Here is a 55,239-nt window from a genome sequence, read left to right as displayed (position 1 = left end):
GTCGGCCTGCCCGATCAGGCGGGCCCCGATGGCCTGCTCCATGTCGAGCAGCTTGGCGGTCTCGCCCTGGAGCAGGCGCCCCGTGGGGATGCCGGTCCAGGCCTCGACGACCTCGGCGACCTGGGTCGCCCCGACCTCCTCGCCGACGAGCTTCTCGCTCTCGGTGCCCGAGCCGGTGGAGGGATCGACCGCCTCGGCGGCCTTGATCTGCTGCTCCAGCGCGGGGATCTGGCCGTAGAGGATCTCGCTGGCGCCCGCCAGGTTGCCCTCACGGGTCAGCTTGTCGGCCTCGACGCGCAGCTGGTCGAGCCGGCGGCGCAGCACGCCCTCGCCCTCGAGCTCGGACTTCTCCCGCTCCCAGCGGGACTCGAGGCCGCGCAGCTCCTCCTCCTTGTCGGCGAGGTCCTGGCGCAGGGCCTCGAGCCGCTCGCGCGAGGCGTCGTCCGACTCCTTGGCGAGCGCGAACTCCTCCATCTTGAGCCGGTCGACCTGGCGGCGGAGCTGGTCGATCTCCTCGGGGCTGCTCTCGATCTCCATGCGCAGCCGGGACGCCGCCTCGTCGACGAGGTCGATCGCCTTGTCGGGGAGCTGGCGGCCGGAGATGTAGCGGTCGGAGAGCGTCGCGGCGGCGACCAGCGCGGCGTCGGTGATCCGCACGCCGTGGTGGGCCTCGTACTTCTCCTGGATGCCGCGCAGGATCTGGATCGTGTCCTCGACGGACGGCTCACCCACGAACACCTGCTGGAAGCGGCGCTCGAGCGCCGGGTCCTTCTCGATGGACTCGCGGTACTCGTCGAGCGTGGTCGCGCCGATCATGTGCAGCTCACCGCGCGCGAGCATCGGCTTGAGCATGTTGCCGGCGTCCATCTGGCTGTCGCCGCCGGCGCCCGCGCCGACGACCGTGTGCAGCTCGTCGATGAACGTGATGACCTTGCCCTCGGCCTGCTTGATCTCGTCGAGGACGGCCTTGAGCCGCTCCTCGAACTCACCGCGGTACTTCGCGCCGGCGACCATGCCCATCAGGTCGAGGCTCAGCACGCGCTTGCCCTTGAGGCTGTCCGGGACGTCGCCCGCGACCACCCGCTGGGCGAGCCCCTCGACGACGGCGGTCTTGCCGACGCCGGGCTCGCCGATGAGAACCGGGTTGTTCTTGGTCCGGCGGCTCAGCACCTGGATCACCCGGCGGATCTCCTGGTCCCGCCCGATCACGGGGTCGAGCTTGCCGTCCTCGGCAGCGGAGGTGAGGTCGACCGAGTACTTCTCCAGCGCCTCGTAGGTGTCCTCGGCGTCCTGGCTGGTCACCCGTCGGTCGCCGCGCACGGCGGAGAGGGACGCGCGCAGTCCCTCCTCGGTCAGCCCCGCGTCGGTGAGCACCGTGCGGGCGCTCGACTCGACGGTGGCCAGCGCGATGAGCAGGTGCTCGGAGGCGACGTAGTCGTCCTTCATCGACCGGGCGAGGTCCAGCGCCGAGGCCAGGACGCGGGTGAGCGCGGCCGAGCCCGACGGCTGCTGGACGGTCGCGCCGCTGGCCCGCGGCAGGGCGTCGCGCGCCGCGGACGCGGCGTGGACGAGCTGGGGGACGTCGACGCCCGCCTTGGCGACCAGGCTGGCCGCCGTCCCGTCGTTCTGCAGCAGCAGCGCGACGAGCAGGTGGATCGGCTCGACGGTGGTGTTGCCCGCCGTGGTCGCGGCGAGCTGGGCGGCCTCGATCGCCTCGCGGCTGCGCGTGGTGAACTTGTCGGCCCCGAACTGGCTCATGTGGCTCCTCCGAGTGGTGGCTGGGTCCATCTTGGCCGGGATCGTCCGCTGGCGGACCTCCCAACCGGTCACTGTCTTCAACGTCAAGAAACTTGAGTCTGTTCCACTCAACTTTGAGAATCTCGGCGCACCCGCGGATTCCGCCCGTTTCTCCCCCTCGCCGCCCGGCCACGCTCTCCCCATGTCGGTGATCGAGATCAAGATGAGCGCGATCTACCGCGCCGCGCACGAGGAGCTGCCGGCCCAGGCGACCGCCTTCGGCACCCACGCCGAGCTGCTCACCACCGGGATCGGGCCCGCCGTCGACCAGCTCGCCCTGGCCGGCGGCCACCCGCTGGGCGGCGACCTCGCCGACCTGTCGGTCGAGCTGTTCGCGCACCTGCGGACGCTCGTGCGGACCTTCAACGACAGCGCCGTGGCCCTCGACCGGATCGCCGACGACTTCGTCGAGGTCGACGCCGAGGCCGCCGCGTGGCTCGCCCAGCACCAGCGCTACCTCGGCGATCCCGACCTGCCCACCGAGCCCACCGCCCCGGAGGTCTAGGGATGTCCGGCTTCCTCGACCAGGTCGAGCCCGTCTTCACCGAGCTCGCCGACCTGCTGGGCCAGCTCGCCGGGAACGAGGCCGCCGTCCGCCTCCAGGACGCCGAGTGGGACCGCGAGGCCCCCGAGGGCTGGACCCACGAGCGGCTGACCTTCACCGTCCCCGGCACCTACGGCTTCGAGCGGGTCAGCGGCGTCGTGATGATGTCGCCGCAGCACCCCGACTGGTTCACCTCCCGGGTCACCAACGGCGACCGCGAGCGGCTGATGCAGGAGGCGATCGACACCGTCTGGCGCGACGCCCACACGAGCTGGACCGGCGGCGCCGTCCCGAGCCTGTACCGGATCGCGAGCCAGAACGTCTGGGAGCCGGACGCCGCCGCCGTCGCCACCTCGGCGAGCGCCTTCGGCGACCTCACCCTGTTCCTCCAGCGCCAGCTCCGGCCCGGCGCCGGATGGGTCGCCCTCGACGACCCCGTGGCCCCCGAGTGGCTCGCCGCCCTCGGCACGCACTGGCCCACGACGTCCGACAGCGCGAGCTCGTTCTTCGCCTTCTGGGACGACGTCAACGACAAGTGCAGCCTCTACCTCCACGCCGCCGCCCGGCTCGCCTCGACCACCGCCCGCACCGCCGCCGCCCTCTCCGACTTCCAGACCAACCTCCTCGACGTCGCCAAGGCCGCCCGCGACCACGCCCGCCTGGCGCTGCGCCAGTGGCAGCAGTGGAAGGAGCCGAGCGGCTCCTGGCCCACCGGCGCGATCCGGGACAACAGCCAGCCCGGCGTCATCCTCGGCACCATCAGCTACTGGACCGGCCTCGCCGCCCTGATCCCCTTCGCCCCCGTCTCCATCACCGCCGGCGGCGTCAGCCTCGTCACCGGCACCCTCGACTACTTCATCCAGGACCAGGTCGTCGTCATGGAGTCGCTCCAGGCCGCCACCGCCGACGAGATCCATAGCGCCTTCATGAACGACCTCGCCACCCTCGACACCCACCTGCGCCAGGTGCTCGACGCCATCCGGACCGAGCCCACCGACGACGGCTCGTCGACCGGCGCGCAGGGCTTCTCGTCGTACGTCGCCGACGTGGGGGCCAGCCACCGCGACTGGTCCCCGCCGGAGGTGCGGCTGTAGGCACCGCGGCACCGGGTCCTGCGTCGACCGGGTACGGCTACTGGGTCAGATCCATCTGCGTGGTCCGCTCGGGCCCCTCGGCGGCCTCGCGGACGGCGGTGATGGTGGTGAGGGTCTTCACGAAGCCTTCCTCGTCACCGCCGAGTGCGGGGAAGTTGATCGTTCCGTCCTGGCCCACCGGACCGACGAGGGCAGAGCCCATGACGGTGGTCCACTCGCCCTGGTACCGGCTCTGCGCGGACCTCTTGAGGAGCCAGAGCGTCTCGTCGTCCTGGAGCCCCCGGAGGCCGGCCATGAAGTCGTGGGGATCGCCACCGGCGGTTCCCATCCGCACCTCGATGGTCTCTCCGATCTTCTCGCCGGCGGACCAGGTGGGCTTGATCGTGACGACCACGTTGCGGTCGTTGGCGGCGGGGTCGTCGAAGTCGACGGACTTGATGCCCTCCTCTTCGTTGCCCTCGAAGCTCGGGTCCGTGCTGGTGTACCGGACGGCGTCGCCGGGACGGACGTCGACGACCTTGCCGGTGAGGACCAGGTCGGTGAACGCAGTCTCGATCGTGCCCTTCTCCGTCTTCGCGATGACGTGGTGGTTGGGCAGCGAGTCGAGCAGTGAGTCGGGGTGGGAGACGAGCGCCACCCCGGACTCCCGCGCTGTCTTGATCTGGTCGAAGACGTAGTCCGGGTCGCCGACCCTGTGGGCGCCCGGGTCGGCCTCGCCGGCGGTCTGGGTGCCGCACCCGGCCATGAGCACCAGGGCAGCGGTCGCGACGGCGACGGCTGTCGCCCGGGCGACTTTGCGCCTCCCGCGCCGCGGACCGCACTGGGGAGTAGTCGTCATCACGGTGCCGTCCTTAGTCGCCGTGGCCGTCACCAGGCGGCGTTGAAGTGGTTGAGGTCGTGCGCGGTGTAGTTGTTCAGGGTGGAGATCCCGACGCCGGTCCAGATGCAGCCCTGACCAGTGTTGCGGTGCACGAGGCCGATGGCATGCCCGATCTCGTGGCACACGGCGAACCGGTCGCCCTTCGTGCCCCAGTGGTCGAACCAGACGTTGCTGATCCGGATCACCTGCTGGTCGCAGCGACCGTTCGCGACGGTCGCGTAGCAGGCGGTGATACCGACCGTTCCGTAGACCCCGTCGGTGGTCCACTCGCCGAAGTAGCCCACGCACCAGTCGGTGTAGTAGCGGTCCCGACTCACTACGTCGGCGCCGCCGATCGTGGCGGCGGGGAACGTGTCGAGCGAGGTCGGGTTCAGCAGGTTGGTGCGGGTCCAGGCGACCGCGGACGAGTTGTCGGCGGCAAGGTCCTCATTCCAGAAGTAGACGTCCTTGTTGTCGGTCATGTTCCCGTTGAGGGGGCAGGCCGCGACGTAGCCGGTGTTGCCGTACCAGTTGTTCGCCTCCGCGCTCGGCGCGGCCGTGAGCAGCTGCGCTGCCAGCACGATCCCTGCCACCAGCACTGCGAGGACCGTTCCGATCCGAGCTCGTCGACCGACACGACTCCGTAGGAACGTCACTCACTACCCCTAGTCTCCTGGCGACGCCGAGCAGGGCATGTGCCCCGTCTGTCCGGACAGTGTCGGTCCATGGCGCCGTCGTCGGTGGAGAACAGCACCGAGGCGGCCGATATCCGGACGGGCGTCCGGATATCGGCTGCACAGCAGCCGGCCGGACGTTAACCGCGGGGTTGTGTCGGACCCTCCTGATCTAATACGGGTATGACTTCGACCGCCCTTCTCGCCGGCCTCCGGGCCGAGGTGCGCGGGCGTGAGGAGTCGGTGGTTCGGGAGTGGGCGGGGATCGTGGAATGGGCCGCGGGCAACACCCTCACCGAGGCCGCGGCCGAGGGCGCCGCGACCATCCGCGACGGCTTCGTCGACACCGGCCTCCCGATCGCGGGCGAGGGCGCCCCGCTGGTTTCGGAGTTCGCGCTCATGGAACTGGTGGCCGTGCTGGGCCGGTCCCCTGATGGCGGCCGGGTCTACGTGGGGCGGGTGCTGGAGTGTGCGTGGCGGCTCCCGCAGGTCTATGCGTCGGTGGTGGCGGGGCGGTTGGCGCCGTGGCGCGCCGAGCGGATCGCCGAAGCCACCCGCCCCCTCTGCCCCGCTGCCGCCGCGTTCGTCGACCGGCAGCTGTTCAACGCCACCGGCGTGGGTTGGGCCCAACTCGAGCGGCTGATCGCGGAGGCGGTCATCCGGTTCGACCCCGAGCGCTACGAGGCGGAGCGTGTGGCGGCGAGCGACCATCGCTACGTCGAGGTCGGAGTGCCGGACGGCAATGGGTTGGTGTCGATCGACGGCCTTCTCGACGCCGCCGACGGCCGTGACCTCGACGACGCGATCAGCCGCCGCGCGACCCTGCTCGGTCGGCTGGGCAACGAGGCGAGCCTGGACGTGCGCCGCTCCCAGGCCGTCGGCGATCTGGCCCGCAACGACCTCACTCTGGACCTCGGCCCCGACGGCGCCCCTCGCCGCCGGGCTGTGCTCAACCTCCACATCACCGACACGACCCTCGCTGGAAGCAACCCAGTCGGCCGATGGGACCAGACCCCGATCAGCGCCGAGCAGATCCGTGAGTGGCTGGCCCAGCCAGGCATGTCGGTGACGGTCCGGCCGGTGTTCGACCTCGCCGGGCATGTCCCGGTCACGGCCTACGAGATCCCGAACCGTCACCGCCAAGCCGTAGAGCTCCGCGACCACACGTGCCGCTTCCCGTACTGCACCAGGGCCGCGATGCGCTGCGACCTCGACCACGCCCAACCCCACAACCGAGGCGGGCCGACCTGCCCGTGCAACCTCGTTCCGCTCTGCCGGCGCCACCACCGGGCCAAGACCCACAGCACCTGGCGCTACCAGGTCACCAAGATCGGGACCTACCTGTGGCGAAGCCCGTCCGGCTTCCACTTCGAGGTCAGCCACCGCGGCACGCACCAGCACGACCACTCAGATGAAGCCGACGACCCCGAGCCAGGGGTGTACCGGCAACAACCCGACACCCACTGACGACCGCAACCAGGTACCGCAACCACTGCGGCGCGCCACCACGCCATCAGTGAAAAGACCCCGCACCGAAGCAGCCCGCAACCCAGCGCCAGCGCCAGCCGCCTCGCGATCCATCGCCGCGACCACCTCGCAGCGCGGCATCACGCTCAGCTCGGCCCAACAGTGGGTGGAGGAGTCTCGGGTTCCCCCACCCACCGTGGCTGTCGGCGGTCGAGCGGGCCACCTCACCCGCAGGTCCCCCACTGGCGGGAGTTTGCGGCCCCACGCCGCACGGTGGGTCGCTCGACTGCGCTGCCTCCGACCGTCCCACACGGGATCCCCGGTGGCGCGATTGTTTCGGCGCGACCCCCTCCTGAAACACGCCCCGGCCTGCCACGATGGCGAGGTGGCTCGGCACGCTGACGAGATCGACGACCCCTCACCCCTGGCGGGTGCCCGGATCGACGTGGGCGCCCGCATCGGCTGGCTGCTGCGGACGACGCGCGCGGCGGCCGGCGTCCCGTTGCGCGAGCTGGGACGGCGCGCGGGCGATGCGGCGGCGCTCTCGCCGGCGACGCTGTCCCGGGTCGAGACGGCGGGACGGCGCAGCGGGCGGGTGATCGCGGCGTACGAGCGGGCGCTGGGGCTCCCGTACGGGCACCTGCGGACGCCGGTGGACGTGCTGGCGCGGACGTTCTCGTACGCGCCGGCCGACGCCGAGCCGTTCGCGCCGGAGCCGACGCTCGCGGGGTTCAGTGCGGCCTGCGCGGCGCTCGAGGTGCCGGCGCCGAGCGGGCACGACTGGCTGCGGTTCGCCGAGTACCACACGCGGACGTCGTTCGGGCTGCCCGCCGAGACGGTCCGGCCGCTCGTGGTCCAGCTGGTCGACGAGGTCGGGCGGGCGGCGGGCCTGGCGTACCAGCTGCGCTACGAGGCGCTCGCCAAGCTCCGGTGCAGCGCGTACGACGGTCTGGTCGCCGAGGTCATCCGGACGGCGGTCGGCGTCGAGGGGATGCAGCGGCCGGCCGACCTGCTGAGCGCGGTCACCGAGCGGCCGACGCCCGAGCTGGTGACGTGGTGCGGCGAGCTGCTGTCCGACCCGTCGTGGCAGGTGGCGCGGGCCGGCTGCCTGGGCATCCAGAACATGCGCAGCGTCGGCGGGCTGCGCCGCTCCGACTGGTTGCCGCTGGTCCCCGTGTTCGCGGCGGCCTGCGACGCGGCGTACGGCGACCCGCTGCGCCAGCCGATCCTCAGCGCGACGCTGGCGTGCTGCCCGCCCGAGTTCCGCGCGGCGGTGCGCGAGCTCCTCACCGAGGAGCTGGTCGAGCCGCGGCGTGCCGTCGCCTGGAACCGCAGCCGCCGCAACCGCCACTTCGCCCACGCCTCGGCGCTCGCCGGGCAGGTGACCGGCACGAGCGCGGGCGAGACGATGCTGGCGCGGCTGCTGTTCGAGGTGCTCTACGACTTCCGCGCCACCCACGTGGTGACGTCGTCCTTCCTGCTGGCGGCCTCGCCGTTCGCCGACGCCGTCCGCGAGCAGCTGTGCACATCGGCGCTGGAGGGTCCGGACGAGACGACGCGGCACGGCGCGGCGTACGCCTTCGCGAACCTGATGATCCCGTTCGAGAGCGCCGACCCGACGCCGTGGCTGGCCTCGCCCGACCCGGTGCTGCGCAGTGCGGGGCTGACGATCTGCGGGTTCGCGGGCGTGCCGCTGCCCGGCGACCTGCTCCGCACGCTCGTCACCGCGGACGACGCGGTGGCCCGCGACGCGCTCTTCGCGGCGGGGATGTCCGAGCAGCCCGAGCTCGCGACGCTCGCGTCCGCGCGCCAGCTGCCGGCCGCCGTCCGGGCGGGGGCGCGCTGGTGGCAGCGGGCGGGCGGACGGATCGTGCGCTAGCCGGCTAGCTGCCCTCGATCTCGGGCGGCGCCTCGTGCTCGGGCAGGTCGCCGCTGGCGGTCTCCTCGTCGACGAGCGCCAGCTTGCAGAACTCCTCGCCGAAAGGCGTCAGGTGGATGCTGCGGCGCACCACCTTCGCGAACTTCACCGAGTGCATCGCGCTCAGCACGTCGGGCTGCGCCTCGAGCACCTGGTACTCCAGGTGGTCGCGCACCGGCTCCCGCGAGAGCCAGACCAGCCCCAGCCGGAACAGGTTGTTGATGTACGACGGCACCTGGTCGAGGTAGCGCAGCCCGGCCCGCGGCCCCAGCATGTTGAGCCCGGGCGCGATGAGCTGGCTGTTGACCATGCCGATCGGCCCGCCGGTGCGGATGTCGACCGACGGCTGCGGCCCGTCGCGCAGCAGCATCACGAGGATCCGCGCCTCGTCGGGGGCGAGCTCGTCGAGGATCCGGTCGAACGCGGGGTGCCGGTCGTCCTGGCTCCACACGTCGCGGGAGCGGGCGAGGAGCTCGTTGCCGCGGTCGCGCAGCGTCTGCGGGCGGGAGCCGACGACCTGGCCGTCGACCACGGGCGCGGAGGTGAACTCGCGGCGCTCGGGCGCGGTGCCGTTGCTGCTGCCGCCCAGGGACTCGCCGGCCCGCAGCAGCGCGGTCGCGACGGGGACCCCGCCGGAGACCTGCCGGGCGACCTCGCCGAGCGCGCCGACGTACGAGCCGACGTCGCGGATGAGGGAGGCGGCCTCGTCGCGGTTGGTGACGGCCTTGCCGACGCGCAGCCAGTTGCGGGTCGTCGTGCGGACGCCCCAGCCGGCCGTGTGCAGCGCCGCCGAGCCGGCGACGCGCGCCAGTCCCGGCAGCGACTCGGCCACGGCGGGCCCGGTGAGCGCGGGCAGCGGAGGCAGCGCGGGCAGCCGCGGCAGGCCGTCCTTGTCGAGGTCGTCGGTCATGACCGCCCTTCCGGTGCTCATGGTGGGAATCCGGGGATCCAGCCCCAATTGAAGATCCCGAGGTGGATGAACCCGCCGGCGGCTCCCATGATGGCGCCGTGGGCGTAGAGCATCCACTCGTCCTCCTTGATCGCCGAGCGCATCATCTCGACGAAGTCGCGCGGCGCCAGCTCCTTGGTGCGGCGCGCGATGAGGACCCGGATCTTCTCCGACTGCTTGCGGCTGAACTCCGCGTCGCGGAACGGCGTGATGGTGCGGCCGACGGCCTCGAGCGCGAAGGAGTCCTTGATGCTGTCGTAGCGGCGCCCGCCCATCGCGACGTTGACCGCGCCGCGCAGGGGGCCGGCCGCCTTGTCGATCGCGGGACGCATCGCGGTCGCGATCATCTGGCGGGTGCGGTCGCCGCGCGGCCCGTCCATGAGGAAGTCGCCGATCCGCTCGAGCGTGATGACGTCGTCGGCGATGATCCGCGCGTAGACGTCGGCGCACTCGTCCTGGCGGCGCAGGAAGAGCCCCTGCACCTTGATGCCGAGGATCCGGCGAGCCTCCGGCGGCTCGAAGATCAGCCACATGCCGAGCAGGTTGGTGGTCCAGCCGACCACGACGCCCATCAGCGGCAGCAGCCACCAGATGTGCCAGGTCTGGTCGACGATCGCGACCGGGACGCCGAGCAGGAAGCCGAAGATGAAGCCGAAGGCGACCATCAGGTTGAGCTCGCGCTGCCCGACGTCCTTGAACACCTTGACCACGAGCTCCGGGTTGTTCCGGAAGTGGTCGATGACCATGATCTTCGGGTCGAGCAGCTGGTCGATGTGGACGCCGATCTCGTCGGTGATCGTCTTGACCACGCCCGGCAGCTGCGCCTGCACGCGGTCGATGACCGCCTGCCGCACGGGCCGGGGCAGGTCGCGCCACAGCCGCGGGTGCTCGCGCATCATGACCTCGTCGACGAGGGCCGGCAGGTCCGGCCGGAAGACGGCGACGATGTGCTCGGCGATCTGGTCGGGCTCGAGCTGGGAGTAGAACTCGGCCGGTGTGCCGAGCTTGGCGATCACCTTGTCGACGGCGATGCTGCCCATCTTGGCGGCCCGCGCCGGGACGATGCCCTGCCAGCCGAAGCCGCCGTCCATCCAGCCCGGGACCTCCTGCAGCTTGCGCGGCAGGACGCTGGCGATCTCCTTGAGGCCCGGGACCCGGAAGCCCCAGAAGTTGATCGGCTTGAACAGCATCCACAGGCCGGACCAGTTGATCAGCCAGCCGATGATGCCGGTGAAGAACGGGATCGAGATGAAGGCGAACCAGTCGACGTGGTGGACCCAGTCCTCGAGCCACTTCAACACCGCGTCCACGCGCACCCCCTCATCCGGCGGGCCCCGCCGCACCCCATGGCTCGCGACGGTCCCGTCGGGTGGAGGTTAACGCGTGTCGTGGCGGACGGCACAGGGATCTCAGGTCACGGTGTCGCAGGAATCAGGGTCAGCGACCGATGGCGGTGGTGAGCCGCTCGGCCAGCCGCCGGCTCGTGCGCGGCGGGATCGGGTCGTCCCGGTCCTCGAGGTAGACCTGGACGACGAGCACCACGTTGCCCGCACGGACGGTCAGCCGCTGGCCGGCCCGGAAGCCGCTGAGGTCCTGGACGAGACCGGCCTCGTCCCACCCGGGCGCGCGCACCGGCTCGGCCAGCGCACCGTCCACGCTCGCGGCGTACGACGCCTCCGCGCTCTCGACCGCCGACGCACCGGTGAGCGCGCCCGGCCCCGACGCGGAGGCGACGACCTGGACGAAGGGCCGGCTCCCCGGCACGGCCCAGCGGCAGCCGCGCAGCCGGTCCTCGCCGGGCGCGGTCAGGTCGCGGGCGCGGGCGCCGGGCAGCAGCGCAGCCACCGGGCGGCGCAGCACGGAGCAGACGTCGGGCAGGCGGGTGACCACACCGTCCGCGGCCACGCCCGGGTCGTCGCCGTCGTCGTCGGCACCGGGCACGTCCTCGGCCCCGGTGCCGGCGAGCGCCTCGAGCGCCGCCGTCCGCAGGCCCTGCTCGGCGCGGAAGAGGGCGCGGGGCAGCCGGTTCTGGTCCTCACCGAGGCTGAGCACCGGCTCGGCGTACGACGCCTCGACGACGACATTGCGCCACCGGAGCACGAGCGCCGCCTCGGCGGTGGTCACGCCCGGCAGGTACTCCCTGCTCGCGACGCCGATCTTCCGGGGGCTCAGCGCGCCCGCCTCGTCGGCGAGGTCGACGTCGGCGTAGTCGCGGGCGGCCCGCAGCCCGGCGAGCTCCTCCTTCGCGACGTCGACGGCGGACCGGCCCTCGCGCGGCACGGCGACCGAGACCCGCACCGACAGCACCCGGTCGCCCTCGGTCCAGCGGCAGTCGAGGGGCGCGGGCGGCAGCTCGACCCGGCGCCGGAAGCCCAGCGCCTCGAGCGTGGACGGCGCGACCGCCGCGCAGGGGTCGACCTGCGGGCCGGGCCGCAGGTCGCCGTCGGCCGGCTCCGGCGTCCGGGAGCGATCCTTCGAACGGGGCGCGGCGACGGCCACCGTCTTGCCGGGCAGCCGGTAGGCGGTCGTCGTCCCGCTGAAGTCGCCGCTGGTGATGAGCAGGTCGCCGACCCGGGCGCTCTCGAGCACCAGGTCCTCGATCCAGCCGACCGTGCGGAAGTCGTCGCGCCCCGGCTCGCGCCGCAGCACCCAGTAGCCGTAGCCACCGCCACCGTCGCGGTCGACCGACCGCCCGAGGTCGGTCCCGCGGGCGTCGCTGCCGAGGTAGTCGTCGCCGTCCGCGACCCGCACCCAGTCCTCGTCGCCGCTCTCGGCGTCCCAGCCGCGCACCACCGAGTCGTAGGTCCCCCGAAGGGGTCCCGCCCCGCGGTGGTAGATGCCGACCACGCCGTCGCCGACCGGGTCGGCGACGTCGGCTCCGCGCCCGATCGTGGGCAGCGTCCGGCCGAGCACCGGCCCCGGCGCCCCCGTGGCCGGGTCGAGCTCGCGGACCGCGCGGACGCCGTCGATGTCGAGGTCGACGAGCAGCGGCTCGGCGGAGTGGACCCGGGCCACCGCGGCGTCGGTGCCGGGGAGCGTCCAGCGCTCGGCGCCCGTGTCGGCGTCGTACGCGCGCAGGCCGGTGGGCCCGGCCACCAGCGCGAGCGGGCCGGTCGTCGCCTCGCCCCGGCACGCCCACCGAGCGCGGTCGGCCGGCACGTCCGGGACGACGAGGCTCCCGAGGAACCGGCCGTCGGCGACCGCCCAGCGCTCGACCGCGCAGCTGCCCGCCACGGTGACGGTCGCGTCGGTGACGCCGATGCTCAGCCCCTCGGCCGTCAGGTACGCCGCCCGCGGCGCGCGCAGCGGCGCCGACCAGGTCTGCTCCCCCGTCGCCGTGTCGACGACGCCGACGCGCTCGCAGCGGGCCCCCGACTGGACCGCCAGCAGGCCGGCCGCGTTGACCTCGGAGAGCGCGCAGACCTGGGCGACCCGGAGCTGCCAGGCCACCGACCCGTCGTCCAGGCGGACCGCGGTCAGCCGGTCGAGGCTGGGGTCGCGGACGATCCACAGGTCGTCGGACGCGACGTCGAGACGGCTCTGGTCGCCCCAGACGTCGGGCAGCTCGGCGGTCCAGGCCACCTCGAGCACCGGGGCGTCGTCGCGCGGGTCGCTGCCGCACGCGGAGAGGACGCCCGCGACGAGCACGAGCAGGAGCGCGGGCACGCCGAGAACGCGGGACATGGGGTCATCCTGGCCCCACCGCTCACCGCCAAACCCGCGCGGGCGGCCGGCGGCTCAGGAGTGCCGGCGCCAGACGACGACGGACTGGCCGACGGGCGTGTCGGGCAGCGCCGGCAGGTTGCTGCGCGGCACCGGCCGGGCGGCGAGCGCCTGGCGCAGCGCCTCGTGGGCGGCATCGAGCTCGGCGACCAGCTCGGCATTGCGCGAGCGCAGCGCGACGACCGCGTTCTCGAGGTCGAGGATCCGGCGGACCCCCTCGATGCCGATGCCGGACGCCGTCAGGTCGGCGATCTCGCGCAGCCGCTCGATGTCGCGGTAGGAGTAGCGCCGTCCGCCGCCGCCCGTGCGGCCGGGCGTGATCAGCCCGACGCGTTCGTAGGTGCGCAGGGTCTGCGGGTGCAGGCCGCTGAGCTGGGCCGCCACGCTGATCACGTAGACGGCCTCCTCCTCACCCGGAGGGCCCTGCGGCGGACGGACGGCGCTCATCAGCGTGCCTCGTCGTAGAGGCCGGCGCGCAGCGGGGCGTCGGCGGTCGCGGCCGCATAGGCCTCGAGCGCCTGCTTGGCCTCGGGCCCGAGGTTGCCCGGGACCTGGACCTCGACGGTGGCGAGCAGGTCGCCCTTCGTGCCGTCGCGCTTCTCGGCGCCCTTGCCCCGGATCCGGAAGGTCCGCCCGTTGGGCGTGCCGGCCGGGACCTTGAGCGTGACCGGCGCACCGCCGAGCGTCGGCACCTTGATCTCGGCACCGAGCGCGAGCTCGGGGAACGAGACCGGGACGTCGATCGTGAGGTGCTCGCCCTTGCGCCCGAACACGCGGTGACCGGTCACCTTGACGGTGACGTAGAGGTCGCCGGCCGGGCCACCGTGGTCGCCCGGGGCGCCCTTGCCGCGCAGCCGGATCCGTTGGCCGTCCTTGACCCCGGCGGGGATCTTGGCCTGGATGGTGCGGGCCGACTGGCCGCGCCCGGTGCCGTGGCACGTGGGGCACGGGTCGTCGTACACGAGCTGTCGGCCACCGCAGGTGGGGCAGGTCTCGTTCATCGAGAACGCGCCGCCCACGGACGCGGTGACGAAGCCGCTGCCGTCGCACGTCGGGCAGACGTGCGGCTGGGTGCCCGGCTTGCCGCCGGTGCCGTGGCAGGTCGCGCAGGCGCTGTCGGAGCTGATCCGCAGCGACACCGTGACGCCCTCGAGCGCCTCGGTGAAGCCGATCGTCGCGGTCGTCTCGAGGTCGCCGCCCCGGGTCGCCCGCTGGGTACGGCGGCTCTGCGTGAAGCCGCCGCCGAACAGGTCGCCGAACAGGTCGCCGAAGCCACCCCCGCCGCCGGCCCGGTCGCGGAGGAGGTCCTCGACGTTGACGTTGCCGCCACCGCCGAAGCCCGCACCCCCGCCGAAGCCGCCGCCGGCCGGGTAGCCGCCCCGGCCGAACAGCTCGCGCGCCTGGTCGTACTTCGCGCGCTTGTCGGCGTCGCCGATCACGTCGTACGCCTCGGCAACCGCCTTGAACTTGTCGTGCTTGGCGGTGTCGTCGGGGTGCGAGTCGGGGTGGTTGGCGCGCGCGAGCTTGCGGTAGGCCTTCTTGATCTCGTCCTGCGACGCCGTCTTGGCGACCCCGAGCTCCTTGTAGAAGTCCTTGGTGGCCCAGTCGGACCGGATGCCGTCGTCACCCATCGCGCACCTCCCTCCTCGTCGTTGCTGTCATCAAGCGGGGTCGACCACGAGCACCTGGGCCGCCCGCACGACCCGGTCGCCGATCTTGTAGCCGGCCTTGGCGATGACCTTGCAGGTCGTCACCTCGACCTCGGCGTCGGTGCCGATGTGCGAGAGCGCCTCGTGCACGGTCGGGTCGAAGGCGTCGCCGACCTCACCGAACTTCACCAGGCCCAGCCCGGCGACCACGCGCTCGAGCTGCTCGGCCGTGGCCTTGAAGCCACCCTCGAGCGGCTCGTGCTCGCGGGCCCGGTCGATCGTGTCGAGCACGTCGATGATCGGGGTGAGCGCGGCGTAGGTCGCGTTCTCGCGGAGCAGCTCGCGGTCGCGGTCGACCCGGCGCTTGTAGTTGAGGAACTCCGCCTGCAGGCGCTGCAGGTCGAGCGTGCGCTCCTCGAGCTCCATCTTGGTGACGGTGAGCTCGTCGGCCTCGGCCTCCGGCACCTCGGCCTCGGGCGCCTCCGGCGCCTCGGGTGCCTCGGGTGTCTCGGGGTTCGCAGCCGCCGCGGGCTCCTGGCCCTCGGGCGAGGGAGCTGCCGTCTCCTGCAGCTCCCCCTCCTCCGGGTTGAGGTTGTCCTCGGTCACTTGGACTCGCCCTCGGTGCCCTCGACGTCCTCGTCGACGATCTCGGCCTCGACGACGTCGTCGTCGGCCTCGCCGGTGGCACCGGTGGTGCCGCCCGCCGCGGCGGTGTCGGCCTCGGCCGCGGCGTACATGGCCGCGCCCATCTTCTGGCTGGACTCACCGAGCTTGGTGATCGCCGCGCTCAGCGCGTCGGCGTCGGCCTCCGCGTCGGCGAGGACGGTCTTGAGCGCCTCGAGGTCGGCGCTGACCTCGGTCTTGACGTCGTCCGGGATCTTGTCGCCGTTGTCGGCCAGGAACTTCTCGGTCGTGTAGACGAGCTGGTCGCCCTGGTTGCGGACCTCGACGGCCTCGCGACGCTTGGCGTCCTCCTCGGCGTACTGCTCGGCCTCCTTGACCATGCGGTCGATGTCGTCCTTGGACAGCGCGCTGCCGCCGGAGATCGTCATCGACTGCTCGCGGCCGGACGCCTGGTCCTTGGCGGAGACGTGGACGATGCCGTTGGCGTCGATGTCGAAGGTGACCTCGATCTTCGGCACGCCGCGCGGGGCCGGCGGGAGGCCGGTCAGCTCGAAGTTGCCGAGGCCCTGGTTCTGCGACCAGATGGCCCGCTCGCCCTGGGCGACCTTGATCTCGACCGACGGCTGGTTGTCGTCGGCGGTCGTGAAGATCTCGGAGCGCTTGGTCGGGATCGTGGTGTTGCGCTCGATCAGGGTGGTGAAGACACCGCCCTTGGTCTCGATGCCGAGCGAGAGCGGGGTGACGTCGAGGAGCAGCACGTCCTTGACCTCACCGGCCAGGACGCCGGCCTGGAGGGCGGCGCCGACGGCGACGACCTCGTCCGGGTTGACGCCCTTGTTGGGCTCCTTGCCGCCGAGCATCTCCTTGACCAGCTCGGTCACGGCGGGCATCCGGGTGGAGCCGCCGACGAGGACCACGTGGTCGATCGCGGAGAGCGCCACGCCGCCGTCCTTGAGGACGTTCTGGAAGGGCGCCTTGGTGCGCTCGAGCAGGCTCGCGGTGAGCCGCTGGAACTCGGAGCGGGTGAGCCGCTCCTCGAAGTGCAGCGGGCCGTTCTCGCCGTGGGTGATGTAGGGCAGGTGGATCGTCGTGTCGCTGGACGACGACAGCTCGATCTTGGCCTTCTCGGCGGCCTCCTGGAGGCGCTGCGCGGCGATCTTGTCCGCGGCCAGGTCGACGCCGTTGGCGTCCTTGAACTTCTTGACCATCCACTCGACGATCGCGTTGTCCCAGTCGTCGCCACCGAGGTGGTTGTCGCCGCTGGTCGCCTTGACCTCGACGACGCCCTCACCGATCTCGAGCAGGGACACGTCGAACGTGCCGCCACCGAGGTCGTAGACGAGGATCGTCTGGTCGTCGCCCTTGTCGAGGCCGTACGCGAGGGCCGCGGCGGTGGGCTCGTTGACGATGCGGTCGACCTTGAGGCCCGCGATCTCGCCGGCCTCCTTGGTGGCCTGGCGCTGGGCGTCGGAGAAGTACGCCGGGACGGTGATGACCGCGTTGGTGACGGTCTCGCCGAGGTAGGCCTCCGCGTCGCGCTTCAGCTTCTGCAGGATGAACGCCGAGATCTGCTGCGGCGTGAAGTCCTTGTCGACCGGGTCGCCGATGTGCTGGGTCCAGTCGGTGCCCATGTGGCGCTTGACCGACCGGATGGTGCGGTCGACGTTGGTGACGGCCTGGCGCTTCGCGACCTCGCCGACGAGCACCTCACCGCTCTTCGCGAAGGCGACGACGGACGGCGTGGTCCGGGCACCCTCCGCGTTGGCGATGACCGTGGGCTCGCCGCCCTCGAGGACCGCGACGACGCTGTTCGTCGTACCGAGGTCGATGCCGACAGCTCGTGCCATGTGTGTCTCTCCTCCGTGATGCGGGGTGGGTGGTTCTGCTCGGCTCCAACTCGTGGTTCAAGTTAGTTGAGCCGGATGCACTCAAGTCTGACATAGGGCTCAACGGGGGTCACCGCCGGGTTGTTCCCGGGATCGTCGACGATTTCCGAACACCCGGAATGCGTCGCCCTCCCGCGGGGATTGCACTCGTCATGAGCATTCCTCGCCTGCCCCTCCACGACGGCACCACGATCCCCCAGCTCGGCTTCGGCGTCTTCCAGGTCCCGCCCGCCGACACCGCGGCGGTGGTCACCCAGGCCCTCGAGGCCGGCTACCGCCACCTCGACACCGCCCAGATGTACGGCAACGAGGAGGGCGTCGGCGCCGCCCTGGCCGCGGCCGGACTCCCCCGCGACGAGGTCTACGTGACCACCAAGCTCAACAACGGCTTCCACCGCCCTGACGACGTCCGGCGCAGCTTCGACGAGTCGCTCGCCAAGCTCGGCCTCGACCACGTCGACCTGTTCCTGGTCCACTGGCCCCTCCCCACGCGCTACGACGGCGACTACGTCTCCACCTGGCGGGCGATGGCCGAGCTCACCGCCGACGGCCGCGCCCGGTCGGTCGGCGTCTCGAACTTCCAGCCCGACCACCTCGACCGGATCGTCGCCGAGACCGGCGTCGTCCCCGTGGTCAACCAGATCGAGGTGCACCCCTACACCACCAACGACCACGCCCGCGCCGCCACGCTGCGCCACGGCGCCCTCGTCGAGGCCTGGTCCCCGATCGCCAAGGGCCGCGTCCTCGACGACCCGACCATCGTCCGGATCGCCGACGAGGTCGGCCGCACGCCGTCCCAGGTGACCCTGCGCTGGCACATCGAGCGCGGCGACATCGTCTTCCCCAAGAGCGTGCGCCCCGAGCGGATGGCCGAGAACCTCGCGATCTTCGACTTCACCCTCACCCCGGACCAGGTGGCCGCCATCGCCGCCCTCGACGAGGGCGACGCGGGCCGCACCGGCCCCCACCCCGACACCTTCGACTGGATCCCCGAGCAGGCCTGACCCCCCGCGAAGTGCGCGGGTTGCGGGTGCGAAGTGCGTCGGTTGCGGGTGCGAGGTGCGCGGGTCGGCTCAGCCGACGTTGACGCGGATCTCGTTGCTGACGGTGCCGCTGTCGCTGTCGATCACCCGGAACCGGTTGAGTCCCCCGACGCCGGTGAAGACGTAGCTCGAGAAGGTCCCGTTGGTGACGCCGACACTGGCGGGGAACTCGGCCCAGCCGCCGTTCTCCCAGCGCTGGACGCGCAGGATCGCGCCCTCGCCGCCGGGGTAGACGCCGCTGAAGTAGATCCGCTCACCCGAGGCGACGTCGGTCTGCTGGGCCTGGAGCGAGATCTCGCCGGCCTTGGGCGACCCGCTCTCGGTGGACTCGGTGGTCGGGTCGTCGGTCGGCTCGTCGGTGCTGCCGGACCCGGCGGTGTCGGTCTCGTCCGGGTCCTCGGTGTGGAGCGTGATGAGCGGGCCGCTCGGCTCGTCGGTCTTGGCCGGCGTCGGCAGGTACATCGACTGGCGGACCGGGGTGTCGGCGGCGGTGTCGCCGTCGGAGCCGCCGATGCCCAGCACCTTGGTGCCCACCAGGACGACGAGCCCGACGAGCAGGCCGACCCCGACCGCGACGGCGACCAGCGCCACCAGTCCGTTGAGGACGGGACGGTCGGCGCGGGGCTCCTGCTGGTCGCTCACCCGGCCCATTGTCCAGGGCGCCCGAAAAAATCAGAAACCGCGCGTCCAGACGACCTGCTCGTGCAGCCGGCGCGAGCGCCAGCCGTCCGCCGTCCGCACGAACGTGTGCCGGTAGAGGCCGCCCACCTCGACGACGCGCTCGCCGCCCGCGCCGTCCGAGATCCGCATCGGGTTGTGGAAGTACGCCGTCACGGCGGCCTCGTCGCGCCCCTCCGCGAAGTCGAACGCGACCTGCCCGACCGTGTGCAGCCGGTGCTTCGAGAAGCCGGGGAGCGCCTCGGACAGCCACGCCTTGACCACCGGGTAGGCGTCGACGATGCCGCCGCTCTCGGTGTAGTCGATGTGCGCGTCCGGGGTGAAGACGGTGTCGAGCCGGTCGAAGTCCCCCTCGTCGACGGCGAGTGTGTAGCGGGTGATCGCGTCGGTGATCTCGGCGCGGTCGATCAGCTCGTCCAGGTCCATCGGGTTCTCCTCAGCGGGATTCAGCGGGGCTCGAGGACGACGACCGGGATCTCCCGGTCGGTCCACGCCTGGTAGTTGTCGAAGTCGGCGTAGAGGTCGACGAGCCGCGGCCACAGCGCCGCCCGCTCCTCCGCCCCGGCGACCCGGGCCCGGACGGCGCGGGAGCGCTCGCCCGGCAGCGCGACCGTGGTGTCGGGGTTCGCGACGAGGTTGTGGAACCACTGCGGGTTCTTCGGCAGTCCGCCCTGGGAGCCGACGACCACCACGTTCGCGCCGTCCTCCAGGTAGAGCAGCGGCGTGGTGAACCGGGTCCCGCTCTTGCGGCCGACGTGGTCGAGCAGCAGCACCGGGACCGGCTTGCGCCAGCCCGCTCCGATCCGCCACTTCGCGCCGATCCGGCCGTTGGTGAGCCGGTAGATCGCCACGTTGGCCTTGGCGCCGTACTTGATGATCTTCGCGACGACGGGCTTGTCGAGGCCGTCGGGCTTCGGCTTGGTCGCTGCCATGGGACTCACTCTGGCAGAAATCTAGAACAGGTTCTAGTGTGGCGGAATGCGCTTCTCCTTTGCCGAGGGCATGACCCACGCCGACTACTACGCTCCGCTCGCCCAGGCCTGCGAGGCGACCGGCTACACGTCGATGACCATCGCGGACAGCCTGATCTATCCCCAGGAGTCCGACTCGAAGTACCCCTACACCGATACCGGGGACCGCGAGTTCCTGCTCGGCAAGCAGTTCATCGAGACGTTCATCCTGTGCAGCCACCTCTTCGCGGTGACGAGCAGCCTGCGGCTCACGCCGTTCGTGCTCAAGCTGCCGATCCGCCCGCCGGTGCTCGTCGCCAAGCAGGCGTCGTCCCTGGCCTTCCTGTCGGGCAACCGGCTCGGCCTCGGCGTCGGGCTCTCCCCCTGGCCCGAGGACTTCGCGGCCCTGGGCGTGCCGTGGGAGAAGCGCGGCAAGCGGATGGACGAGTGCATGGACATCCTGCGCGGGCTCACCCAGCCCGGCGACGAGCCGACCTTCTTCGGCTACCAGGGCGAGTTCTACGACATCGAGCCGCTCCAGCAGTGCCCCGCCCCGACCGAGAAGATCCCGCTGCTCGTCGGCGGGCACTCGGACGCCGCCCTGCGGCGCGCCGTCCGCAAGGGCGACGGGTGGATGCACGCCGGCGGCGACGGCGAGGAGCTCGACCGCCTGCTCACCCGCCTCGCCGAGATCCGGGCCGAGGAGGGCGACACCCGCGACGACTTCGAGGTCCACGTCATCTCGTACGACGCCTACACGCTCGACGGCATCAAGCGCCTCGAGGACAAGGGCGTCACGGACTGCATCGTCGGCTTCCGGGTCCCCTACATCAAGGGCCCCGACACCGAGCCGCTCGAGACGAAGATCAAGCACCTCGAGCAGTACGCCGAGAACATCATCGCCAAGGCGAACGGCTGAGCGGGATGAGCGAGTCGCTGGGCCTGACCAAGCCGCTCCAGGACGCGATCGCCGAGGCCGAGGAGCTGATCGCGAACGCCCCCTTCATCAAGACCGAGGCCGACCGGCTCGAGGGGTACGACTACCTCTCCGGGCGGATCCGGATGGCCCTGCAGACGGCCTTCGACTACGACCTCGAGCAGCCGCTCTTCATCAACCCCACCCACCAGTTCTCGCGCCAGGGCCTGGACAACCCTGACGCCGTCTACTTCCACGCCTACCTGCGCGAGGGCGTCGAGTACGTCGTCCGCGGACGCCGGGGCACCTCCGCCGACCTGTCGTTCCAGGTGATGGGCGGGACCTACAACGCCTCGTCGGCCGCCACCTCCCTGATGGCGTTCGACGACCGCGAGCTCGAGATCGCCGACGACGGCACCTTCTCGTTCACCTACGTCGCCGAGCCCGGCGCGAAGACGCTCATCGTCCGCGAGGTGTTCAACGACTGGGACACCGAGGCCCGCGGGACGCTCACCATCGAGCGCACCGACACCCTCGGCCAGGCCCGGCGTCCGCTCACCGAGGACGTGCTCCGCAAGAAGTACGACGTCGCCGCCCGCTCGCTCGTCGGCTCGATCCAGACCTGGTTCGCCTTCCCCCACTTCTTCCAGTTCAAGGAGCCGGTCAACACCCTCACCGCGCCCGCCTCCACCCCCGGCGGCCTGTCCTCGCAGTTCTCCTCGATCGGGCACTACGAGCTCGCCGAGGACGAGGCGATGATCGTGACCGTGCCGCGCTGCGACGACTGCGCCTACCAGGCGATCCAGATCGGCTCGGACTGGTACGCCTCCACCGACTACGAGACCCACCAGACCTCCCTCACCAAGGCCCAGGCCGTCGCGGACGACGACGGCAGCTTCCGGTTCGTGATCTCCGAGCGGCCCCCGGGCGTCGTCGACGGCGCCCCGGCGCCGACCGCCAACTGGCTCGAGACCACCGGCCACCCGACCGGCCCGATCATGCTGCGCTGGCAGCAGCTCTCGCGCGAGCTCACCGCCGCTGACGGGCCGAGCGTCGAGATCGTCCCGGTGGCCTCGGTCGGCTCGCGGCTCGAGGGGTCGGCGGGGGGCACCGGGTTGTCCGCCGAGGCGTACGCCGAGCGGATCGCCGCGCGGCAGCGGGCGGTGGCGCGGCGGATGATCAGCTGACCGGTCGGGCTGCCCGCGGCCGCGAGGCCACACCCGACCCACGCGCCACCTGAGCGACCGCCGCCCGTCCACAACCGTGCCGGGCGGCGTCGTCGTCCCCAGGCGGAACCCGTCGCATTTCGTCGATGACCCGAGCCCGCTGAGCCTTGGTCCATGCCTCGAACCGATGTCAGACTCGACGAATGGACGGCGACCCGATGCTCGCGCTGCTCGTGGACCACCCCGATCCCTGGACCCTTGCCGACCTCGACGCCCTCCCCGAGGGCTGGGACGTCGAGATCATCGACGGGACCCTCGTCGTCCGCGCCCATCCGCGGACCTTCGCTCCGTGGACCCAGGCCGACCTCGACGGGCTTCCCGAGTCGAACCGCTTCGAGGTCATCGACGGGAACCTGCTGGTGAACGCGCAGGCGAACCCCCTGCACCACCTGGCCGCCGACCGGCTGTGCTCGATCCTGACGACACAGCTGCCCGACGAGGTCGTCGCCGTCCGCGAGATCGGCGTCGCCCTCGATCCCCCGACGACCACCGTCGGCCCCGACGTCTGCGTCGTCAAGCGTGACGAGATCCAGTGGCGAGCCCACGCCCAGCCCTCGTCGGCCCTGGTCCTGGTCGCCGAGGTGGCATCGCCGACGACGGCCGCGATCGACCGGACGATCAAGGCCGAGAAGTGCGCGCAGGCCGGCATCCCGGGCTTCTGGCGCATCGAGCTCGACCCGCTCAGGGTGATCGCCTACGTGCTGCACGACGACGCCTACGCCGAGCTCGGCGCCTGGACGGCCGGCGAGACGGTCGAGGTCGATGAACCGGTGCGGGTGCGCTTCGACCCGGTGGCGCTGCTGCCCTGAGGCGCGGAGAGAAGGCAGATAGGGAAGGTGCGCGGGACGGAGGGAACGTGCGCGACGCGAGGTCCGTCGTAACGTCATGCGCCCGCTCGCCGTACCGGCCCTCCTGCTCACGGTCGTCCTGACCGGCTGCGGGACGGAGGTGCCCACCGCCGGCCGTGCGCCGGCGGCGGCGCCGGGCGCGACCACGTCCCCGGCCGCCACCGCGACCACCACCGCGGGCCCGACGGCGGGCCCGACACCGGGCGGCGGGCCGGGGATCACGGCGCCCCCGCCCTTCCGGGTCCGGTACGGCGCCCGCGAGCTGGTCCTGCACCCGCACACGTACTGCTACGGCGGCGGGTGCGTCGACGGCGTCGTCACGGAGCCGCCGGAGGTGGGGTCGGCGGCCGAGCTGCTGGTGCACGTCCCGGTCCGGCGCTTCCGGCTGGAGGTGTCGCTGACCGAGGTGCGCCCCGGCCGGCAGGGCCGCCGCTCCTGCACCGGGCGCCAGATGACCGCGCCCGCCGACGACCTCGGCGGCGGGTGGTACCGGATCCGGCCGTTCGGCCCCGCGGCGACGTACGACGTCGGACTGTTCGCGACCGGCCGGGGCGACATGTTCGCCCAGGTGCGCTGGACGACGCCGGCCGCGGGCCCGATGCCGACGCCGGCCGCCCAGCTGGCACTGATCGCCGACCACGACGGGCGCCCCGACAGCTACGGTCTCGAGCTGTCGGTGTCGGGCCTCGACCGGACCCCGCGCCGCGCCACCGCCCAGGTCGAGGTGACCGCGGGCAACGGCCGGCGCACCACGATCACCGCCCAGCGCCGGCGGGGCTCCTGCGTCGGCGACCTGTGGTTCGGTGCTCCCGATGAGGTGGCCCGCGCGGCGGCGCGGCTGGGCGGATTCCCGTTCACCACGCGGGTCACCCTGGTGCTCGACGGCGTCCGCCACGTGGCGACCGCCGTCTACCCCGACGACGAGGTCGCGGGGAACGAGCCCTCCGTGCCGCTCGCGTTCACGCCGCCGCTGCCCGGGCTGTGAACGACAAGCCGCCGGGAGCGGGTTCGCGCCACCCCCTTCCCCAAAACTGAAACACGTTCTAGTGTGTCGGCCATGGTGGATCTGCTGACTGACAAGGTCGTCGTCCTGTCCGGTGTCGGCCCGGGGCTCGGTCGCTCCCTGGGTGAGGAGGCGGCGAAGATGGGGGCCGACCTCGTCCTCGCGAGCCGCACCCCGGAGCGTCTCGAGAAGATGGCGGAGGTGGTCCGGTCGTACGGGCGCCGGGCGCTCGTCGTCCCGACCGACATCACCGACGAGGACCAGCGCAAGGCGCTCGTCGAGGCCTCCCTCGACGAGTTCGGCAAGGTGGACTGCCTGATCAACAACGCCTTCGGCATCCCGCCGATGGACCCGATCAGCACCCTCGACCTCGACGGCCTGCGCAACGCCAACGAGACCAACGTCTTCGCGCCGCTGCGGCTCTCGTCGCTGTTCGCCGACGCCCTCGCGCAGAGCGAGGACAAGATCGGCGGCTCGGTGATCATGGTCAACTCGTGCGTCATCTACAGCAGCCAGCCCGAGTACTCCGGCTACAAGCTGTCGAAGGGCACCCTCGAGCACCTGGCCCAGTCGCTCGCCACCGAGCTCGGGCCGCGAGGCATCCGGGTCAACAGCGTGGCACCGTCGTACATCTACGAGGACGTCAACAAGGCCTACTTCGACTGGATCGCGCAGGAGTCCGGCCGCACCCACGAGGACGTGTACGCCGAGAAGGCCGCGCCCACCGACCTCAAGCGGCTCGCCACCCCCGACGAGGTCGCCAAGGCGACCCTGTTCCTCGCCTCCGACCTCGCCTCGGCCGTGACCGGGCAGATGCTCAACGTCGACTGCGGCGAGTTCCACGCATGAGCGAGCCCCGCCAGCGCGCGGACGTCGGCAGCTTCGAGGACATCTGCGAGGCCGCGACCCGGACCACCGGCCTGACCGACTTCGGCTTCGCCGACGCGCCGGGGCACGAGGAGGCGTTCCGGATCCTGGTCGAGGACCTCGGCTCGGAGGAGGCCGGGCTGACCGGGGTCGGCAACTACTTCATGCGCTCGCAGGTCAAGAGCGCGCTCGTGGCCCGCCTGCTCACCCAGGCGCGGTTCACCGAGCTCCCGCAGCACGCCGACGTGGTGATCGAGCGGCCGATCTTCGTGCTCGGCCTCCCCCGGACCGGGACGACCGCCCTGAGCCGGCTGCTCTGCGCCGACCCGGCGAACCAGGGCCTCGAGATGTGGCTGACCGAGTTCCCCCAGCCGCGCCCGCCGCGGGACACCTGGGAGGACGACCCGATCTTCAACGCCATGCAGGCGGCGTTCCGGGAGCACCACATCACGAACCCGGAGTTCATGGGCATCCACTACTCCGACGCCACCGAGCCGGAGGAGTGCTGGCGGGTGCTGCGCCAGACCGGCAAGTCGCTCGGCTTCGAGTCGCTGGCGCACGTGCCGGAGTACTCGCGCTGGCTGGCCACCCAGCCGTGGACCGACGCGTACGAGCGGCACCGCCAGAACCTGCAGCTGATCGGGCTGAACGACCAGGACAAGCGCTGGGTGCTCAAGAACCCGTCGCACCTGATCGCGCTCGACGCGCTGCTCGAGGTCTACCCCGACGCGCTGGTCGTGATGACCCAGCGCGACCCGGTCACCTCGGTCGCGTCGGCCTGCTCGCTCTCGGCCGAGGCGACCGACGGCCACTCGACGACCTTCGTCGGCGAGACCCTCGGCCGCGACCAGCTCGGGCACCTCACCCGGCAGTGGGACGCCTTCTGGCAGGCCCGGGAGAAGGCCGACGAGAGCCAGTTCTTCGACGTCGACTACCGCGGCTTCGTGCAGGACCCGGTGGGCACCGTGGGCGCGATCTACGACGCCTTCGGGCTCACCTGGAGCGCCGAGGCGCAGCGTGCCGTCCGCCAGCTCGACGAGGAGTCGCGCAGCGGTCCGCGCCGTCCCGCGCACCACTACGACCTCGCGGACTACGGCATCACGGAGGACGAGGTAAGGGAGTCGTTCGCCCGCTGATCACCTCACGACTCCTCGCGGCACAGGCAGAACGGGTGCCCGGCGGGGTCGAGGAAGACCCGGAACGTCGTCCCCGGCTGGTGCTCGTGCTTGGTCGCCCCGAGCGCGAGCACCGCCGCCTCGGCCTCGTCGAGGTCGGCGACGTCGACGTCGAGGTGCACCTGCTGGGGCACGTCCTGGCCCGGCCAGGACGGCGGCCGGTAGGCGTCGTCGACGCGCTGGAAGTGGATGCGGTGGTCGCCCGAGGAGACCGACATCCACACCCCGGGCTCGTGGACCCGCGAGGGCCAGCCCAGGAGGGCGCCGTAGAACTCGGCGAGGACGTGCGGGTCGGGGCAGTCGAGGACGAATTGCGGACTGTGTGCGATGGCCATGGACCGACGCTAGACGGACCCTCCGACAGAACCGGCGGAGTCGGCTGAGGCGATCGCCGCGCGGGCGGCGGCGACGAACTCGCGCGGGTCGTCGAGCCAGATCCCGAGCAGCACCGCAGGGACGACGCCCCGCGGCGTGGGGACCGGCAGCGGCTCCGCGAGCACGAGCACCACGTTGACCCGGTTGTTGACCGGGACGTAGAGCTCGGTGCCGGCCTCGCTCTCCCGGGTGCGCAGGGTGCGGACCACGCCCTCGATGTCGCGGTCGTCGTACCGGGCCTCGGCGACGGCGGTCCACGGCACCGCGATCCGGGCAAGCTTGCCGTAGCGGACCGTCAGTCCGGCCTCGGCCACCAGGTGCGGGTAGACCTTGAGGCTGGCGAGGAGCCCGATCATCCAGACCACGCCCCACACGCCGACGACGAGCAGCGCGATCCGGACGCCCTCCCACGGCACGAGGACGTGGGCGATCGGGAGCTCGCACGCCGAGCCGAAGATCCACAGCCACATCACCGGCGTCACCATCCGGCTGTAGCCCCAGCCCGTCGCCCCCGCCGGTACGTCGACCCGCCGGGCCAGCCAGCGGCCGAGCGCCGCGTAGAGCTGGACCTCGAGCCGGACGAAGCGGCCGATCGTGCGCAGGGCGCTCACGGCGCGCCCCAGTCCTGCTCGACCCGGGCCCGGAGCCGGTCGTTGACGATCGCCAGCGAGCGGCGCAGGTCGCGCAGCTGACGCTCGGAGAGGCCCCCGAAGAGGAGGTCGTGCATCTCCGCGTAGCCCTCGACCATCGAGGTCAGCAGCGTGCTCCCGGCGTCGGTGAGGGTGACCAGGACGGCTCGGCGGTCGGTCGGGTGCGGGGCGCGGGCGACGTACCCGGTGGCGACGAGGCCGTCGACCAGACCGGTGACATTGCGCGGGGTGACCGCGAGCGCGTCGGCGAGCTCGCGCTGGGTGACCGGTCCCCCGCGCAGCACCCACAGCAGCCGCGCCCGGGCCTCGGTGAGCCCGTCGCGCTCGAACGAGAGCTGCATGTCCCGGTTGAGCAGCACGGCCAGCTCGAGCACCTGGTCGACGGCGGTGGGTGTGTCGGCTCCCTGACTCATGTCGTGAAGGTACTACACAATGTAGTTAATTCATAGAATGGGGACCTCGGCGTCGCTGGGCGCAGGCGGTCGCGGCGGTCGTCCACAGGCGCGGAGGCCCCTGGTTTGGGCGGCCGGCGCACCGCGCACACCGCTGCCATGACCGTCACCGTGACCCTCGCCGTCCCGTACCGCTGGACCACCCGCTCCGACCCGGCCCAGGGCCTGGTCCTGCTCGCCCGGGCGCCGACGACCCCGGCGAGCGGGTTCGCGCCCGAGCTCGTGGTCCGCACGACGCCCGTCGCGGGCGACCTCGCCGGCTGGCGCGCCGAGTCCGTCGCGGCGCTCGCGAGCCAGCTCGACGCCCTCGACGTCGAGGACGACGACCGGTTCGAGCTCGACGGCCGGCCGGTCGCCTACCAACGCCTCGGCCACCGGTACGGCGCGCTGGAGGTCGTCGCCGAGCAGTGGGCCTGGCTGGTCGACGGGGTCGGGGTGACGCTGACCGGGTCGGTCGCGCGGTGCGACTACGCCGACTACGGCGACCTCTTCGAGGAGGTCGCCGCGACGCTGGTGCCGAGCGTCAGCGCGGCGCCCGGGCACGCACCCGGATCCGTGCCCCTCGCCGCGGGACGCTCGTGATGTTGCGGACCTTGGGCACGTCGGTGCCGACCGCGGTGACGTCGTACTGGCGGAAGACCGCGCGGAGCACCTCGACGCCCTCCATGAGCGAGAAGCCGGCGCCGATGCAGCGGCGCACGCCGCCCCCGAAGGGGATCCACACGTTGAGGGGCGGGGTCTGCGCGGCCGGGCCGAGGAAGCGCTCGGGGCGGAACACGTCGGGGTCGGGGAAGCTCTCGTCGCGCTGGTGGCTGACGATGATCGAGGGGCCGACGGTGGTGCCGGCGGGCAGGTCCCGGCCACCGACGGTCGCGGGCTTCATCAGGGTCCGCACCACCATGGGGATGATCGGGTGCAGCCGCATCGACTCCTTGAGCGCCGCCTCGAGCCAGGCGTCGTCGCCCTCGTCGGCGGCGCGCCGCGCGCGGGCGCGCAGGTCGGGGTCGCGGCCGATCTCGGCGAGCGCCCACGACAGGGCCGAGGCGGTCGTCTCGTGCCCGGCGAGCAGGAGGGTGACCAGCTGGTCGCGCAGCTCGACGTCGGAGAGCCCGTTCTCGCCGTCGTCGTCGTGCACCGACAGCAGCCGGGACAGGACGTCGGTCCGCTCGGCGAGGTCGTGCGCGGCGCGGCGCTCGCGGATCTCGGCGTACATCAGGCGGTCGAGCTCGACCTGGTTGTCGACCGTGCGACGCCACGGGCCGAGCCGCTGCAGGCGCGGGTACGCCCAGCCGAGCAGGATCGCGGGGCTGATCTCGACGGTCTGGTTGACAGCCGGCCGCAGCCGGGCCAGCCGGCTCTCGTCGGTGACGCCGAAGACGACGCGGAGGATGACCTCGAGGGTGAGGGCGTTCATCCGCTCCAGCGCCCGGAAGGTCTCGCCCTCGCGCCAGCCGGCGACCTCGGCGGCGGCGACCTCGGCGACGAGCGAGCGGTACCCGCGCAGCGCATGGCCCAGGAAGGCGGGCATGAGCAGCTTGCGCGCGCGGTGGTGGTCGGCGGAGTCCTGCAGGAGCAGCGAGTGCTCCCCCATGATCGGGCCGAGGATGGCGTTGCCGCGCCCGGCGTGGAACACCTCGGGGTCGCCCGCGAAGATCTCCTTGGTCGCCTCCGGCGAGGTGAAGAGCACCAGCGGCCGGCCGCCGGGGACGAGGTTGAGGGTGAACGCGTCGCCGTACCGGCGGTGCAGCCACGGGTGGAGCTGGTGCCGGAACCTCATCAGCGCGACCGTCTGCACCAGCGCCGGCCAGCGCGGCCCGGGCGGCAGCTGGTCGAGCGGTACGCGCGGCAGGTCGCGGCCGCCGACGACGCTCATCCGGCGGAACCGCCGCATCGTCAGCGCGAGGGTGTCGTCGGCAGGGGGTGCGGGGACCTCGGTCGTCACGAGGACGACGCTACTCGCTGGTAGCTCAGTCCAACAGGCCGTCGCGGCGGGCGATGGCGGCGGCCTCGGTCCGTCCGGCGGCGCCGAGCTTGCCGAGGATGTTGGACACGTGGACGCTCACCGTCTTGGTGGTGATGAAGAGCTGCTTGCCGATCTCGCCGTTGGTCCGGCCCTCGGCGACGAGCGCGAGGATCTCGAGCTCGCGGGCGGTCAGGGTGACGGCGGGGGTCGCGCCGGCCGGGGTGGCCGCGGCGGCAGCGGCGGAGGGGGCGTCGCCGACCAGGTCGGCGACCAGCCCGGGCGCGCCCAGTCGCTCGGCGAGCGCCCGCGCCGCGGCAGCCTCGTCGCGGGCCCGGGCGGAGTCGCCGAGCAGCCGGTGGATCTGGGCGGAGGCGGCGCGGATGCGGGCCTCCTCGGGGACGTGGCCGAAGGCGACCGCCCGCTCGAGCGCGACCGTCCACGCGTCGACCAGCTCGTCGCGCGGACCGGGGACGCCGGCGAGCCAGCGCACCCGGAGGTGCTCGGCGTGCACGCGCGCCTCCCACATCTGTCCCTCGGGGCCCCAGGGGCTGGCCCGCTCGCGGTGCCAGGCGAGGACGGCGTCGCTGTCGGCGCGCAGCTGGTCGGCACGGGCCAGGAAGGCGCGGCGCTCGGCGGCGCTGGCGCGCGGCATCGCCCGGGCGACGGCGTCGAGCGTGCTCGCGACGAGCCGGACCCGGCCGCCGAAGTGGTCGTGCCAGATCTGGGAGAGGACGTCGATGACCTCGTCGTAGGTCGTGAGCGCGGTCGCGGCGTCGTTGCGGGCGGCCGCGACCTCGATCTCGACGCCGGCGGCGAAGACGGCGACCCCACCCTCGTCGCGCCACAGCCGCCGGAGCCGGGCCAGGCCGGTCCGGACCTGGTCGGGCGCGGTCCCCCGGGCGTTGAGGACGGCGTAGCGGGCCGGCTCGAGGATGCCGCGCGGGATGTCGGGTCCGGCCTGGTCGTCGACGACCGAGACGAGCGCGAGCACGTCGTCCCAGTCGCCGAGGGCGTAGCGGATCCAGGTCAGCTGCCAGCGGGAGTCGATGACGTAGGGCGCCCACACGAGGCCGGTGCGGTCGGTGCCGCCGACGGCGGACTCGAACCAGCGCACGGACGGCTCCCAGTCGCCGGTGTCCTGGTAGGAGCGGCCGAGCAGCCACCGGCCGCGCACCTCGGCGTCGATCGCGCCCGCGGCGACCGCGTGGTCGACGGCGGCGACCAGCGCCTCGCGCAGCCGGCTCTGCTCGTCGCCCTCGGCGATCTTGACCCGGAGCCCACCGAGGGTGGTGACGATGTCGGCGGTGAGCGCGGGCATCGCCAGGCGCTCGGCGAGGGCGAGCGCCTCGGTCGCGAACGCCTCGGCCTCGTCGGCACGGTCGGGGTGGTAGCTGACCAGGATCCGGGCGTGGGTCGCGAGGACCTTGGCCCGCAGCATGCTCTCGCCCACCGGGCTGAGCGCGACCGCCTCGGCCGAGAGCGCGACCGCGTCGAGCGCGATCTCGGTCATCAGCAGGATGTCGGCATAGCGGCTGAGCATCCGGGCCCGCGCGGGGTCGGGCACGCCGTCGGGCTGCCGGGCGGTCGCGTCCAGCTGGGCACCGAGCAGCTGGGCCGCACGCAGGGCGTCGCCGCCGGCGGTGAGCGCGTCGGCGGCCTTGACGACGACCTTGGCGCGGTCGAGACCGAGCCGCTCGGCGCGCGCGGCGTCCTCGAGGAGCTCGAGGGCCTGCTGGTAGTGGTCGGCCGCCTCGTCGGGACCGCCCACCTCCATCGCCTCGTCGCCGGCCTCGACGCTGGCCGCAGCCGCCCGGTCGAGGTCGTTGGCGCGGCGGGCGTGGAGGGCCAGCTCGGCAGCGGTGCCGAGGCCGGGGTTGCCGGCGAGCGCGTCGGCGTAGCGCGCGTGGAGCCGGACCCGCTCGCCCGGGAGGAGGTCGTCGTAGACGGCCTCGCCGAGGAGGGCGTGCCGGAAGGAGTAGCGGTCGCCGCCGGCCTCGATGACGTTCATCTCGACCGCCTGGCGGATGCCGTCGTCGAAGGCGGACGGCGAGAGGTCGGCCGTCCCGGCGAGCAGGTCGTGGGAGACCCGCCGGCCCGCCACGCTCGCCACCCGGACGACGTGACGGGCGGCCTCGCCGAGCAGGTCGAGCCGGACCAGCAGCAGGTCCGCGAGGTCGTCGGGGACGTCGGCGCAGTGGCCGGAGGCGACGAGCTCCTCGACGAAGAAGGCGTTGCCCTCGGCCCGCTCGACGATGCGGTTGACCGCACGCGCGTCGAGACCCCGCGGCTGGAGCTCGCGGACCAGCGCCCGCACGGCCGTCTCGGGCAACGGCGCCAGCGGCAGCCGCGCGACCTGGGGCAACCGGGACCACTCCGCCACCTGCCGGCGCAGCGGGTACCGGCGGTGGAGGTCGTCCGAGCGGTACGACGCGACGATCGCGACGGGCTGCTCGAAGGTGCGGGTGAAGAGGTAGCCGAGCATGTCGCGGGTGGACTGGTCGGCCCAGTGCAGGTCCTCGACGACGAGGAGGACGGGCGCCTCGGCGGCCGCCGCCTCGAGCACGGCCTGGACCGCGTCGAAGGTGTCGGCCCGGTCGGTGCCCCGGCGGTGGTCGTCGACGTCGGCGTCGCCCGCCGCGCGGGTGCGCCGGCCCGGCCGGAGCCGCTCGAGCGCGGGGTGCCGCCCGGCGACCTCGTCGACCAGGTCGGGCCGCTGGGTCGCGATCCGGCCGAGCACCTCGCTGAACGGCAGGTAGGGCAGCGCGCTGTCGCCGAAGTCGAGACAGTGGCCGGCCAGCACCTGCCAGTCACGGTCGAGGGCGTGGTCGCGGAGGGCGCGCAGCAGCCGGGTCTTGCCGACGCCCGCGTCGCCCGAGAGGAGCACCACCCGGTGGGGGGCGCCGGTCTCGGCCGCGCGGACGGCGTCGTCGAGCACCGCGCTCGCCTCGGCGAGCTCGGCGTCACGCCCGACCATGGTCAGGCTGCTGTGTGCGGCCACGGGCACCATCATGGCGCCGCGGACCGACACCGCGCTCACCGCGGTCACGTGCTGCGCGCTCCCGCGCTCAGCGGGAGCGGCGCTCGACGCTGGGGTCAGTCGCCGCGATCCGGCGCAGCCACGACGAGCGGCTGCGGCCGGCCCGGCTGGCGGCCATCACGCGGGTGGCGCGCTGACGGCGGTAGGTGTTCTCTGCGTTGGTGAAGTAGTCGCTGCTCATGACGTAGAGACTCGTCGTCTGAGGTAGGCACCCACATCGGGCAACCGCCTTAGGCACCCCCTCCCCCTACCTCAATTCGGCAGGACCGGGCGGGTGCGATGATGGCCCGCGATGGAGTTCGCAGAGGTGGTCCGCCGGCGCCGGATGACGCGCGCCTACGCGCCCGACCCGGTCGACCCGGCGGTGCTCGAGCGGGCGCTCGACCACGCGACCCGGGCGCCGAGCGCGGGCTTCTCCCAGGGGTGGGCGTTCGTCGTCCTCGACACGCCCGCGGCCGTCCGCGGCTTCTGGGAGGCGCAGGCCGACACGAGCGCACCGGACCGCTGGCTGGCCGGGATGATGACCGCGCCCGTGGTGGTCGTGCCGTGCAGCCGCCGGGACGCCTACCTCGAGCGGTACGCCGAGGCGGACAAGCGCCGCGCCGGGCTCCACGACCGGGACGAGAGCCGGTGGGCGATGCCGTACTGGCACCTCGACACCGCGATGGCCGCCCTCCTGCTGCTCCAGTCCGTGACCGACGCAGGGCTGGGCGCGTGCTTCTTCGGGCTGGTGCCGGCCCGGGTCGACGCGGTCAAGGACGTGCTCGGGCTGGTCGACACCGACGAGGCCGAGGCGCCGCACCCGATCGGCGCGATCACGATCGGGCACCCGGCTGCCGCCGCTGCCGCCGGCGCCGGCGCTCGCGGGTCGGCGAGCCGGCGACCGCGGACGCCGTGGCGCGAGGTGGCCCACCGCGGCCGCTGGGGAGCGGGGTGGGCCTGATGCCGCGACCGAGTGCCGTGATCACCCACCTCGAGCCGGGCGACCTGCGCCGCGACGAGCCGGTGCTGCCGCGCGTGGCGCGGCTGCTGCGGCCCTACCGCAGCAAGATCGCGCTCGTCCTCGTCGCGGTCGTCGCCGCGGCGACGCTGCAGTCGCTCGTGCCCTTCCTGACCCGCGCGGTCTTCGACAACGCGCTCTTCCCCCTCGACGGCGGTCCCCCGCGGCTGCACCTGCTGGCCTGGCTGGTCGCCGGGATGTGCGCGATCCCGGTCGCGACCGCGCTCATCGGGATCGGGCAGAACTGGCTGACCTCGACCGTCGGCAACTCCGCGATGGCCGACCTGCGCGGCGACCTCTTCGAGCACCTCCAGAAGATGGAGCTCGCGTTCTTCACCGCGACCAAGACCGGCGCGATCCAGTCCCGGCTGGCCAACGACGTGGCCGGCGTCCGCACGGTGCTGACCGACACCGCGACGACGATCGTGCAGAACACGGTGACCGTGTCGGCGGCGTTCGTGTCGATGGTCGTGCTGTCGTGGCAGCTGACGATCCTCACGCTCGTCGTGATGCCGCTGTTCGTGCTGCTGCAGCTCCGTGTCGGACGGCGGCGCCAGCGCCTGGCCCGCCGTACCCAGGAGTCGCTGTCGGAGATGACCGCCATCACCGAGGAGGCGCTGTCGGTCAGCGGCATCCTGCTCGCGAAGGTGTTCAACCGCTCCGAGTCGGAGGTCGCCCGCTACCGCGAGGCCAACCGCCGCCAGACCCGGCTCCAGGTCGAGCAGGCGATGACCGGCCGCACGTTCTTCGCCGTCGTGCAGGTGTTCTTCGCGATCACCCCCGCGCTGATCTACCTGGTCGCCGGCTGGATCGTCACCGGCGCCCTCCCGGCCGGCGCCGACTCGCTGACCGCCGGCACGCTGGTCGCCTTCACGACGCTCCAGAGCCGGCTGCAGATGCCGCTGCTGCAGCTGATGCGGGTCAGCCTCGACGTGCAGACCTCCCTGGCGCTGTTCCGCCGGATCTTCGAGTACCTCGACCTCGAGCCCGCCATCACCGAGCGGCCGGGCGCCGTCGCCCTCGACCCCGACCGGGTGCGGGGGCGGGTCGAGCTGCGCGACGTCCGGTTCCGCTACCCGGAGCCGCGGGCGCTGTCGGGCACCACCAACCGCGACCGGTTCGGCGAGTCCGGCGTCCGGATCGAGGCCGAGCCAGAGTCCGAGGCCGGCACCGGGACCGGCACCGGTACCGGCTGGGCGCTCGACGACATCTCCCTGGTCGTCGAGCCCGGCCAGCTCGCCGCCATCGTCGGCCCCTCGGGCAGCGGCAAGACCACGGCGACCTACCTGGTGCCGCGGTTCTACGACGTCACCGAGGGCGCCGTCCTCATCGACGGGCACGACGTCCGCGACCTCACCCTGTCGTCGCTCGCCGACGCCGTCGGCATGGTGACCCAGGAGCCCTACCTCTTCCACGGCACGATCCGCGACAACATCGCCTACGCCCGCCCCGGCGCCAGCGCCGACCAGATCGAGCAGGCCGCGCGGGACGCCAACATCCACGACCGGATCATGAGCTTCCCCGAGGGCTACGAGACGATCACCGGCGAGCGCGGCTACCGCCTCTCCGGCGGCGAGAAGCAGCGCCTCGCCATCGCCCGCGTGCTGCTCAAGGACCCCGCCATCCTGATCCTCGACGAGGCGACCTCGGCGCTCGACAACGAGACCGAGCGCCTCGTCCAGGAGGCCCTCGAGCGCGCCACCCGCTCGCGCACGACCATCGCGATCGCGCACCGGTTGTCGACGATCCAGTCGGCCGACGTCATCTTCGGGCTCGAGGACGGGCGCCTGGTCGAGCACGGCACCCACGTCGAGCTGCTGCGCAGCGGCGGCCTCTACAAGCGGCTCTACGACGAGCAGTTCTCGCGCACCCCGGCCGGGGCGCCGTGGTGCGACCCGCGGCGGGCGGACGTCCCGCTGTAGGAGCGGCGAGCGGCTCACCGCGCGGCGGACCGGCGGCCCTCGCGCCAGAGCAGCAGCACGAAGAAGATCCCGCCGAGCGTCACGGTGACGACGCCGACGGGGACCGCCACCGGGAACGCGTAGAGCGCCACCAGGTCGGCCGCGGCGAGCAGGCAGGCGCCGGTGAGCGCGGCCGGGAGGATCGCGGCGGTGCCGGTGAGCAGCCGTGCGACGTGGGGTGCCACGAGAGCGACGAACGAGATCGGACCGGCCGTGGCGACGGCGGCGGCGACCAGGACCGTGCCGAGTGCGAGCAAGGTCCCCCGCACGGCATCGACCCGGACACCGAGCGAGCGGGCGACGTCGTCCCCCAGCTCGAGGATCCGCAGCGCCGAGGAGTGCCCCAGCACGACGGGCAGGACGACGAGGAGCACCAGCGCGACGGGGCGCAGCTCGGCCCAGCCGCGGCCCTGGAGAGTGCCCGTGAGCCAGGTCTGCGCGGTGACGGCGCTGGCGACGAAGACCTGGGTGAGCAGGTAGGCCACGACACTGCTCGCGAGCGCCCCGAACGCGATGCCGAGCAGGATCAGCCGGCCGCCCTGGAGTCCGCTGCGCACGGTGAGCCCGCCGACCAGCAGGGCGACGAGGAGCGCGCCGGCCAGCGCTCCCCAGGACGCCGCCGTCGCCGATCCGCCGAGGACGAGGAGCACCACGACCGCTCCGGCCGACGCGCCGCTCGTCACCCCGATCACGTCGGGACTGGCCAGGGGGTTGCGGGTGACCGCCTGGAAGACAGCCCCGGCCGTGGCCAGGCCGGCGCCGACCACGAGGGCGACCAGAGCCCGCGGCAGCCGTCGCTCGAGCACGAAGAAGCGGGTGATCCGGTCGGGTGGGTCTCCGCGCAGGGTGTCGGCCAGCGCACCCCAGCCCACGGTGTAGTCCCCGAGCCGCAGCGACGCGAGCAGCAGGACCAGCACGAGGACGGCGAGCGCCGCCACCCACCCGCGATGCCGCACGGCGTCTCTCATGAGAGCCGCCGTCCGGCGAGCACGAAGCCGACGAGCACCGGCGCACCCACGAACGCGGCGACGATGCCGACCGGCACCTCGGCGCCGCGCCCGACCACCCGTCCGACGACGTCCGCAGCGATCAGCAGGGCCGGGGCGGTGAGCAGCGAGATCGCCATCACCCGGCGCAGGTCCGGGCCGACGGCGAGCCGGACGGCGTGGGGCACCACCAGGCCGACGAACGAGATCGGGCCGGCCAGGGCGGTGGCCGTGCCGCAGAGCACGGTGACGAGGACCAGCCCGGCGGCGCGGACGATGTCCGGGTCGATCCCGAGGGCGCGGCCGGCGTCCTCTCCGAGCGCGAGGACGTCGAGCGAGCGGGCCAGCACCAGCGCCAGGCCGAGCGCCGCCCCCACGACGACCGGCACGACGAGGCCGAGCTCGCCGACCCGGCGCGCGGTCAGCGAGCCGACCTGCCAGTAGCGGTAGGTGTCGAGGACCTGCTCGTCGACGAGAACCAGCGCGTGCGTGATGCCGGTGAGCACGGCCGCCATCGCCACGCCGGCGAGGGTCAGCCGGACCGGCGACAGCGCGACCGCCGCGGACGACGCGAGCACGAACACCGCGGTGGTCGCGACGCCCGCGCCGACCAGCGCGAACCCGAGCGTGGTGGCCGCCCCGAGCGCACCGGTGAGCACGATCCCGACGACGACGCCGAGCGCGGCCCCGGCGTTGACGCCGAGGATGCCCGGGTCCGCCACCGGGTTGCGGGTGAGCGCCTGCATGAGTACCCCCGCGACGCCGAGCGCCGCCCCGCAGAGCAGGCCGAGGACGGTCCGGCCGACCCGGAGGTCGCCGACGATCGCGGTGGTGTCGCGGTCGCCGAGGCCGAGCAGGGCGCGCAGGACGTCGAGCGGCGGAATGGCCCGGGCACCGACCGCGAGGCTGAGCACGACGGCTGCCACCAGGAGCGTCAGGGCACCGGCGAGCCCGAGAGCGGAGCGGAGCACGGCGCCACCCTAGGCACAGCAACATAGGTTTGCCTAACCATGGTTGCCGCGTCTACCGTCTGCTCCCATGCTTGCTCGTTCTCGGCGCTTTCCGATGTCCATCGCCCTCATGGTGGCGGTTCTCGCCACGGTGCTCGCCGCCTGCGGCGGATCGTCCCCTGAGGGGCAGGGCGCCGACGGCGGCGGGTACACGGTCGAGCACGCGCTGGGCGAGACCCGGATCGACGCCCGGCCGGAGCGGGTCGTCGTCATCGACTCCCCCCACCTCGACGCGCTGGTCGCCCTCGGCGTGACGCCGGTCGGCGCGACCGAGTCGGGTGCGGGTGAGGGTCTGCCCGGCTACCTGGGCGACGCGGTGGCCGACACCGAGGTGGTCGGCCTGACCGCCGAGCCGGACATCGATGCGATCGCCAACCTCGCCCCCGACCTGATCATCGGCTCGAAGGTGCGCCACGAGGCGATCTACGACGAGCTGTCCGCCATCGCGCCCACGGTCTTCTCGGAGAACTCCGGCACCGACTGGCAGGAGCAGGCCCGGACCACCGCGGCCGCTCTCGACCGGAGCCCCGACATGGAGCACCTCCTCGACGACCTCGCGCGTCGCGCCGCGGCCGTCGGCACCACCCTCGGCGCACAGGGCAAGACGGCGTCCGTGGTCCGCTTCCGCCCCGACAACTTCCGCCTCTACGGCCCCGACAGCTTCTCCGGCTCGATCCTGGCGCAGGTCGGCTTCGAGCTCGGCGACCACGACTGGAACGAGTACTCGATGGTCGAGCTGAGCCCCGAGCGCTACGACGAGATCGACGGCGACGTGATCTTCTTCGCCAACCCCGGCGGCGACCCGAAGGCGACGACCATGGCCACCGTGACCGGCCTGTGGGCAGACCTCCCCGCCGTCGCGGAGGGCCGGGCCCACGCGGTCGAGGACGAGACCTGGATGGTCGGCATCGGCGTCGTCGGCGCGACCACCATGCTGGACCAGCTCGAGAAGCTCCTCGGCTGACCGACGCCCGGCCAGGCCTACGGCTCGATCAGCCCCGCCCGGATGGCGTACCGCGTCAGCTGGGTCCGGTCGTTCATCCCCAGCCGGGCCAGGATGCTCGACCGGTGCTTCTCGACCGTCTTGACGCTGATCGACAGCAGGCCCGCGATCTCGCGCGACGAGCGGCCCTCGGCGATCAGCTTGAGCACCTCGTCCTCGCGCGGGGTCAGCACCGTCTCGGGAACGCGGTCGCCGCGGGCGAGGCGGTCGAGGTAGTCGCGGACGAGGGCGCCCATCGCGCCGGGGTAGACGAAGGCCTCGCCGCGGACGGCGGCGCGGACCGCCTCGACCAGGTCCTCGTCGACGACGGACTTGAGGACGTAGCCGCTGGCGCCGAGCTTGAGGGCGGAGAAGAAGTACTGCTCGTTGTCGTGCATCGACAGCATGAGGACGCGCGGGGGCTCGCGGCGGCGGGCGATCTCGCGGGCGGCCTGGAGGCCGGTCATGATCGGCATCGCGATGTCGAGGACGACGAGGTCGACCTCGACCTGGCGCAGCAGCGCGATCACCTCGGCCCCGTCGGCGGCCTCGGCGACGACCTCGATGTCGGGCTGCTGCTCGAGGATGAGGCGGACGCCGCGGCGGACCAGGGCGTGGTCGTCGGCGAGGAGGACCCGGATCATGGGGGCGCTCATGCGGCGGGCACCTTGAGCCGGACTGTGGTGCCCCGCTCGCCGGAGTAAAGCTCGACGGTGCCGCCGACGAGGGCGGCGCGGTCGCGCATGCCGTCGAGGCCGGTGCCGCCCCGGTCGGCGGGGGCCGGGCCGAGCCCGCGGCCGTCGTCGGCGACCTCGAGCACCACCTCGTGGCCCAGCCGGAGCAGGGACAGGTCGACCCGGCTGGCGCCGGCGTGGCGCACGACGTTGGTCAGCGCCTCCTGCGCGACGCGGTAGACGACCACCTCGACGTCGTGGCCGAGGTCGGGCAGCCCCGGGCCGAACGTACGGCGCACCGCCGGCCCGCCGTGCGCGGCGACGTCGGTGGTGAGCGCGGCGAGCGCGGCGTGCAGGCCGAGGTCGTCGAGGACGCCGGGGCGCAGCTCGCGCGCGACCCGTCGCACGTCGTCGAGGCCGGTGCGCGCGGTCTCGCGCACCAGCGCCAGCTCGCCCTGGAGCTCGGCGGGGACGCGGTCCTCGAGCTGCTTGAGCCCGAGCAGGACGACGGTGAGGTTCTGGCCGATCTGGTCGTGCAGCTCGCGGGCGATCCGGTGCCGCTCGGCCTCCTGCGCGGCGAGTGCCCGGGCGCTGCTGGAGCGACGCTCGCGCTCCAGGCGCTCGAGCATCGCGTGGTAGCTGCGGACCAGCTGGTCGCCCGGCCCGTCGCCTCCGGTACCGGGCTCGGGCCGGCGCTCCTCGCCGCCGAGCTGGGCGGTCGCCATCTCGCGGATCACCCGGTCGACCGGACCGAGCGCGCTGCGCAGCAGGGCGGCGGTGACGACGAGGACGAGGCCCAGGCCGACGACGAGCACGATCGCCTCGGAGACCACGGCCTGGCGCGAGACCCGGGCGGGCGAGAACAGCAGCACGGCCGTGGCGGCGCCCAGCACGGCACCGTTGATCAGGCAGACCTTCCAGTACAGGGACGTGTTGAGCAGCCGCACTCCCCTACCCTCCCCGACGCGGGCGCGCGAGGAAATGGGGGCTGGACCCCATACCGCCGGGCGCCGCCGCCAGGAAGCCTGGAGACATGCCGCTGACCCTCACCCGACTCCGGCGCTCCCTGGGCCGACTGCTCGCCGTACGGGACGACGGATCACCCCCACGGGGTGAGGGCAGCGGCACCCAGGCACTGCACGTCGTCCCCCTGACCGTGCGGGCGCGGACCGCCGACGCCGCCGACCTGCGGGTGCTGCTCGAGGCCCGGCTGTCGTCCCCCTTCCCCGACCTTCCCGACGACGACCTGGAGCGGATCACGCTCGCGCTCGTCGTCCCCGCCACCGCCGACTGGGTACGGCGCCAGGAGCTCGCCGTGCTCGACGCCGGCCTGGGTCCCCGGCTCCTCGAGGTCGAGGACGCCGTGCGCGCCCCCCCTGCGCAGCCTCGGCGCCGAGCTGCTCGCCGTCGACGTGATCGCGTGCGAGCACCTGCTGGCCTCGCCGTCCGCCGAGCCCGACGAGGGAGGTCGACCGGATGGGCGCCGCTGAGGTCGAGCTGGCCGTCGCGGTCGGCATGCTCTGCGCCGCGATCGGGTTCGCGATCGGGCTCGCGGTGGGCCGGGGACGGCAGCCGCGCTGGGCCGAGAAGGGCAGCTTCGTGCACAAGGTGTCGATCGGGTTCGCGACGCTCGACCGGCTCGACGCCGTCCTGCTGCGGTTCGAGGTCGAGCCCGAGTCGCGGCTGGCCGGCGTCGAGGTCGACGAGCTCCGGCTGCCCGCCGGGGCGGCGATCTCGCTCGTCACCCGGGGGCGGGACGCGCTGGTCCCGACCGGGCGCACCACCTTCCGCGAGGGCGACCAGGTGCTGGCGGTCGCGGCGCGCGACCAGGTCGGCGAGGTCGAGGACCGGCTGCGCGCGGTGAGCCGCTACGGCCGGCTGGCCGGCTGGTACGAGTCGCTCGAGCCGAGCACGAGCGCCGAGGCGTTCGGCGTGCGGAGGTCCGCGGCGTGATCCTCACCTCCGCCGCCCTGTCCATCTTCATCGTCGCCTACGCCCTCATCGCCACCGAGCGCGTGCACCGCGTCGCGGCCGCGCTCGGCGGCGTCGCCGCGATGGCGGTGATCGGCCTGGTCGACGCCCAGTCCGCGTTCTTCGACCACGAGACCGGCATCGACTGGAACGTCATCTTCCTGCTCTTCGGGATGATGGTGATCGTCGGCGTCCTCAAGCAGACCGGGCTCTTCGAGTTCCTGGCGCTGTGGGCCGCTCGCAAGTCCGGCGGCCATCCGTACCGGCTGCTCGTCCTGCTGGTGCTGATCAGCGCGACGGTCGCCCCGATCCTCGACAACGTGACGTGCGTGCTCCTGGTCGCGCCGGTCACCATCTCGGTCTGCCGGCAGCTCGGGCTGCCGTCGGCGCCGTACCTGATCTCGCTGATCCTCGCCTCCAACATCGGCGGCACCGCGACGCTCATCGGCGACCCGCCCAACATCATCATCGGCAGCCGCGCGGGGCTGACCTTCGACGACTTCCTCGTCCACTCGCTGCCGCTGACCGTCATCCTGCTCGTGCTGTTCGTCGTGATGGCGCGCTGGCTGTTCCGCAAGTCGTTCGGCGAGGTCGTCGACGTCAGCGACGTGCTCGGCGACCTGCATCCCCGCGACGCGATCACCAACATGCGGATGCTCGTGCGCTGCCTGGTGGTGCTCGGCCTGGTGATGGTCGCGTTCAGCCTGCACACGGTGCTGCACCTCGACCCGTCCATGGTCGCGATGCTGGGCGCCGGCGCGACCGTGCTGGTCTCGCGCACCGAGCCCGAGGAGTTCCTCGAGGAGGTCGAGTGGGGCACGCTCGCGTTCTTCATGGCGCTCTTCGTCCTGGTCGGCTCGCTCGTCCAGGTCGGCGTCATCGGCCGGATCAGCGAGGTCGCCGCCGAGGCGATGGGCGACCGCGAGCTGCTCGCCGCGACCGCGCTGCTCTTCGGCTCGGGTGTGGTCGGCGCGTTCGTCGACAACATCCCCTACACGACCGCCACCGTCCCGATCGTCGAGGAGATGGTCGCCTCGACCGCCGCCTCCGGCGCCGACAGCCCCCTGTGGTGGGCGTTCGTGTTCGGCGCCGACCTCGGCGGCAACGCGACCGCCGTCGCCGCCGGCGCCAACGTGGTGGTGCTCGGCATCGCCGCCAAGGCCGGCGAGCCGATCAGCTTCTGGCAGTTCACGAAGTACGGCGTCGTCGTCACCGTGATGACGTTGCTGGTGGCCTGGCTCTACGTGTACCTGCGCTACTTCGCGCTGGCCTGACCCCCTGTCGTACCGGACAATTCGGTCGTCAATTAGCCGATTTCACGACCAAATTGTCCGGTACGACGATCAGCCCAGCCCGAGGATGCGGACGCACTCCAGGGCGACGTACAGCTCGGCGGCGTCGACCGGGCGGGCGAGGTCGCGGCCGGTGACCTCCTCGAGCCGGCGGATCCGGTAGCGGACGGTGTTGCGGTGCACGTGGAGGGCCTGCGCGGCGGTGGACGTCGAGCCACCGGCGGCCAGCCAGGCGCGGGCGGTCTCGAAGACGATCGTCCGGTCCTCCTCGGGCAGCGCGAGGACCGGCGCGAGGACGGCGTCCACCAGGGTCCGGGCCTGCTCCGGGCTGCTCGCCAGGAGGACGGCGAGCGGGTCGCTGCCGAAGCGCCCCACGGCGGACTCGCCGGGCGAGACCGCGGCGCACGCGACGCGGGCCTGGCGACGGGCCTCCTGGATCTCGTCGAGCCGGCCGACCACGGTGCTGACGCCGACCCGGGCGCGGGCCAGTCCGGTGAGCAGCTCGACCAGGTGGTCGGCGCCGAATCCGAGTCGCAGCGCGACGACGCCCTCCTGGTGGTCGTGCCCGAGCCGCCAGGCCGAGCGGACGTTGCGGGCGCGCAGCGCCCGCTCGACGTCCGGGAGCCCCTCGCTGCCGGGGGCCGGCGACTCGGCCGAGACCACGACGTAGTCGGTGGCCTGGCCGAGGTCGAGCATCCCGGCCGTCTCGCCGACGTACGCCGTCGCGTCGGCGTCGCCGTCGAGCAGAGAGCCGACGAGCACCGACCGCATCTGGCCGTCGCGGCGGGCGCGGTCGGCCATGGCCCGCCGGTAGGCGTCGGTGACGTCGGCCGCGAGCTGGTCGCTGACCGCCCAGATGTCGGCGGCGGCGAGGAGGAGCCGGTCGCGGTCCTCCGGGTCGGCGCGCTCGACGAGCACCTCCCAGATGAACCGGGAGCCGACCCGGAACGCCTGCAGCACGACGGCGTACGGCACGCCCTGCTCGGCGCGCGTGGTGCCGGTCTCGGTGGGCGTCTCGGCCGGCGCGACGTCGCCCGCGAGGTTGCCGAGGATGTAGCGGGCGTTGACCGTGCACGACGCGGTCAGCTCGTCGTGGGAGACCACCTCGCCGGCCTCATAGACGGGGATCTCGGACCGGATCCGCTCGGCCATCGCCGCCCCCAGCTGGGCCGCCTCCGGCAGCAGCCGGGCGCTGAGCTTGCGCACCTCGGGGCTCACGTCGGATCCACTCACAGCACCGAGGGTAGGCCGCGCGTTGTGCTGGCGCACAGCCGATCGCCGGGAATCTCGGTGCCGCCGGCCGAAGCGCTCCCCCGGCCTCCGGGCGGAACCTTGGGTCATGACCACTGCGACCGCCCCGCGCCTGGCCGACGCCGCCGCGCCGCTCGACGTCCTGCTCGTCGACGCCGCGCTCGGCCCCTTCCGCCGCTTCGTGCCCGACGCGTCCACCGCGAAGTGGGCGCTCGCCCTGGCCCGCCGGCCGCGCACGACCGCACGCCGCCTGGGCTCACTCGCGGGTGAGGCGGCCCGGATCGCGGCCGGCGCCTCCGACCTCGCGCCGCGCCGCGGCGACCGGCGGTTCACCGACGCGGGCTGGTCCGACAACCCGCTGCTGCGCCGCCTGGTCCAGCTCTACCTCGCGAGCGGGCGCACCCTCGACCAGCTCGTCGACGACGCCGGCCTCGACCCGCGCGACCGCAAGCGGGTCCGGTTCCTGCTGGAGAACGTCGTCGAGGCGATGTCGCCGAGCAACGTGCCGCTGGTCAACCCGGCCTCGGCCAAGGCCGTCGTCGACACCGCCGGCCTGAGCCTGGCCCGCGGCGCCGCCCAGCTGGTCAAGGACCTGGCCTCCGCGCCGCGGATCCCCGACATGGTCGACACGTCCGGCTTCACGCTCGGCGAGAACGTGGCGGCCACGCCCGGCTCCGTGGTGTTCCGCAACGAGGTGCTCGAGCTGATCCAGTACGCACCGCAGTCCGACGAGGTCTCCGAGGTGCCGGTGCTCGTCGTCCCGCCGACGATCAACAAGTTCTACGCGATCGACCTCGCACCGGGACGCAGCCTGATCGAGCACAGCGTCCAGCAGGGGCGGCAGATGTTCGTCATCTCGTGGCGCAACCCCGACAGCCGGCACGCGGCCTGGGACTTCGACACGTACGTCCGCGCGATCCTCGACGCACTGGACGCGGTCGAGGAGGTCACCGGGAGCAGCCGGACCGTGCTGGGCGGCGTCTGCTCCGGCGGCATCCTGGCGAGCATCGTGGCGGCGTACCTCGCCGGGATCGGCCGGCAGGACCGGCTCGCCGCGCTCGTCCTCGCCGTCACGGTGATCGACAACGCCGGTGCCGGCACGGTCGAGGCGCTCACCGACCCGCGGCTCGCCGCGCTGGCCAAGGCCCGCTCGGCGAGGAAGGGCTACCTCGACGGGCGCGCGCTCGCGGAGGTGTTCGCGTGGCTGCGGCCCAGCGACCTGATCTGGAACTACTGGGTCAACAACTACCTGCTCGGCAAGCGGCCGCCGGCCTTCGACATCCTGTTCTGGAATGCCGACACCACGCGGATGTCGGCCGGCCTGCACGCCGACTTCGTCGACCTCGCGATGGAGAACCAGCTCACCCGGCCGGGCTCGCTGAGCGTGCTGGGCGTGCCGATCGACCTCGGCGCGGTCACCGTCGACAGCTACGTCGTGGCGGGCATCGCCGACCACATCACGCCGTGGGAGAACTGCTACCGCACCACGCAGCTGCTCGGCGGCGACAGCCGGTTCATCCTCTCGACGAGCGGTCACATCGCCGCGCTGGTGAACCCGCCGGGCAACCCCAAGGCGACCTTCCACACCAACGACGAGCACGGCCCGGACGCCACCGCGTGGCTCAAGGGGGCGCAGACGCACCAGGGCAGCTGGTGGACGGACGTGTCGGACTGGCTCGACGAGCGGTGCGGCGAGCGCGTGCCCGCGCCGAAGGAGCCCGGCTCGACCCGGCTGCGGCCGCTGGCCGACGCTCCCGGCACCTACGTCTTCGACAAGTGACGGCCCGGTGATGGCACTGCGTCACCTCACCGTCCTCGGGCACGAGGTCCGGGCCGACGTACGGGCGGGGACCGAGCCCGGGCCGCCGCTCCTGCTCTGCAACGGGATCGGCGCGAGCCTCGACCTGCTGCAGCCGTTCGTCGACGCGCTCGACCCGCGGATCGGGGTCGTCCGCTTCGACGTGCCCGGCGTCGGCGGCTCCCCGAACCCGCGACTCCCCTACAACTTCCCCCTCCTGGCCCACGGCGTCGGCCGGATGATGGCCCAGCTCGGCTACGACGAGTACGACGTCCTCGGCATCTCGTGGGGCGGCGGGCTCGCCCAGCAGATCGCCTTCCAGCAACCGCGCCGCTGTCGCCGGCTCGTGCTCGTCAGCACCGCCACCGGCTCGCTGATGGTGCCCGCGTCCCCGCGCGTGCTGCGCAAGATGGTGACGCCGCAGCGCTACCGCGACGCCGAGTACGCCGTCCAGGTCGCCGCGGAGCTGTACGGCGGGCAGATGCGCGACCGCCCCGACGACGTCCGCCGGCTCATGCACGACCAGTCCCGGGTGGGCTCGCGGCGCGGCTACGTCCTGCAGCTGCTGGCCGGTGCCGGCTGGTCGAGCCTGCCCGCCCTCCCCTTCATCCGGCAGCCCACGCTGATCCTGGCCGGCGACGACGACCCGATCATCCCGCTCGTCAACGCCCGGATCATGCGCGCGCTGCTGCCCGACGCGCGCCTGCACGTCTACGCCGACGGCCACCTCGGGCTCGTCACCAGCGCCGCCGCGCTGGCCCCCGTCATTGCCGGCTTCTTGCGCCCCGCGGCATAGTCGAGGGATGGAGGAGCAGCCGGACCGACGCGCGGAGAAGGCCGCGGCCCGCGCCCGGATCGAGCAGCAGCAGACCTGGGTCGACGTCCAGGTGCGGCAGGCGATGGAGCGCGGCGAGTTCGACCACCTGCCCGGTGCCGGCAAGCCCCTCGAGGGCCTCGGCGAGACCCACGACCCGGACTGGTGGGTCAAGCGGCTGGTCGAGCGCGAGCGGATCGCCGTCCTGCCGCCGGCGCTGCAGCTCCGCAAGGACGACGCCGAGCTCGACGGTGCCCTCGACCGGATGGGCTCCGAGCGCGAGGTCCGCGCGTTCGTCGAGGACTTCAACGCCCGCGTCATCCGGGCCCGCTACACGCCCGTCGACGGGCCGCCGCTCATCACCATGCCGCGCGACGTCGACGCGACGGTCGCCGCCTGGCGCGAGCGGCAGGACGCGCGCCGGGCCGCCCGGGCCGCCGAGGTCAGCGCCGCTGCAGCTCCCACGCCGCGCGCAGGGCGGCGCGGATGGCTCCGGCGTCGCCGCTGAGCATCGCCTGGACCTTGCGGTGCCCCTCGTAGCGCGGCGGGACGCCGAACGTCTCGGGGTGCGCGGCGACCAGCTGCTCGCGCTCGGCGAGCCCGGCCCGGACGACGAGCTCGTCCGGGGCGACCAGGCGGGCGACGAGCCGGTCGTCGACGTACCAGGCGGGGTGGGCCGTCGTCCCCTTGCGCTTGCAGCCGGGCAGGGAGCGCGCGAAGTCGTCGACCTCCTCGGGCGTCACCCGCGCCACGCTACGGCGGTCCTGGCGTCTCGGCGAGAGATGAGTCATATGCCGCCGGGGGTGACTCGCCGGTAGGTTGTCGATCCGTGAGCCACAAGAGCGCCAAGGACTTCTTCCGACCGCTCGCCGTGGGAGCGCCGCTCCCGCTGCGCGAGATCCCCGCCCGGCCGAGCCGCGCCATCCACTTCTTCGACCCGAGCAACGAGAAGATGGCCGCGAAGATCCCCGGGATGATCGGCACCGTCGACGTGCTGCTCGGCAACCTCGAGGACGCCGTCAAGGCGGACAACAAGGTCGCCGCCCGCGAGGGCCTGGTGAAGATCGCCCAGGCCACCGACTTCGGCCCGACCCAGCTGTGGACCCGGATCAACGCGCTCGACAGCCCCTGGGTGCTCGACGACCTGACCACGCTCGTGCCCGCGATCGGCGAGAAGCTCGACGTCATCATGGTGCCGAAGGTGCAGGGCGCCGAGGACATCCACTACGTCGACCGGCTGCTCGCCCAGCTCGAGGCCAAGGCCGGCATCACCAAGCCGATCCTGATCCACGCGATCCTCGAGACCGCGCGCGGCGTCGCCAACGTCGAGGAGATCTGCGGCGCGTCCCCGCGCATGCAGGGGCTCTCGCTCGGCCCGGCCGACCTCGCGGCCGACCGCAAGATGAAGACCACCCGCGTCGGGGGCGGCCACCCCGGCTACCTGGTCCGCCAGGACCCGCCGCGCGACGCCGAGGGCAACAGCCAGATCGACGCCCAGCGCGCGATCTTCCAGCAGGACCTGTGGCACTACACGATCGCCAAGATGGTCGACGCGTGCGCAACCCACGGGATCTACCCGTACTACGGCCCGTTCGGCGACATCGCCGACGTCGTCGCGTGCGAGGACCAGTTCCGCAACGCCTTCCTGCTCGGCTGCGTCGGCACCTGGTCGCTGCACCCGAAGCAGATCGCGATCGCCAACCGCGTCTTCTCCCCCAGCGTCGAGGACATCGCCCACGCCCGCCGCGTGGTCGCCGCGATGGGCGACGGCACCGGCGCGGTCATGATCGACGGCAAGATGGAGGACGACGCCTCGCTCAAGCAGTGCCTCGTGCTCGTCGCGCTCGCCGAGCAGCTCGCCGAGATCGACCCCGAGCTCAAGAAGACCTACGACGCGATCGAGGTGACCGCCTGATGTCCGAGTTCAAGCCGCTGCGCTCCGTCCTCTACATGCCCAGCTCCAACGAGCGGGCGCTCGAGAAGGCGAAGACGCTCCCCGCCGACGCGATCATCTTCGACCTCGAGGACGCCGTCGCCCCCGACGCGAAGGTGGGCGCTCGCGCCGCCGCCGCTGCCGCCGTCCAGTCCGGCGAGTACGGCAGCCGCCACCTGATCATCCGGGTCAACGGCATCGGCACCGAGTGGCACGACGACGACATCACCGCCGCCGCGGCGGCCGGGCCGGACGTCGTCCTGGTGCCGAAGGTGAACTCCGCCGACGAGGTCCGCCAGCTCGTCGCCGCCCTCGAGGCCGCCGGGGCGCCCGAGAAGACCACGCTGTGGGCGATGGTCGAGACCCCCATCGGCATGCTCAACGCGCTGTCGATCGCGCAGGCCTCGGACCGGCTCACCGGCTTCGTGATGGGCACCAACGACCTGGTCAAGGAGCTCTACGCCGAGCACGTCCCCGGCCGCCAGCCCGTCATCACCGGCCTCGGCCTGGCCCTGCTGGCCGCGCGCGCGGCCGGCATCGTCATCGTCGACGGCGTCTACAACGACGTGAAGAACCTCGACGGCTTCCTCGCCGAGTGCGAGCAGGGCCGCCAGATGGGCTTCGACGGCAAGACCCTCATCCACCCCGGCCAGGTCGAGGGCGCCAACACCGCGTTCGCGCCGTCCGAGCAGGCGGTCGAGGACGCCCGCGGGCTGATCCAGGCCTGGGAGGACGGCAAGGGCTCGGGCGTCGTCACCTACAACGGCAAGATGGTCGAGAGCCTGCACGTGGAGTCGGCGGAGCGGACGCTCTCGATCCACGCGGCGATCTCGGCGCTGTCCGCCTGACGCCTCGCTCCTACGCCGGGCCCGTTCGTCGTTCGACGGACGGGCCCGGCGTGCTTCGCCCCCATCGTCCGACGACGAGCGCACCGAGCAGCTGGAGCGCGACCGACAGCGCGAACAGGGCCACCACGAGCCACGGCGAGACCGGGCGGGCGACGTACGCGAGGATCAGGACCGTCAGCAGCGTGCGTGAGAAGGCGAGTGCCAGCCCCAGTGCACCGGCCCCCGCCGCGCCGAGCACGATCACCGCGTTCCAGGCGACGCGCTGCCACCACGGGTCCGGGTCGCCGTCGGGGACCTCGTCGTCGATGTTCGCCTCGATCTCGGCCAGTCTCTCGGCCACGCCGTCGTCGACGTCACCCGCGCCGCCGGAGCCGAGGACGCGCAGGAGCAGGGTGAGGGCGCTCGCAGCCATCGCGCCGGCAACGCCCCACAGGACGGACGGGACCGGGTCGAGGCGCAGCAGGAGAAGGCAGCACAGCGCGACGTCGACGAAGCCCGCGAACGCCGAGGCGGACACGGCCGGTGCGAGCGGGTGCCGGCGGATCATCGGGGCTCCTTCCTCGTGAGCTTCGGCTGGGCCGACGACCGTAGGCGGCCCGTCGAGTGACGACTGGCCGACTCTCGCTCTCCGGAAGCGGTCTCCACGGGCCGCGCCACGCCCAGGACTTCGCCCTCGCACACTATTGCGCGAGCCGTAGTAGTGTGCGGCGCATGGATACCACCCAGCTCCTCCGCGGCGTGCTCGACCTCGCCGTCCTCGCGGTGGTCGAGCGCGAGGACGGCTACGGGTACGACGTCCTGCGGCGGCTGCGGGCCGGCGGGCTGAGCGAGGTGGGGGACGCCTCGGTCTACGGGACGCTGCGCCGGCTCTACGCGGCGGGCGCGCTGACGTCGTACGTCGTGCCGTCGGACGAGGGCCCGCACCGCAAGTACTACGGCATCACCCCGGCGGGCCGCGACCAGCTCGACCAGCAGGCCAAGGAGTGGACCTCCTTCGCCGACACCGTCACCTCCCTGCTTCCCCGCACGACAGGAGCACCGGCATGAGCGCCTCCGACGAGACCCTCGTCCTCCACCCCGAGGTCACCGCCTTCGTCGAGGAGGTACGCCGGCACCTGGCCGACCTCGACGACGAGACGCGCGACGAGCTGCTCGGCGGGCTCGAGGCGGACCTGGCCGACCAGCTGGCCGAGGGTCCGGGTACGCCCCTGGGCGACCCCGCCGACTACGCGGCCGAGCTGCGGTCGGCGGCGGGGCTCCCGGCGCCGGCGACCCGGCGCCGCCGCACGGTGGACCCGCGGCAGTGGCAGTGGGGCGCGAGCCCGACCGAGCTGATGGACCGCTTCCGCGCCGGCTTCCTCGAGTACGCCGAGTCGCCGCGGCTGCGCCCCGCCTGGGACGTCGCCATGGCGCTCCGCCCGGCCTGGTGGGCGCTGCGGGCGTGGGTCGCGGTGACTGCGATCGACATCCTCGCGGGCACCTACGAGCGCGTCACCCTGATCCCCACGCTCGGCTCGCCGCTCATCGGCCTGGTCGTGCTGGTCGCGGCGACCGCCGTCAGCGCCCTGATCGGGCTCGGCTGGCTCTGGCCGGGCTCCGGCCCCGACCGCAAGACCCTCCCACGTGTGGCGCTGCTCGCAGCGAACGTCCTGGCCGTGGCGCTGCCCTTCTCGGCCGACTTCCAGGGCCGCGGGATCGTCGACGAGGGCTACGACAGCTACTCGAACGGCTGGAACGACGCGCTGCGCCAGAGCGGCGTGATGTCGGCGGGACGGCCGGTGACCGACATCTTCGCGTACGACGCCGCAGGCAAGCCGATCGACCAGGTGCAGCTCGTCGACCAGGACGGCCGCCCGATCAGCATCCGGCTGCGCGACGCGATCCGCGACGACTACACCGAGCGGCGCTCGGTGCCGTGCCCGGCGTACAACGGAGACACCCCGGTCACCAACGCGTTCCCGTTCGCCCGGCTGCCGCTCGTCGACGGCCGCTGCACGCCGGAGCGCGCGGCCGGAGCGACCCGGCCGACCCCTCCGCTCGCCTCGCTGCCGCCGATCACCCCGGCTGTCCCAGCAGCCGAGTGACCAGCTGCAGCAACGCCCGGTCGTCGAGCCCGAGCGCGCGGACCCGCTCGACGTAGAGCCGGGCGGCCTCGCGGGCCTCGCGCTCGACGCCGGAGCCGGCCACGAAGCTGCCGGCCCGGCCGCGGGTCTCGATGAGCCCGGCGGTCTCGAGCTCGCGGTAGGCGCGCGCCACGGTGTTGGCCGCGACGCCGAGGTCCTCGGCCAGCCGCCGCACGGTCGGCAGCCGGTCGCCCGCGCGCAGCCCCTCGTGCTCGATCTGGTCGGCGAGCTGCGACCTGATCTGCTCGAACGGCGGGAGCGGGCCGCTCGCGTCGAGGGTGATCATGCGGGGCCTCCGACCGCCAGGAGCCGGCCCGGCGGGAGGTCCGGCCAGAGCCGCTCGCGGAACCGTGCCCGTCCGCCGACACCGAGGGCGTACGCCGCCGTGGCCACCACGGCGACGCCGACCCACACGGCGACCCGGCCGCTGGGAGCATCGCCGGCGGCGACGAGACCGAGGTACACAGCCGCGAAGCCGAGCTGTGAGAGCGTCAGGTCCAACCGGCTCACCCGCCACGCGTCCTGGAGGTAGAGGTGCTCGGCGTCGCTCGCCGGCTCGGGTCGGCGGCACAACGCGACCACGTAGCCCGCCACCACGAGCGTGGCCACCACCAGCAGCACGCCGCCGGTGAGGACGGCCGGCTCGGACCACAGCGCCCCGAGCACGGCCGCGACGCCACCGACGGTCACCCACAGCGCGAACGCAAGGGGCACCGTCGGCCGCAGGTAGTCGGTGACACCGACCGCGCGGCTGCGCGCCACCGTCGCCCGGCCGGCCCGGACCGGGAAGTCGCGTCCGCCCAGGAGCAGCCGGCCGACAGCGAAGACGGGCAGCACCGCGGCGACCACGATGAACGGACGGAGGGTCGCCGCCGGCAGGAGGACGAACAGGAGCACCGCCGCGAGCACGGCGGTGGCCAGCACCCAGCGGTCGCGACGGTGCGCGCGGTCGACGGCGGCCATCAGCTCCGGGGCGATCCAGAGGTCGTACTCGCGAGCGAAGCGGTGCCCGGCCTTCGCCAGGCCGGCCCGGGTCGGCAGCGCGATCACGATCGCAGCGATGACCCCCGCCACCACGACGAACCGCTCGACACCGTCCACGCGCCACATGCTACATAACCCCGCTCTGTAGCAACACCATCTCACGGAGTCAGGCCTGGGAGAGCAGCTCCTCGAGCAGGTCGGCGACGACCTTCTGCTCCTCGGCGTAGGGGTGGTACTCCAGGGCGCGCTCGGCCGGGATCAGGCCGGCGATCCACGGGTCTGCCGAGCAGATGTCGTGCCCCTCGGACGCCGTCCAGACGTCGACGTAGTCGATGCCGGCCTCGGTCGCGGCGTCCTGCTGGGCCTGGACGACGCGCTCGACGAGGTCGCGGGCGAACGGGTAGTCGCCGGCCGCGAGGGGGAGCAGGTCGCAGGTGCCGCTCGCGGGGAACATCTGGGGGTAGCCGACCATGACGATCCGGGCGTCGGGCGCGCGCTTCCGGATCTTCTCGACCGTGGCGACCAGGCGCTTCGCGAGGCCGTCGACCTCGGAGCCGAGGCCGTCGCGCGCCTTCTTGCCGAGCTCGGCGCAGGGCGCGCCCTTGCGGTCCTTGAGCGCGAGGCCGACGCACGTGGTGACGAGGGTGCCGAACGCGCGGCCGTCGTTGCCGCCGATGCTGAGGGTGACCAGGTCGGCGTCGGCGGTGACCGCGTCGAGCTGGGGCGGGACGGGCGTTCCGTTGGGGGGCGTCTGGGACTTCGTGAGGCTCTCGGACGTCGCGCCACCGCAGCTGACGTCGGTCAGCTCGAGGCCGAGCCGCTCGGCGAGCAGGTGGGGGTAGTTGCCCGTCGTCTGCTCGCAGCCCTGGGCGCCGGAGGTGACGCCGAGGCGCGGGCCGGCCGTGTAGGAGTCGCCGAGCGCGACGTAGACGCCGCCGTCGGCGATGCCGGTGGGCGGGGTGATCGTCGGCGCCGGGTCGTTGCCGCCGTTGCAGCCGGCGAGCAGCACGCTGCCGGCGACGAGGACGAGCAGACCGCGGAAGGCGGGCCTCATGCCTGCATCTCCTCCACCCCCAGGGCAATGGTCAGTGCCAGGACGCTATCGGGGTCCTCCAAGCGGTCGCCGAAGAGGTCGCGCAGCTGGTTCATGCGGTACCGGATCGTCTGGGGGTGCACGAACAGCGCGGCCGCGACCTCGTCCCGCCGTCCCTGGTGCAGCAGCCAGGCCCGCAGCGTCTCGCGGAGCTTGGCGGCGGTCGCGGGACGCAGCTCGTCGAGAGGGGCGAGCACCGCGCGGCGCAGGTCGCCGAGGGCGTCGGGGTCGGCGGTGAGCACGAGCCGGGGCAGGTGCGCCTCGGTGTCGCCGGCCAGGCCCAGCTGGTAGGCCCGCAGCGCCCGGTCGTACGACGACCGCACGTCGAGCCAGGGCCGCGCGGGGCCGGCCAGCCCGCCCCGGCCGCGGACCGCGCGCAGCAGTGCCTCGCGCCGGCGTCCGTGGGCGTCGGGGACGAGCAGCACGGCGGAGCCCTCGACCTCGGGGACGTCGGCGACCTGGAGGGTGCCGCGCCGCACGGTCTGCATGAGCGAGCCCATCTGCGAGTCGGGCACGATCACCGCCGTCAGCGTCGTGGGGACCGGCCACTCGGCGCGCTCGGCCGAGGCGAGGACGGTCGCCTCGGGGGCGCCGGTGAAGAGGTGCCGGGCGAGCCGCTCGAGCATCCGCTGCCGGATCCGGCCCTCGCTGGCCGACTCGTCACGGTGCCCGGCGACGGTGGCGCCGGACAGGGCGTCGATGTAGTTGAAGACGAGCTCGGCGAAGGACGCCATCGTCGCCGGCTCGATGCCCTGCGCCACCGCCTGCGCCGAGAGGTGCTGCCAGGAGACCCGGGCGCCGATCCGGTAGGCGGACAGCAGGGCGTCGATCGTGCGTCCGCTGCGCACCTCGCCGCGGCCGAGCTGGTAGGCGCCGTCGAGCGCCGAGGCCTGGGGCGCGAGCTCGTCGGGCCCGCGCCGGTCGCTGAGCAGCGACAGGAAGCCGCCCAGCGCCACCTGGACCGCGGTCCGGATGATCTCGCCCATCGGGCCGCCGAAGGCGTCCTCGTAGGCGGGGACCTCGCGGATGATCTGCTCGACGACGTCGTCGGCGACGGCGGGCAGCTCGGCCCGGATCGCGGCCACCGTCGCGGGCGGCAGGAGAGCATCGCCGGAACGCGTCCGGCGCAAGGACCTTCGCGGCACGCCTTCTCCCCTTTTGTTCGCTACGCACAATTCAGGCCGATCGATTCACCGGCTGAGGTCATGAGTTTAACGCGCGGCGCTGGGAGTCTTGGTCTTGTGAGTACGACGACCGCCGCCCCTTCCGCGGCCGAGCGCCCCGCCCCGGGTCCGCGCCGGCTCCGGACCGGCCTGCGCAGCCTGCTCGACGCCGCCGTGACCCCGCTGAGCGTCGACGACCTCCTCGACCACTTCGCCCCCCTCCGCCCCGGTGCCGCCGTCGGCCTCCAGGGCCGGATCGTCTCCGTCGCGTCCGAGACCGACGACGCCGCGACCATCGTCGTGAAGCCCGGCCGCGACTGGCAGGGGCACATCCCCGGCCAGTACGTCCGCGTGGGCGTCGACGTCGACGGCGTCCGCCTGTGGCGCACCTACTCCCTCACCCACGGCCCGCGCCGCGACGGCCACATCTCGATCACCGTCAAGGCGATCCCCGGCGGCGCCGTCTCCCAGCACCTGGTCCGCACCGCGCGTCCGGGCCAGATGCTCCAGCTCGCCCAGGCCGAGGGCGACTTCGTGCTCACCCCGCCGCAGGCGGGCAACCGCCAGAAGCTGCTGCTCGTCACCGCGGGCTCCGGCATCACGCCGGTGATCGGGATGCTGCGCAACCTCTACTCGCGCAACGACGCCGAGGCCCGCGCGGCCTACGACATCGTGCTCGTGCACTCCGCGATGAAGCGCGACGAGGTCATCTTCGGCGCCGAGCTGCGGGCCCACGCCGAGGCCGGCCGGCTCCGCCTCATCGAGCGGCACACCGACACCGACGGGCTGCTCACCACCGACGACCTCGAGAACGAGGTCCCCGACCTGGCCGAGCGCACGGCGTACGCCTGCGGACCGGCGGGTCTCCTCGACACGCTCGAGGCCTACTACGGCGAGCGTCGCCTGACGCTCCACACCGAGCGGTTCCGGCCCACGGTCGTCGACGTCGACGCCGCGGGCGGCACCCTCACCTTCGCCGGCTCGTCCGC

55 protein-coding genes (2 of these 55 cut by a window edge) are annotated in these 55,239 nt (G+C 73.0%); 25 read left to right on the top strand and 30 right to left on the bottom strand.

Features of this window, described 5'->3' with window-relative positions; genetic code table 11:
• On the bottom strand, window positions 1-1,758 hold the 5' portion of the coding sequence (gene clpB, locus BM223_RS02640; protein WP_038681864.1) for an ATP-dependent chaperone ClpB. It extends 843 nt beyond the left edge of the window; the window shows 1,758 of its 2,601 coding nt (coding positions 1-1,758); the start codon lies at window positions 1,756-1,758; its stop codon lies off the left edge, out of view.
• Between the two features lie 181 nt (window positions 1,759-1,939).
• Between clpB and BM223_RS02635 the strand changes: the two genes are divergently transcribed.
• Both BM223_RS02635 and BM223_RS02630 read left to right on the top strand, forming a co-directional pair.
• Window positions 1,940-2,302 carry a hypothetical protein gene (locus tag BM223_RS02635; RefSeq protein ID WP_038681866.1) on the top strand — a complete coding sequence of 121 codons (363 nt, stop codon included), beginning with the start codon at window positions 1,940-1,942 and terminating at the stop codon, window positions 2,300-2,302.
• Window positions 2,303-2,304: 2 nt separating this feature from the next.
• Window positions 2,305-3,435 (top strand): hypothetical protein, encoded by a 1,131-nt coding sequence (locus tag BM223_RS02630; RefSeq protein ID WP_038681867.1) that lies wholly within the window; start codon window positions 2,305-2,307, stop codon window positions 3,433-3,435.
• A 37-nt stretch (window positions 3,436-3,472) separates the two neighbouring features.
• Here BM223_RS02630 and BM223_RS02625 read toward each other — a convergent pair whose 3' ends face one another.
• Together BM223_RS02625 and BM223_RS02620 are read right to left on the bottom strand one after the other, a co-directional pair.
• Window positions 3,473-4,273, bottom strand: coding sequence for a hypothetical protein (locus BM223_RS02625; RefSeq protein WP_141267391.1), 801 nt, complete (start codon window positions 4,271-4,273; stop codon window positions 3,473-3,475).
• Window positions 4,274-4,302: 29 nt separating this feature from the next.
• Window positions 4,303-4,893, bottom strand: a complete 591-nt coding sequence (locus tag BM223_RS02620; protein ID WP_038681870.1) for a hypothetical protein — start codon at window positions 4,891-4,893, stop codon at window positions 4,303-4,305.
• 258 nt (window positions 4,894-5,151) lie between these two features.
• Here BM223_RS02620 and BM223_RS02615 point away from each other — a divergent pair, with 258 nt between their 5' ends.
• A complete protein-coding gene (locus BM223_RS02615; protein WP_038681872.1) occupies window positions 5,152-6,435 on the top strand; it encodes an HNH endonuclease signature motif containing protein in 1,284 nt (427 codons plus the stop codon).
• Between the two features lie 385 nt (window positions 6,436-6,820).
• Entirely contained in the window at window positions 6,821-8,314 is a 1,494-nt protein-coding gene (locus tag BM223_RS02610; protein WP_038681874.1) for a helix-turn-helix domain-containing protein, read from the top strand.
• A gap of 4 nt (window positions 8,315-8,318) precedes the next feature.
• On the opposite strand, the gene BM223_RS29465 is transcribed toward BM223_RS02610, so the two are convergent.
• From BM223_RS29465 to dnaK, 7 genes are all read right to left on the bottom strand, one after another.
• The gene (locus tag BM223_RS29465; protein WP_200887018.1) at window positions 8,319-9,284 is read right to left on the bottom strand and encodes an Abi-alpha family protein; all 966 of its coding nucleotides are present in this window, start codon (window positions 9,282-9,284) and stop codon (window positions 8,319-8,321) included.
• Complete coding sequence (locus BM223_RS02600; protein ID WP_235319059.1) at window positions 9,281-10,612, bottom strand: DUF445 domain-containing protein; 1,332 nt, start codon at window positions 10,610-10,612, stop codon at window positions 9,281-9,283. Before BM223_RS02600 ends, BM223_RS29465 begins: the two co-directional genes overlap by 4 nt.
• A gap of 127 nt (window positions 10,613-10,739) precedes the next feature.
• A complete protein-coding gene (locus tag BM223_RS02595) occupies window positions 10,740-12,986 on the bottom strand; it encodes a PQQ-binding-like beta-propeller repeat protein (protein ID WP_038681875.1) in 2,247 nt (748 codons plus the stop codon).
• A 54-nt stretch (window positions 12,987-13,040) separates the two neighbouring features.
• Entirely contained in the window at window positions 13,041-13,472 is a 432-nt protein-coding gene (locus tag BM223_RS02590; protein ID WP_038681877.1) for a heat shock protein transcriptional repressor HspR, read from the bottom strand.
• Window positions 13,472-14,656, bottom strand: a complete 1,185-nt coding sequence (gene dnaJ / locus BM223_RS02585) for a molecular chaperone DnaJ (RefSeq protein ID WP_038681879.1) — start codon at window positions 14,654-14,656, stop codon at window positions 13,472-13,474. The genes BM223_RS02590 and dnaJ overlap by 1 nt, the downstream gene beginning before the upstream one ends.
• 30 nt (window positions 14,657-14,686) lie before the next feature.
• Window positions 14,687-15,280, bottom strand: a complete 594-nt coding sequence (gene grpE / locus BM223_RS02580) for a nucleotide exchange factor GrpE (RefSeq protein ID WP_038681881.1) — start codon at window positions 15,278-15,280, stop codon at window positions 14,687-14,689.
• Window positions 15,277-17,145, bottom strand: coding sequence for a molecular chaperone DnaK (gene dnaK / locus BM223_RS02575; RefSeq protein ID WP_038681883.1), 1,869 nt, complete (start codon window positions 17,143-17,145; stop codon window positions 15,277-15,279). Before dnaK ends, grpE begins: the two co-directional genes overlap by 4 nt.
• A gap of 191 nt (window positions 17,146-17,336) precedes the next feature.
• Here dnaK and BM223_RS02570 point away from each other — a divergent pair, with 191 nt between their 5' ends.
• Complete coding sequence (locus BM223_RS02570; protein ID WP_038681885.1) at window positions 17,337-18,188, top strand: aldo/keto reductase; 852 nt, start codon at window positions 17,337-17,339, stop codon at window positions 18,186-18,188.
• Window positions 18,189-18,257: 69 nt separating this feature from the next.
• Here the strand turns inward: BM223_RS02570 and BM223_RS02565 are convergent, their stop codons facing one another.
• From BM223_RS02565 to BM223_RS02555, 3 genes are read right to left on the bottom strand one after another with little or no spacing between them, the layout of a single operon-like run.
• A complete protein-coding gene (locus tag BM223_RS02565; protein ID WP_141267392.1) occupies window positions 18,258-18,869 on the bottom strand; it encodes a hypothetical protein in 612 nt (203 codons plus the stop codon).
• 30 nt (window positions 18,870-18,899) lie between these two features.
• On the bottom strand, window positions 18,900-19,331 hold the full coding sequence (locus tag BM223_RS02560) for a nuclear transport factor 2 family protein (RefSeq protein WP_038681889.1): 432 nt from the start codon (window positions 19,329-19,331) through the stop codon (window positions 18,900-18,902).
• A gap of 20 nt (window positions 19,332-19,351) precedes the next feature.
• The gene (locus BM223_RS02555; protein WP_038681891.1) at window positions 19,352-19,837 is read right to left on the bottom strand and encodes a nitroreductase family deazaflavin-dependent oxidoreductase; all 486 of its coding nucleotides are present in this window, start codon (window positions 19,835-19,837) and stop codon (window positions 19,352-19,354) included.
• Between the two features lie 46 nt (window positions 19,838-19,883).
• Between BM223_RS02555 and BM223_RS02550 the strand changes: the two genes are divergently transcribed.
• The 6 genes from BM223_RS02550 to BM223_RS02525 all read left to right on the top strand — a co-directional run bounded on the left by BM223_RS02550 (window position 19,884) and on the right by BM223_RS02525 (window position 25,851).
• A complete protein-coding gene (locus tag BM223_RS02550; RefSeq protein WP_038681893.1) occupies window positions 19,884-20,774 on the top strand; it encodes a TIGR03619 family F420-dependent LLM class oxidoreductase in 891 nt (296 codons plus the stop codon).
• 5 nt (window positions 20,775-20,779) lie between these two features.
• Window positions 20,780-21,958: a hypothetical protein gene (locus tag BM223_RS02545; RefSeq protein ID WP_038681895.1), complete on the top strand. Its 1,179-nt coding sequence runs from the start codon at window positions 20,780-20,782 to the stop codon at window positions 21,956-21,958.
• 182 nt (window positions 21,959-22,140) lie between these two features.
• Window positions 22,141-22,806 carry a Uma2 family endonuclease gene (locus tag BM223_RS02540; RefSeq protein WP_038681898.1) on the top strand — a complete coding sequence of 222 codons (666 nt, stop codon included), beginning with the start codon at window positions 22,141-22,143 and terminating at the stop codon, window positions 22,804-22,806.
• A 76-nt stretch (window positions 22,807-22,882) separates the two neighbouring features.
• Complete coding sequence (locus tag BM223_RS02535; protein WP_038681900.1) at window positions 22,883-23,830, top strand: hypothetical protein; 948 nt, start codon at window positions 22,883-22,885, stop codon at window positions 23,828-23,830.
• A 72-nt stretch (window positions 23,831-23,902) separates the two neighbouring features.
• On the top strand, window positions 23,903-24,697 hold the full coding sequence (locus tag BM223_RS02530; RefSeq protein WP_038681902.1) for an SDR family oxidoreductase: 795 nt from the start codon (window positions 23,903-23,905) through the stop codon (window positions 24,695-24,697).
• Window positions 24,694-25,851 carry a sulfotransferase family protein gene (locus BM223_RS02525; RefSeq protein ID WP_038681904.1) on the top strand — a complete coding sequence of 386 codons (1,158 nt, stop codon included), beginning with the start codon at window positions 24,694-24,696 and terminating at the stop codon, window positions 25,849-25,851. The genes BM223_RS02530 and BM223_RS02525 overlap by 4 nt, the downstream gene beginning before the upstream one ends.
• A 5-nt stretch (window positions 25,852-25,856) precedes the next feature.
• Here BM223_RS02525 and BM223_RS02520 read toward each other — a convergent pair whose 3' ends face one another.
• Genes BM223_RS02520 through BM223_RS02510 form a run of 3 tightly spaced genes read right to left on the bottom strand, consistent with a single transcriptional unit; the run spans window position 25,857 to window position 27,328 of the window.
• On the bottom strand, window positions 25,857-26,225 hold the full coding sequence (locus BM223_RS02520) for a VOC family protein (RefSeq protein ID WP_038681905.1): 369 nt from the start codon (window positions 26,223-26,225) through the stop codon (window positions 25,857-25,859).
• Window positions 26,226-26,234: 9 nt separating this feature from the next.
• On the bottom strand, window positions 26,235-26,876 hold the full coding sequence (locus BM223_RS02515; protein WP_052139042.1) for a hypothetical protein: 642 nt from the start codon (window positions 26,874-26,876) through the stop codon (window positions 26,235-26,237).
• Window positions 26,873-27,328 carry a MarR family winged helix-turn-helix transcriptional regulator gene (locus tag BM223_RS02510; RefSeq protein ID WP_038681907.1) on the bottom strand — a complete coding sequence of 152 codons (456 nt, stop codon included), beginning with the start codon at window positions 27,326-27,328 and terminating at the stop codon, window positions 26,873-26,875. Before BM223_RS02510 ends, BM223_RS02515 begins: the two co-directional genes overlap by 4 nt.
• Window positions 27,329-27,466: 138 nt before the next feature.
• Between BM223_RS02510 and BM223_RS02505 the strand changes: the two genes are divergently transcribed.
• Window positions 27,467-27,949: a hypothetical protein gene (locus BM223_RS02505; protein WP_141267393.1), complete on the top strand. Its 483-nt coding sequence runs from the start codon at window positions 27,467-27,469 to the stop codon at window positions 27,947-27,949.
• Here the strand turns inward: BM223_RS02505 and BM223_RS02500 are convergent.
• From BM223_RS02500 to BM223_RS28790, 3 genes are all read right to left on the bottom strand, one after another.
• Window positions 27,891-29,309 carry a cytochrome P450 gene (locus tag BM223_RS02500; RefSeq protein WP_235319060.1) on the bottom strand — a complete coding sequence of 473 codons (1,419 nt, stop codon included), beginning with the start codon at window positions 29,307-29,309 and terminating at the stop codon, window positions 27,891-27,893. The genes BM223_RS02505 and BM223_RS02500 overlap by 59 nt on opposite strands.
• 25 nt (window positions 29,310-29,334) lie before the next feature.
• Window positions 29,335-32,328, bottom strand: a complete 2,994-nt coding sequence (locus BM223_RS02495; RefSeq protein WP_177235803.1) for a helix-turn-helix transcriptional regulator — start codon at window positions 32,326-32,328, stop codon at window positions 29,335-29,337.
• Between the two features lie 67 nt (window positions 32,329-32,395).
• On the bottom strand, window positions 32,396-32,548 hold the full coding sequence (locus tag BM223_RS28790) for a hypothetical protein (RefSeq protein ID WP_158510231.1): 153 nt from the start codon (window positions 32,546-32,548) through the stop codon (window positions 32,396-32,398).
• Window positions 32,549-32,659: 111 nt separating this feature from the next.
• Here BM223_RS28790 and BM223_RS02490 point away from each other — a divergent pair, with 111 nt between their 5' ends.
• On the top strand, window positions 32,660-33,310 hold the full coding sequence (locus tag BM223_RS02490) for a nitroreductase family protein (protein WP_038681911.1): 651 nt from the start codon (window positions 32,660-32,662) through the stop codon (window positions 33,308-33,310).
• A complete protein-coding gene (locus BM223_RS30010) occupies window positions 33,310-35,289 on the top strand; it encodes an ABC transporter ATP-binding protein (protein WP_038685356.1) in 1,980 nt (659 codons plus the stop codon). Before BM223_RS02490 ends, BM223_RS30010 begins: the two co-directional genes overlap by 1 nt.
• 14 nt (window positions 35,290-35,303) lie before the next feature.
• Here BM223_RS30010 and BM223_RS02480 read toward each other — a convergent pair whose 3' ends face one another.
• Together BM223_RS02480 and BM223_RS02475 are read right to left on the bottom strand one after the other, a co-directional pair.
• Entirely contained in the window at window positions 35,304-36,284 is a 981-nt protein-coding gene (locus BM223_RS02480; RefSeq protein ID WP_200887019.1) for a FecCD family ABC transporter permease, read from the bottom strand.
• Between the two features lie 8 nt (window positions 36,285-36,292).
• Window positions 36,293-37,285 (bottom strand): FecCD family ABC transporter permease, encoded by a 993-nt coding sequence (locus BM223_RS02475; protein ID WP_200887020.1) that lies wholly within the window; start codon window positions 37,283-37,285, stop codon window positions 36,293-36,295.
• Window positions 37,286-37,379: 94 nt separating this feature from the next.
• Here BM223_RS02475 and BM223_RS02470 point away from each other — a divergent pair, with 94 nt between their 5' ends.
• Window positions 37,380-38,288 (top strand): ABC transporter substrate-binding protein, encoded by a 909-nt coding sequence (locus tag BM223_RS02470; RefSeq protein ID WP_200887021.1) that lies wholly within the window; start codon window positions 37,380-37,382, stop codon window positions 38,286-38,288.
• 17 nt (window positions 38,289-38,305) lie between these two features.
• Here the strand turns inward: BM223_RS02470 and BM223_RS02465 are convergent, their stop codons facing one another.
• Both BM223_RS02465 and BM223_RS02460 read right to left on the bottom strand, forming a co-directional pair.
• Complete coding sequence (locus tag BM223_RS02465; RefSeq protein ID WP_038681915.1) at window positions 38,306-38,962, bottom strand: response regulator; 657 nt, start codon at window positions 38,960-38,962, stop codon at window positions 38,306-38,308.
• Entirely contained in the window at window positions 38,959-39,927 is a 969-nt protein-coding gene (locus BM223_RS02460; RefSeq protein ID WP_235319061.1) for a sensor histidine kinase, read from the bottom strand. The genes BM223_RS02465 and BM223_RS02460 overlap by 4 nt, the downstream gene beginning before the upstream one ends.
• Before the next feature lie 529 nt (window positions 39,928-40,456).
• Between BM223_RS02460 and BM223_RS02455 the strand changes: the two genes are divergently transcribed.
• Window positions 40,457-40,933, top strand: a complete 477-nt coding sequence (locus BM223_RS02455; protein WP_038681919.1) for a TrkA C-terminal domain-containing protein — start codon at window positions 40,457-40,459, stop codon at window positions 40,931-40,933.
• Window positions 40,930-42,225, top strand: a complete 1,296-nt coding sequence (locus BM223_RS02450) for an ArsB/NhaD family transporter (RefSeq protein WP_075018449.1) — start codon at window positions 40,930-40,932, stop codon at window positions 42,223-42,225. The genes BM223_RS02455 and BM223_RS02450 overlap by 4 nt, the downstream gene beginning before the upstream one ends.
• A gap of 69 nt (window positions 42,226-42,294) precedes the next feature.
• On the opposite strand, the gene BM223_RS02445 is transcribed toward BM223_RS02450, so the two are convergent.
• Window positions 42,295-43,476, bottom strand: a complete 1,182-nt coding sequence (locus BM223_RS02445) for a PucR family transcriptional regulator (protein ID WP_158510232.1) — start codon at window positions 43,474-43,476, stop codon at window positions 42,295-42,297.
• 106 nt (window positions 43,477-43,582) lie between these two features.
• Between BM223_RS02445 and BM223_RS02440 the strand changes: the two genes are divergently transcribed.
• From BM223_RS02440 to BM223_RS02430, 3 genes are read left to right on the top strand one after another with little or no spacing between them, the layout of a single operon-like run.
• The gene (locus BM223_RS02440; RefSeq protein ID WP_038681921.1) at window positions 43,583-45,274 is read left to right on the top strand and encodes a PHA/PHB synthase family protein; all 1,692 of its coding nucleotides are present in this window, start codon (window positions 43,583-43,585) and stop codon (window positions 45,272-45,274) included.
• 10 nt (window positions 45,275-45,284) lie between these two features.
• Window positions 45,285-46,088 carry a poly(3-hydroxyalkanoate) depolymerase gene (gene phaZ / locus BM223_RS02435; protein ID WP_052139045.1) on the top strand — a complete coding sequence of 268 codons (804 nt, stop codon included), beginning with the start codon at window positions 45,285-45,287 and terminating at the stop codon, window positions 46,086-46,088.
• A 7-nt stretch (window positions 46,089-46,095) separates the two neighbouring features.
• Complete coding sequence (locus tag BM223_RS02430) at window positions 46,096-46,614, top strand: DnaJ family domain-containing protein (protein WP_038681924.1); 519 nt, start codon at window positions 46,096-46,098, stop codon at window positions 46,612-46,614.
• Here the strand turns inward: BM223_RS02430 and BM223_RS02425 are convergent.
• On the bottom strand, window positions 46,550-46,849 hold the full coding sequence (locus BM223_RS02425) for a hypothetical protein (protein ID WP_038685362.1): 300 nt from the start codon (window positions 46,847-46,849) through the stop codon (window positions 46,550-46,552). The two genes, BM223_RS02430 and BM223_RS02425, sit on opposite strands and share 65 nt — an antisense overlap.
• A gap of 86 nt (window positions 46,850-46,935) precedes the next feature.
• Here BM223_RS02425 and BM223_RS02420 point away from each other — a divergent pair, with 86 nt between their 5' ends.
• Together BM223_RS02420 and BM223_RS02415 are read left to right on the top strand one after the other, a co-directional pair.
• The gene (locus tag BM223_RS02420) at window positions 46,936-48,021 is read left to right on the top strand and encodes an HpcH/HpaI aldolase/citrate lyase family protein (protein ID WP_038681925.1); all 1,086 of its coding nucleotides are present in this window, start codon (window positions 46,936-46,938) and stop codon (window positions 48,019-48,021) included.
• Window positions 48,021-48,887 (top strand): HpcH/HpaI aldolase/citrate lyase family protein, encoded by an 867-nt coding sequence (locus BM223_RS02415; RefSeq protein WP_038681926.1) that lies wholly within the window; start codon window positions 48,021-48,023, stop codon window positions 48,885-48,887. The genes BM223_RS02420 and BM223_RS02415 overlap by 1 nt, the downstream gene beginning before the upstream one ends.
• A gap of 10 nt (window positions 48,888-48,897) precedes the next feature.
• Here BM223_RS02415 and BM223_RS02410 read toward each other — a convergent pair whose 3' ends face one another.
• Complete coding sequence (locus tag BM223_RS02410) at window positions 48,898-49,434, bottom strand: hypothetical protein (protein ID WP_038681927.1); 537 nt, start codon at window positions 49,432-49,434, stop codon at window positions 48,898-48,900.
• Window positions 49,435-49,598: 164 nt separating this feature from the next.
• Between BM223_RS02410 and BM223_RS02405 the strand changes: the two genes are divergently transcribed.
• On the top strand, window positions 49,599-49,934 hold the full coding sequence (locus BM223_RS02405; protein WP_038681929.1) for a PadR family transcriptional regulator: 336 nt from the start codon (window positions 49,599-49,601) through the stop codon (window positions 49,932-49,934).
• Window positions 49,931-50,971 carry a hypothetical protein gene (locus BM223_RS02400; protein ID WP_038681932.1) on the top strand — a complete coding sequence of 347 codons (1,041 nt, stop codon included), beginning with the start codon at window positions 49,931-49,933 and terminating at the stop codon, window positions 50,969-50,971. Before BM223_RS02405 ends, BM223_RS02400 begins: the two co-directional genes overlap by 4 nt.
• On the opposite strand, the gene BM223_RS02395 is transcribed toward BM223_RS02400, so the two are convergent.
• The 4 genes from BM223_RS02395 to BM223_RS02380 are packed head-to-tail and all read right to left on the bottom strand — an operon-like array spanning window position 50,943 to window position 54,232.
• Entirely contained in the window at window positions 50,943-51,296 is a 354-nt protein-coding gene (locus tag BM223_RS02395; protein WP_038681934.1) for a GntR family transcriptional regulator, read from the bottom strand. The genes BM223_RS02400 and BM223_RS02395 overlap by 29 nt on opposite strands.
• Complete coding sequence (locus BM223_RS02390) at window positions 51,293-52,111, bottom strand: hypothetical protein (RefSeq protein ID WP_075018447.1); 819 nt, start codon at window positions 52,109-52,111, stop codon at window positions 51,293-51,295. Before BM223_RS02390 ends, BM223_RS02395 begins: the two co-directional genes overlap by 4 nt.
• Window positions 52,112-52,160: 49 nt before the next feature.
• Window positions 52,161-53,048 (bottom strand): SGNH/GDSL hydrolase family protein, encoded by an 888-nt coding sequence (locus tag BM223_RS02385; RefSeq protein WP_038681938.1) that lies wholly within the window; start codon window positions 53,046-53,048, stop codon window positions 52,161-52,163.
• Window positions 53,045-54,232 (bottom strand): PucR family transcriptional regulator, encoded by a 1,188-nt coding sequence (locus tag BM223_RS02380; protein WP_235319062.1) that lies wholly within the window; start codon window positions 54,230-54,232, stop codon window positions 53,045-53,047. Before BM223_RS02380 ends, BM223_RS02385 begins: the two co-directional genes overlap by 4 nt.
• Before the next feature lie 96 nt (window positions 54,233-54,328).
• Between BM223_RS02380 and BM223_RS02375 the strand changes: the two genes are divergently transcribed.
• Window positions 54,329-55,239, top strand: the 5' portion of a protein-coding gene (locus tag BM223_RS02375) for a ferredoxin reductase (protein ID WP_038681943.1). 247 nt of this gene lie beyond the right edge of the window; the window shows 911 of its 1,158 coding nt (coding positions 1-911); its start codon is at window positions 54,329-54,331; its stop codon lies beyond the right edge, outside the window.

It is taken from the genome of Pimelobacter simplex, from assembly GCF_900114845.1.
Lineage (GTDB): Bacteria > Actinomycetota > Actinomycetes > Propionibacteriales > Nocardioidaceae > Nocardioides > Nocardioides simplex.
Note: the sequence above shows the minus strand (reverse complement) of the source record. Positions and strands in the feature narration are given on the sequence as shown.

What these genes read in the sequence shown, in the direction of transcription:
- BM223_RS29465 (WP_200887018.1), bottom strand. Translation starts at nt 9,284, where the DNA reads ATGAGCACCGGAAGGGCGGTCATGACCGACGACCTCGACAAGGACGGC.
- BM223_RS02405 (WP_038681929.1), top strand. Translation starts at nt 49,599, where the DNA reads ATGGATACCACCCAGCTCCTCCGCGGCGTGCTCGACCTCGCCGTCCTC.
- BM223_RS02555 (WP_038681891.1), bottom strand. Translation starts at nt 19,837, where the DNA reads ATGGCAGCGACCAAGCCGAAGCCCGACGGCCTCGACAAGCCCGTCGTC.
- BM223_RS02455 (WP_038681919.1), top strand. Translation starts at nt 40,457, where the DNA reads ATGGGCGCCGCTGAGGTCGAGCTGGCCGTCGCGGTCGGCATGCTCTGC.
- BM223_RS02625 (WP_141267391.1), bottom strand. Translation starts at nt 4,273, where the DNA reads ATGACGACTACTCCCCAGTGCGGTCCGCGGCGCGGGAGGCGCAAAGTC.
- BM223_RS30010 (WP_038685356.1), top strand. Translation starts at nt 33,310, where the DNA reads ATGCCGCGACCGAGTGCCGTGATCACCCACCTCGAGCCGGGCGACCTG.
- BM223_RS02560 (WP_038681889.1), bottom strand. Translation starts at nt 19,331, where the DNA reads ATGGACCTGGACGAGCTGATCGACCGCGCCGAGATCACCGACGCGATC.
- BM223_RS02395 (WP_038681934.1), bottom strand. Translation starts at nt 51,296, where the DNA reads ATGATCACCCTCGACGCGAGCGGCCCGCTCCCGCCGTTCGAGCAGATC.
- BM223_RS02510 (WP_038681907.1), bottom strand. Translation starts at nt 27,328, where the DNA reads ATGAGTCAGGGAGCCGACACACCCACCGCCGTCGACCAGGTGCTCGAG.
- BM223_RS02440 (WP_038681921.1), top strand. Translation starts at nt 43,583, where the DNA reads ATGACCACTGCGACCGCCCCGCGCCTGGCCGACGCCGCCGCGCCGCTC.
- BM223_RS02470 (WP_200887021.1), top strand. Translation starts at nt 37,380, where the DNA reads ATGTCCATCGCCCTCATGGTGGCGGTTCTCGCCACGGTGCTCGCCGCC.
- BM223_RS02595 (WP_038681875.1), bottom strand. Translation starts at nt 12,986, where the DNA reads ATGTCCCGCGTTCTCGGCGTGCCCGCGCTCCTGCTCGTGCTCGTCGCG.
- BM223_RS02415 (WP_038681926.1), top strand. Translation starts at nt 48,021, where the DNA reads ATGTCCGAGTTCAAGCCGCTGCGCTCCGTCCTCTACATGCCCAGCTCC.
- BM223_RS02615 (WP_038681872.1), top strand. Translation starts at nt 5,152, where the DNA reads ATGACTTCGACCGCCCTTCTCGCCGGCCTCCGGGCCGAGGTGCGCGGG.
- BM223_RS02410 (WP_038681927.1), bottom strand. Translation starts at nt 49,434, where the DNA reads ATGATCCGCCGGCACCCGCTCGCACCGGCCGTGTCCGCCTCGGCGTTC.
- BM223_RS02570 (WP_038681885.1), top strand. Translation starts at nt 17,337, where the DNA reads ATGAGCATTCCTCGCCTGCCCCTCCACGACGGCACCACGATCCCCCAG.
- dnaK (WP_038681883.1), bottom strand. Translation starts at nt 17,145, where the DNA reads ATGGCACGAGCTGTCGGCATCGACCTCGGTACGACGAACAGCGTCGTC.
- BM223_RS02400 (WP_038681932.1), top strand. Translation starts at nt 49,931, where the DNA reads ATGAGCGCCTCCGACGAGACCCTCGTCCTCCACCCCGAGGTCACCGCC.
- BM223_RS02530 (WP_038681902.1), top strand. Translation starts at nt 23,903, where the DNA reads ATGGTGGATCTGCTGACTGACAAGGTCGTCGTCCTGTCCGGTGTCGGC.
- BM223_RS02385 (WP_038681938.1), bottom strand. Translation starts at nt 53,048, where the DNA reads ATGAGGCCCGCCTTCCGCGGTCTGCTCGTCCTCGTCGCCGGCAGCGTG.
- BM223_RS02630 (WP_038681867.1), top strand. Translation starts at nt 2,305, where the DNA reads ATGTCCGGCTTCCTCGACCAGGTCGAGCCCGTCTTCACCGAGCTCGCC.
- BM223_RS02550 (WP_038681893.1), top strand. Translation starts at nt 19,884, where the DNA reads ATGCGCTTCTCCTTTGCCGAGGGCATGACCCACGCCGACTACTACGCT.
- BM223_RS02540 (WP_038681898.1), top strand. Translation starts at nt 22,141, where the DNA reads ATGGACGGCGACCCGATGCTCGCGCTGCTCGTGGACCACCCCGATCCC.
- BM223_RS02490 (WP_038681911.1), top strand. Translation starts at nt 32,660, where the DNA reads ATGGAGTTCGCAGAGGTGGTCCGCCGGCGCCGGATGACGCGCGCCTAC.
- dnaJ (WP_038681879.1), bottom strand. Translation starts at nt 14,656, where the DNA reads ATGGGTGACGACGGCATCCGGTCCGACTGGGCCACCAAGGACTTCTAC.
- BM223_RS02545 (WP_038681895.1), top strand. Translation starts at nt 20,780, where the DNA reads ATGAGCGAGTCGCTGGGCCTGACCAAGCCGCTCCAGGACGCGATCGCC.
- BM223_RS28790 (WP_158510231.1), bottom strand. Translation starts at nt 32,548, where the DNA reads ATGAGCAGCGACTACTTCACCAACGCAGAGAACACCTACCGCCGTCAG.
- BM223_RS02505 (WP_141267393.1), top strand. Translation starts at nt 27,467, where the DNA reads ATGACCGTCACCGTGACCCTCGCCGTCCCGTACCGCTGGACCACCCGC.
- BM223_RS02535 (WP_038681900.1), top strand. Translation starts at nt 22,883, where the DNA reads ATGCGCCCGCTCGCCGTACCGGCCCTCCTGCTCACGGTCGTCCTGACC.
- BM223_RS02590 (WP_038681877.1), bottom strand. Translation starts at nt 13,472, where the DNA reads ATGAGCGCCGTCCGTCCGCCGCAGGGCCCTCCGGGTGAGGAGGAGGCC.
- BM223_RS02520 (WP_038681905.1), bottom strand. Translation starts at nt 26,225, where the DNA reads ATGGCCATCGCACACAGTCCGCAATTCGTCCTCGACTGCCCCGACCCG.
- BM223_RS02465 (WP_038681915.1), bottom strand. Translation starts at nt 38,962, where the DNA reads ATGAGCGCCCCCATGATCCGGGTCCTCCTCGCCGACGACCACGCCCTG.
- BM223_RS02525 (WP_038681904.1), top strand. Translation starts at nt 24,694, where the DNA reads ATGAGCGAGCCCCGCCAGCGCGCGGACGTCGGCAGCTTCGAGGACATC.
- BM223_RS02430 (WP_038681924.1), top strand. Translation starts at nt 46,096, where the DNA reads ATGGAGGAGCAGCCGGACCGACGCGCGGAGAAGGCCGCGGCCCGCGCC.
- BM223_RS02635 (WP_038681866.1), top strand. Translation starts at nt 1,940, where the DNA reads ATGTCGGTGATCGAGATCAAGATGAGCGCGATCTACCGCGCCGCGCAC.
- phaZ (WP_052139045.1), top strand. Translation starts at nt 45,285, where the DNA reads ATGGCACTGCGTCACCTCACCGTCCTCGGGCACGAGGTCCGGGCCGAC.